The organism is Virgibacillus sp. Bac330 (assembly GCF_003667845.1).
Lineage (GTDB): Bacteria > Bacillota > Bacilli > Bacillales > Amphibacillaceae > Virgibacillus > Virgibacillus chiguensis.
In genome coordinates this window covers 3,633,297-3,690,967 of record NZ_CP033048.1, presented here as the reverse complement: position 1 = coordinate 3,690,967, position 57,671 = coordinate 3,633,297, and the positions used below count along the sequence as shown (strand labels likewise).

Genomic DNA, 57,671 nt, shown 5'->3' with positions numbered 1-57,671 from the left:
TATTGCTTTATACAAACTTAGCAAGATGGGAAATTCAATTAAGATATAGAGCTAAGAAAGTTTGTAATTGGAGGGCGAATAACTGGGAGGAGGAAACGCTTCGTAAGGTAAAACGTGCTTACTATTTTGACTGGAGAATTGCGGACAAGTTAAAGAAGAGTCTATTTGATAAAGTTGATTTTATGTTAGATGTTAACGAAGAGAACCAGCCTAAAATGATAGCAGGACATGACTATCAGATGGCTTTGTCACAGGTGGTTCAAAGACCATTTCGCTTAGTTCCTTATTTTGATTCTGGGGTTTGGGGCGGCAAATGGATGCAAGAAAAATTTAATGTAGCAAAAGATAAAATAAATTTAGCTTGGTGCTTCGATTGTGTTCCTGAAGAGAACAGTATATATCTTGGCATAAACGGAGAAAAGTTTGAAATACCCGCTAATGATATCGTTTACCAACGACCAGTTTCGTTACTAGGGGAAAAAGTATATGGAAGGTATGGAACAAGCTTTCCAATTCGATTTGATTATTTGGACACAATGGGTGGCGACAATTTAAGTTTGCAAGTGCATCCAAAGGTGGAATATGCTCAAGAAACATTTGGGCTGCACTATACTCAAGATGAAAGCTATTACATTTTAGAGGCTGAAGATGATGCTGTTATTTATTTAGGTGTAAAAAACGGAGTTGAAAAGCAGTCTCTAGTAGATGCCTTAAAATCATCTCAGGAAGAAGGTAAGCGATTTCCGGATGAAGATTTTATTTATCGTAAAAAAATAAAGAAACATGACCATTACTCTATACCAGCTGGAACAATTCATTGTAGTGGTAAGAATAGTGTTGTTTTAGAAATTAGCTCTACCCCTAATCGTTTTACTTTTAAATTGTGGGATTGGGAGAGAGTGGATTTAGATGGCAAGCCGAGACCAATTCATTTAGAGCATGGGGAGAAAAATATTGATATCTCTAGAGATGAAGACTGGGTTGAGAAGGAAGTCAGTAACCAAGTAGTTAAAGTCGCAGAGGGCGACGGTTGGACAGAAGAAAAAACAGGGCTTCATATAAGAGAACCTATTGAGACAAGACGTCATTGGTTTTCATCAGAAGTGATGCATGAAACACAAGACAGTGTCAATGTCTTAACGCTTGTTGAGGGTGAGGAAATTATTGTTACAAGTGTTAATGCATCATTTGAACCTTTTGTTATTCATTACGGTGAGACATTTATTGTCCCTGAATGTGTGAAGCAGTATAAAATTGCTCCTCATGGTCCAAGTGTGGGAAGAACAGTAGGAACAATAAAAGCGTTTATTAGATGATAATGGTATGAATCTTATCGCTTTTTGTAAGTTTTTTTAGTGACAGCATCTATATGCCTATTCATTTACATGGCCTAGATTATACCAATACGACATATTCAGTAGGAGGTGAAAAAACCTCTTACTGAATGAGGTGGGTTTTGGGTCGTGATTTCGATGGTACGTTGCGTTTCGTCTTATCTATGTTGTGCAAACTAAATGGGCAAAGTGAACGTAAGGTCGGATAGAGAAAAAATAGTCACACTGTATAAGTTGTTGCATATCTTTGTGACACAAAAGACAAGCTATATAAAGAAGTATCAGAAAATAGTTGTAACAATACTGTAACAAAAAACAATAGAAAGCGTTTTAAAATAATGTTATTATAACTTTATAAAGTTATAACAATATGATGAAAGGGGGGTTGAGGTGAAAAGGTCGTTGGTATTCGAATAAAGCGCTACACTTTGTTACACGGCGAATGGAATATAAATATCATTGCTTCCTGTGACAAAAGTAATAATTATCGTAAAAACTTGGATTATGTCTTAACTCTAGACCATAATTTGTAACGTTCTTAATAGTAAAAAAGGAAGTGATTAAGTGATAGGAATATTAGTAACTTCTCATGGGCCTTTTTGCGAGGCTTTAATTAAAACAGGTGAAATGATTACAGGACAACAGGATAATGTCAGTCACATCTCGCTAGACGATAAAGGTGTTAGTGATTTCGCTGCGAGGCTGGAAGAGAAATTAAATGTGATGACTGAAGAATATGATGAGGTCGTTATTTTATGTGATATAAAAGGCGGAACTCCTTGTAATGAAAGCATAAAATATGCGTTAACTTATAAAAATAATCTTGCTATTATAGCAGGAGTAAATTTACCAACCTATTTAGAAATTATAAATGGTACAGGCTTTATGAAAAGCATCTCTGAATTAACAGATTTTGTGAAACAAACTTGCTTCCAAACAATTGAAATTATTGAAATATAGAATGGAGTAGATGAAAATGGCAATTACATTAGTTAGGATTGATGATCGAGTTATACATGGGCAAATAGTAGCTAGATGGTCTAGATTTAAGCCTTGTAATGGAATTTTAATAGTTAATGATAGCATTGCTCAAGACCCGATCCAAAAAAAGATATTTACAAATGCGGCCCCAGCAGAAATTAAAGTTGGCGTATTTACCGTGAATGAAAGTATAGAGAAAATTAAAAAAGCTAGAGAATCAAAAAAGAATTATTTTTTAATTGTTAAAACACCTGTAACATTGCGAGAAATCGTAGAATCAGGTGGTGATTTTGGGACTGATATTAATGTTGGCCCAATTAGTGCATTATCTGGTGGAAAAACAGTAGCCAAAAATGTAACTATATCAGAAGAAGATAAATCGGCTTTTGATTTTTTAGAGAATCATGGAAAGACCATCCAATTTCAGTTAATTCCAGATGAAAAAGCTGTTAAATGGTCGAAAGTTAAACAGAACTTCTAATTTTAAACGGAAGGAAAGATGAATATGGATCTACTATTATTAATACAAGGATTGTTGATAGGTATATTTTGTTATTTGGGATCTGTATCATCTCCTTGGTTAATGGGTGTTACCGGTGGTTATTACGTTGTAGGAAGACCATTAGTAGCAGGTTTGATCATTGGTCTGATTTTAGGAGATGTTACCACCGGAATAATTCTAGGTGTAGCTGTTCAGGCTGCTTTTATAGCAACCATTAGTACAGGAGGTACACAAAATTCAGAAATAACTTATGCGGCATATGGTGGGATAGCCCTTGGTCTTTTATCAAACGCAGATACTGGCGTTGCTGTTACGTTGTCTGTCGGTATTGGAACGCTAGGGTTAATCCTGCACAATTTAATGATGATTGTAAATTCAGTGTGGAATAAAAGAACGGAAAAAGCGGCCGCTGAAGGCAATGCAACCAAGATTATATATAACAACGCCGTATATCCACAATTGTTGAACTTTGTCCTTAGGGTAGTGCCTATAACACTTGCTGTTTATTTTGGACAAGGATTTATAACAAGAGTTTTAGATATTATCCCAAAAGATGTAACTCAAATTATGACCGTGTTGGGTGGACTACTTCCTGCTTTAGGAATAGCTTTATTAATGAATCTGCTTATAAAAGAAAACAAACAATTAATTTTCTTTCTCACAGGATTTGTCATTATCGTTTTCTTTACGGATAGTATGATTGCGCTAACAGTGTTTGGTGTATTAATAGCTTATATCGTTTTTCTTAGCTTAGGTCAATCACAAATTGAAACAGATGATGATGGGGTGATATAAAATGCCGAAATTAGATAAAAAAGATTTAAAAAGAGGTTGGAGAAGCTGGGCTATGTTCCATTTATCTTCTATGAGTTTTGAAAAATTAGAAGCAAATGGTTTTGCACATTCCATGATACCGATTTTAAAGAAATTATATAAAGATGATCCAGAAGCTTATAAGCAAGCTTTGGAACGACATACGGCTTTTTACAATACCGAACCACAAGTAGGAAGTTTAGTGAATGGTGTTGTAGCATCAATTGAAGAAGAAAGGGCTAACGGCAAAGAAGTTAACGATGAGATGATTCATAGTGTCAAAACTGGATTAATGGGGCCAATTGCTGGAATGGGTGATTCGATTATTCAGGGTATTATCATTCCAATATTACTATCTATAGGAATGGGAATTTCGGCTAATGGAAATCCGGTAGGGGTTTTTGTTTACATTCTAGGGTATCTATCTATCATTTTAACCGTATCGTATTTATTATATATGCGTGGTTATAAAATGGGAGTTCAAGCTGTTGATGAATTGTTAGGAGCCAACTCAGAAAGATTAAGAAGCGCATTCACTTTACTGGGTGTCATGGTGGTAGGTGGTTTAGCTGCCTCTTTTGTAAAATTAAATACCATTTTACAAATCCCAAATGGTGAGGAAGTATTAGAATTCCAAAAAACGCTCGATGGATTTTTCCCTAAGTTGTTACCTCTTATTGCCGTTTTGGTTTGCTGGTATTTGATCTCTAAGAGAAAATGGAGTGCAACTAAAGTACTGTTATTTTTAATCGTAGTATCCATTGCTGGTGTGTTATTGAATGTGTTTTAGGTCTTCGGGTTTTAAATGGGGATTCGAATTTCTTTATGTGAAATAGTTGGCTACAACTAGTTCCTTATGTCACTTTATAATGTAGCGATGTACCATGAAAAAGATGAATTAGTCTGTCTGTTATTGGTGAGGACTGCACGCCATTTTTTACCTTTTATACAGTCTCTTATTTGGAAAAAGATTAAAAAAATTGTTGCCTTTAGCTCTCAGTGGATATACACTTCGTTGCTAAAGACGGAAATCTTAACTTCTTCGGCAATAGTAAGTTGCTTACTTTGTACTATAAAAACCATCATGGAAGTTAAGTGTATATCCACTGTTTTATTGCATATACGTAGCTACCTAAGTTGTATTTCTGTTTTGATTTTATATTCTGTTACATATGATCAAAAAAGTGTCCTTTTTCTAATAAACTGTGAGTTTTAAGCATTATGATGTAATTTCACCAAATTTTTATGGAATAAATCGATTTCCCTTGAACTTCCAATAGAGGTATAATTCACGTATAATAAAATTAGTTTACATGTTGGGAGTAAAGGAAGGGAATATATGACAGAGGACAATGTTACACGGATATATTTGAACGATAAGGAATATATTCTAATTGGAACGGCTCATGTTTCTAAACATAGTGCGGAACAAGTAAAAGAAGTAATTGAAGTCGAAAAACCAGATACAGTATGTGTAGAGCTTGATGAACAACGGTATCAATCCATCAAAGATGATAACAAGTGGAAAAACATGGATATATTTAAAGTGATAAAAGAGAAGAAAGCTTCTTTATTGTTAATGAATTTAGCCATCTCATCTTTTCAAAAACGAATGGCAAAGCAGTTTGGTATTAACCCTGGCCAAGAAATGATTCAAGGGATTGATTCTGCACAAGAAGCAAATGCAGAACTTGTGTTAGCAGATCGTAATATACAAATCACCTTTGCAAGAATATGGAATAATATTGGATTAAAAGGAAAAGCGATGTTGTTAACGCAAGTGATTGCGAGCATTTTTAGTAAAGAGACAATTTCTGAGGAAGAATTAGAAAAAATGAAGCAACAAGACACGATTCATACGGTGTTGCAAGAGTTTACAGACACGTTCCCAAAGCTAAAGAAACCGCTTATCGATGAAAGAGATCAATATTTAGCGCAAAAAATTAAAGATGCACCCGGGGAAAAGGTCGTTGCTGTGCTTGGTGCCGCTCATGTACCGGGGATAAAGGAACAAATACAAAAGGATCATAATTTAAATAAACTACGAGAGTTGCCTCCTAAATCAAAACTGCCTAAAATTATCGGTTGGTCGATTCCGATCCTTATTTTGGCAATTATTGCGTATACGTTTTATGCTAATCCACAAGCTGGTTGGGAACAAACAGTAAGCTGGGTCATCTGGAATGGCGGATTATCAGCATTCGGTGCATTGATTGCGTTAGGGCATCCGCTTACTATTTTAACGGCATTACTCGTTGCTCCGATCACTTCTTTAAATCCTTTACTTGCAGCGGGCTGGTTTGCTGGCTTCGTGCAAGCATATGTAAAAAGACCGCATGTTCGTGATTTTGAGAATTTGTCTGAAGATGTATTTACGATTAAAGGGTTTTGGCGTAATAAAGTGACGAGGGTGTTACTGATTGTAGTACTAGCTAATCTCGGTAGCTCTTTAGGTACATTTATTGGCGGCGTTGACGTCATTCGTGTGTTTTTGGAAAATTTATAACGATAGCCCTTACCTAAAAGTACGATTAGCTGCGTTTTCATTAACTAATTCAGTCAATATAGCTAGGTTTATAATAGTGTTCATAATAACCTAACAGTGATTCATGGTGCTGTTAGGTTATTTGCGCTATATAAAAGTTTGAATAGAATGTGAATTATGTAACTAATTAAAGTGTTTCGCAACAAATGTCATCGCTTACATGTGGGTGAAATGTCTTACAATAAAGGTGAGAAAGAAGAAGGGAGAGGGTATTATGAACCGGAAAAATTGGATTGGTATTGGTTTAGCTTTTCTTGTCTTATTCATTATTTTATTATTACCAAACCCTGATTCACTTCCGCTTGTCGGGCAAAGGGTGCTTGCAGTTTTGGCGTTTGCGGTCGTTTTGTGGGTGACAGAAGCAGTGCCTTATCCGGTAAGTGCAGTAATGATTATTAGTTGGTTAGCTGTCTTAGTTGGGTTATCTCCTACCATAGAAGATCCCACCATCATGTACGGGACAAAAGAAGCCTTAGGAATGGCAATTGGAGGTTTTAGCTCAACAGCTGTGGGGCTAGTTGCAGGAGCGCTATTTTTGGCGGCTGCTATGGAGATTACAGGACTACACAAGCGAATTGCGTTGTTTATTATGTCTAAAATAGGTACCAAACCAAGCCGTTTAGTAATAGGAACGATTACTGTAAGCTTTGTACTTGCACTATTTGTTCCAAGTGCGACAGCGCGAGCAGGTACTATTATTCCAATATTATTAGGAATCGTCGCCGCATTTGGTTTAACAAAGCAGAGTAAGCTTGCGGCATTATTAGTTATTACTGCTGTTCAGTCCATTTCCATCTGGAATGTTGGAATTAAAACAGCTGCTGCGCAAAATATGGTAGCGTTAGGATTTATGCAATCGGAATTTGGTATGGATGTAGCTTGGGGGAAATGGTTCATGTATGCTGCTCCATGGTCAATATTAATGTCTGTCATGTTGTTTTTCGTCATGACAAAGCTGATCAAACCAGAAGAAACGAACCTTGCTGGTGGCGATAGCATTCAATCTCAGCTTCAAGCGTTAGGGAAAATGAAGCCAAATGAGTGGCGATTAATATCTATTTCCGTTGCATTGTTGTTCTTATGGTCTACGGAAGGCATCTTTCATCCGCTAGATTCAACTACAGTTACCATTATTGCTGTTGCGATCATGCTACTTCCTAAAGTAGGTATCTTTACGTGGAAAGAAGTGCAAGCAAAGATTCCTTGGGGAACGTTGGTCGTATTCGCAACCGGAATATCACTCGGAATGGTGTTATTAAGCACAGAAGCAGCTACATGGTTATCTTCTAACACATTTGAAGCAATGGGGTTAGCTGGCATGTCAATTGTAGCTATTGTAGCTATCTTAGCATTATTTAATATTCTCATTCATTTAGGATTTGCGAGTGCAACCAGTTTGGCATCTGCGTTAATCCCGATTGTTATTGCACTAGTAACAGGCATGGAATCGACATCATTCAATGGACCTGGACTTGTGCTCATCATGCAATTCGTAATTAGTTTCGGTTTCTTACTTCCTGTGAACGCACCACAAAATATGCTTGCATATGGAACAGAAACCTTTACAACAAAACAATTATTAAAATCTGGTATACCAATAACGGTAATCGGTTATCTTTTCATTATCTTATTTAGTGCAACGTATTGGCAATGGGTCGGATTATTGTAAACAATGGGAAGTGTTTCTGAAGGTGTAACGAATCGGTAAATTTCACCTTGTTCGTGGGAAAGTATAATAGTTGAAAGGTCTGTAGTATAAGAAAACAAAGTCTTTCGCCATAAGACTTTGTTTTCCTGCTAAAATAAACCTCCAACGGAAATTCGATGCGTGCGTAATATGTTTCTCCTCATCTTATGTTGCTTTATTACAGGGTTGTTCTCCTATGATGTAAGCTTATTCTAAGTATGTTGCAATCAAAGCTTGTCGATGTGGCAAGCACTTATACATGGTTAATGGTCGTCCGACATTGCCATAGGCAATATATGATGTAATAACATGTTGCTGTTTCAAAAAAGATAGATATTTACGAATAGAAATTCGTGACATGCCAACTTCATTAGCTAATTGTTCGGTTGAAAATCCATTATCGCCAAAATTTTGCGTACAATCCCATATTTGCGACAGCGTTTCTGGAGCTAACCCTTTTGGTAACGCAGGCTGTTCATTATCTCTTTCAGGCAAATCCCCTCCAAGTAATTGATCTAATTCCGATTGGCTCAGTTGCTTTTTTTCTTTTACGATTCGTTGTTTTTCTTGATAGCTTAAGAGCGCATGCTGAAATCGCTCAAATTGAAAAGGTTTAATAATGTAATCAGACACCCCATTTTGTAAAGCATACTGTATGCTATCCGTATCCGATGCTGCTGAAATGATAATCACATCAATGCCTTTTTCATATTTACGAATATAGCTCAATAATTCAAGCCCTGTTTGTTGCGGCATATAAATATCGAGCAAAATGAGATCTATCGGTTGCTGTTTAATAACGTCCCTCGCTTCAGCTACAGATGCGACCTGCCCTTCAAGGTGAAAACCTTCTATTTGGTTTAAGTATATAGCGTTAATATGAGATACCATAGCATCATCTTCTACGATTAGTACGTTGATCATTGTCATCCCTCACCATTGGTATTGCTAGTGTAATGTTAAATACAGTTCCGTTTCCTGCCCTAGTTGAAACGTTTATCTTGCCTTGAAGTTTTTGCACAGTTTGATATGTAAGAAACAGTCCATAGCCTCGATCCCCTCCTTTCGTGGAAAATTGTTTATCAAAAAGATTGTTGAGATGATTCTTTGCTATTCCTGGTCCATTATCTTCTATTTTAATATGAATGGTTTGATCTTTGGAATAAAGGAAAAGTTTAACGGTTTTATGTTTGCTGTTGGCTGTTAAAACTGCTTCAAAACCATTTTCGATTAAACTTCCTAAAATAGTAATTAATTCATGGACGATTGGTGCAGTAAATTCCTCTTTTAGAAAGCTGCTTTCTTCTAATTCAAAGGTGATATTACTTTCTCTTGCTTTGCTCATTTTTCCGATTAAAAACCCTGCTAATGCTGGATGTTTCAATCGTTGCAAAATATAGCCAACTTCTTCCTCAAATTGATCTACCATACTCGGAATCATCGTTTCTAATTCTTTATATTCTTTTAAATGAAGCATGCCTAAAATAACATGTAACTTGTTCTTGAATTCATGGGATTGCGCTCGTAAAGCCTCTGTATAGTTTTTAATTCCTACCATCTCATCCAATAGTTTCTGCACCTCTGTTTTATCCCGAAAAGTAGCGATGCCGCCTACAATTTTGTCGTCAATATAAATGGGAGAACAGTTTAATAATATTTTTTTTCCGTAAAAGAGGGCTTCTCCATTCTCGGAAGCTATTCCTGTCTGAATGGTCTGTTGTAATGTAGGCATATAATTTCTTACAGGTCGACCGATTAATTCCAATTCTTCTGTTAACGCCATAAGTTTTAATGCTTGTTGGTTAACGCGTGTAATTTCACCAGACTGATTGACTACTAAAATCCCTTCTTTGACAGACTCTAACATCGTGTCACGTTCCTTCGTTAACTGAGCAATTTCTACAGGCTCCATTCCGAACAATATTTTTTTTACGTATTTACTAATGAAGTAGGCGCCAATTACACCGAGCAGAAGTTGGAAAATAGCTCCTAATAGAATCATGCGCTGCCCTTCTTCAATTTGATCTTCCACTTTATCCATTGATAATCCGGCTACAACGACGCCGATTTGTTTGTTTTGTTCATTCTTAATTGGCGTAAACACACGCATACCTAGCCCGAGTGGTCCTTTTTCAATGGAAGTATATTCTTGTCCTCCAAGTGAAGGTTTAGCGTCTTCTCGGTTGTAAAAAGATTTTCCAACTTCAGATGGGATAGGGTGGGATAAGCGAATTAGATTCATATCTAGAACGACCAGAAAACCGATATTTGATAACGCTTTTAATTCATTCGCATATTCCTGAATATTAGCTCGTTGCTTTTCGTTTTGCAAACCCTCTATCACAAGGTCAGACTGTGCAACGAGGCGAGATATAGTGTATAACCTTTGGGAAATCGTATCTTTTGTATTTTCTGTGATATACTTACTAAAAAACCCGTTCATGATAATGACAGACAATGAAACAATGAAAATAATTAACAATGTAATCGAGGTTTGCAGCTTCATGGCTCTGCCTTGTTTGATGGGAGATCGTTTTTTCATTCGTTTTCCCTCGCAGTAAAATGGCTCTTTTCATTATTATATAGGACTTTATATGCAGTGGCACATGAATTGATTTTATCCTCTAAAGTCGGCTTCAGTATGTTGAAGAAAGATAACAGTAGCTAATGCCTTTGTTCGTTGCCTAACAATGAATGTGGAAGAAGAAGGCTCCGTTAATGGAAAGAGTCGATTCAAAGCATAATGAAAGAGACAATATGAGAGGATTACAAATATGTTGACATAGTTGGTAGGGAGGTATTTACATGCCGATAGATAAAGAAACGCAAATTATTGACGATATAATGGAGAAAATTATTACGAAGGCGATGAAGCCTGGGGAAAAGCTCTTATCAGAAAATAAACTTGCAGATCAGTATAACGTGCCGCGCATTACTGCTAGAAATGCATTAACAACATTAGAGGCTCGTGGATATATTTACTCTATACAAGGTAAGGGGCGTTTTTTAAAAGAAACAGCCAAACCAATTCAATTACATTTGACAGGAAACAGCAGTTTTACCGAAAAGATGCAGCGTGCTGGTTATCGATTGACAACGAAAAATATGTATTGCACAAAAATCAGCTACGATAGTAAAGTGTACGACGCGTTACGGGCTAGCAGTGAAGCAGAGATTTATAAAATTGGGCGCGTGCGATTCATTGATGACGAACCAATAGCTATTCATCAATCATACGTTAATCAGCAGCAATTTCCAAACATTGCTCAAGAAGGTCCGCTAATATTATCTATGTTTGCGTACTATCGCAAATTGGGATATGAAGCATTTACAAGTAAGCAGTCTTTATTAAGTATTACGTTTCCAACTTCCTATGAACAAAAATTGTTTTCATGCGGTAGTATGGTACCTCTTATTATACTAGAAACGGATTGCATTGATGTACAAACACAAAAAGTATTGGAATATACGAAAATACTGTATCGTAGTGATAAATTTAAATATGATATTACAATGAATGAAAGTCGGTGAGACATGTTAGAGGTCTTACCGACTTTTTAGTTGTCTAGGAAATTATTAAATTTTGCAGCTGTAGATAAACTTACTAAGTTATCTAGCTACGTCCAGTTCCAGCGCCCAGCAACTAGGCGACTTCACTCCATTGCCCTACGCTAAGTCATCATCGGTTCGCCCTAAATAGGAAGGCCGACTAAAGACGGGCTTGCCGGAGATCGCCGGCACACTCCTGTTGCAGGAGCATGATTCCTAAAACTTTCGTTGCTTCGTTCCACTCGCTAGGGCGCCCCGAGCCTTTGTTCTTTAATTATAGGAAGTTTACAAGGAATTCGTTTGAATTTGTAGAAAAGTCGCTGAAGTTTACAAAAAAGTCGCTGAAGTTCACCGTTTTTTCGCTTGAGTTCACCATTATACCTAGCTCGATGTAAGCACATGTGCGAAATAGTATGCTTTTATTTCAATTTGTTCCCACTCTAACAACTGAACAAGTTTAAGTGGACGACGATAACAGCAGTTAAATCGTCAACAGGTCGTTTATTAAATGGTATTGTTTTGCAATTATAAACCATCCTTTACAAATACTTTACGATATCTTAAAACACAGCAACTTGGCAACAAGTTAATATGAACTTGTAAAGGAGGTTGTCTGAATGAGAAGGCGAAGAAGAACAGAGATTCTTGTGCAAGCAAATCCTAATCTGACAGCAAGTCTGGCGAACGAAATTAAGCAGACGTATACCTACAAGGAAATCGTTTCCCCAAGACATGGATTAACCATGGTGAAAATGCGGGAGAGCGCACAGAAATCCTTATTTTATATAGGTGAGGTACTCGTTACGGAAGCAAAAGTAGAAATTCAAGGGGAGATCGGCATCGGCATAATACAAGGTATGCACGATGAGGTAGCAACTCAATTAGCTATTATTGATGCAGCTTACAATGCACAGTTACCTGAAACGCTGTCTTGGACAGACACTTTAAAAGCAGCTGAAGCAGAAATAAACCGTAAAAGAATAAGACAACAAGCAGAATTAATGGAAACTAAAGTTAACTTTGAAACGATGGATGTTTAACTCAAGAAATTTATAGTATGGACTTTCCCATGGTTCGTATTGGAAGAGCCTCTTTATACAATGAAAAGCACTGGGAGAAGATTTTTTTAACACGATAGGCAAGTATATAATTTTTAATTTGAAAAACGGTGGTTTCTGCCAAAAGAGTTGTAGACAAGATGAAAAATACAGGAGCAATAAAGAATGTAACCTATGGCAAGGAATCGTTGGTTAAAAATATAAGAGCAGGAGAGAGACTATATGCCGATAGATCAAGTTCATGACTTACAAAAGGTGTATCGCAAACTATTAGATCGTATGGCTCGTCCAGGAAAGCTAGCTAATTTACAAGCTTTTCAAGAGAAAGTGGACTATGAGGTAGCGTGTCACGATGCAACGTTACTCATTGCGATGACGTTATTGGATGGAGAAGTGTCATTTCATGTGATTTCTGAGAATAAGCAGCCCGTGGAAGAAAAAATTGCTGCCTATACTTTAGCCAGACATGCATCTATGGAAGAAGCTGATTTTATTATTGTGTTACAGGACGCTACCGAGGCTTCCATTATTGAAGGAATGGCTACTTGTAAAACAGGGAATTTAGTTGATCCACAGTATTCTGCTACATGGGTGATGGAAAGTCAAGCGCCATTGTCTAATCAGCCGCAACTACTATTAACAGGTCCTGGAATTGAGAGGCAAACGGATTTACATACAAGTTTCGTCCCAAGCATTTGGCAAGCTAGGAGTGAAGCGGTGCAAGAGTATCCTTTAGGAATCGATCTTATATTCACGGATGACATCATGCAGATTGCTTGTGTTCCTAGGACAACAACGGTTTCTGTACAGGAGGTGGAGTAGATGGGTTATGTAGCGATCAAAGGTGGAACAAAGGCAATTGAAGCTTCTATTGAAAGGTTAACGTACGATCGTTTACAAGAAAGCGAAGTTATTGAAGTGAAAACGATCATGGCAACCATGCGTGCCCTTGTCGATCAGGTAATGTCGGAAAGTAGCTTGTATTCTCCGTTTCTTGCAGCGCTAGCTATTAAGCAAGCAGAAGGTAGTATGGAAGAGGCTGTATTCATTATGCGCGCACATCGTTCAACATTACCGAGGTTGCATTATAGTAATATTGTAGAATCTGAATCTATGTTGGTAGAACGCCGTATTTCTGCCAGTTTCAAAGATATTCCTGGCGGGCAAATTTTAGGCTCTACGACAGACTACACGCACCGTTTACTGGACTTTTCCTTAGCTTCAGAAACAAAGCTAGAGAATGATCAATGGATGAAAAACTATGTCGATAAACTGGAGCAAGCAGTATCTCCGCAGGACGAAGTATTGTTTTTTCCAAAAGTAGTTGATTATTTACGCCAAGAGGGGTTATTTGGCGGGCATGAATTAGATGATACACCTCCGACAGATATTACAAAAGAAAACTTATCTTTTCCAGCTTCACGTAGTGCTCGATTACAAACATTAACGCGTGGGCAAACAGGTGCCGTGACAGCTCTTGGTTATGCTTCCTTACGTGGGTACGGTCAGGTGCATCCAACGGTCGGTGAAGTTCGTGTTGGCATGCTTCCGATCTATGTCGGGCACCCGAATGAGCCTGAACAGACAGAGGAAGATAGCTATTATATTGGTGAAATCAAAGTTTCCGAAGTCGAATCGTTTGTCCCTGTCTCTGTCAAAAACGAACAAAATGAAGCGGAACTTGATTTTGAAATTGGTTATGGGGTTTGTTACGGACAAAATGAAACAAAAGCAATTGCGATGAGTATTCTTGACCAATGTTTAGAGCACCCTGAAGCGAGTTTCCCGACACATGATGAAGAGTTCGTTCTATTACATATCGATTCGGTAGAAGCAACAGGGTTCATATCGCATTTGAAACTCCCACATTATGTCACTTTCCAATCGAAGCTGGATAGTGTACGTGAGGTTAAAAGAAAGGGAGAGAGTAATGAAGAATAAAACACATTTTGCGTTTTTTGATGAAGGATCAAAGAAGGAAATTCGCCGCACGACGTTAAAAGCAGTCGCAATTCCTGGCTATCAAGTTCCATTTGCGTCAAGAGAAATGCCAATTGCAAGAGGTTGGGGAACAGGTGGATTACAGCTGACGTTATCGTTGATTGGTAAAGAAGATTGTTTAAAAGTAATTGACCAAGGTGCAGATGAGTCAGTGAATGCCGTTAGTATAAAAAAGTTAGTCCAGCAAACAACAGGTGTGGAATTAACCGACCAGACAGAGGACGCTTCCTTAATCCAATCTAGACATCGGATTCCAGAAGTTCCATTAACCGAAGACCAAATTTTAGTATTACAAGTTCCAACGCCAGAACCATTACGTGATGTCGAAGCTAGTGAATATGTAACCAAACGATTGCATGCAGAAGAAGAATATAGCGGCGCGTGGCTCTTATTATTTGAGCAAATTATGAAATACGGTAAAACAGCAACAGGTGCCGATCATCCTGTCTATGTAAATGGACGCTACGTGATGGCGCCAAGTCCCATCCCAAGGTTCGATAATCCGAAAATGCATACATCGAAAGCATTGACCTTGCTCGGTGCAGGGCGGGAAAAGAAAATTTATGCCGTGCCACCATATACCGATGTAGCGTCGCTTGCTTTTGAAGATTATCCGTTTACCGTGGAAACATTTTCAGATCAGGCATGTCATTTATGCGGTGCAAATGATGTGTTCCTTGATGAATTGGTCGATGAAACAACAAGAAAAGCTTATTATCAGTGTAATGATACGAGCTACTGTATAGATAGATTGAACAGCCAAGAGCAAGTGGAGGTGGAACATCATCATGCATGAAGAACCAATATTGCAAGTTCGGAACTTAAATAAACAGTTTGGTAACGGGTGTACCCATTGTCGTAATAAAGTAGATCGACAGTTGGAGAAAAATTATTGTCCTATTTGTGGAACAGTTTATGCATGTCAGGATGTATCTTTGGACTTGTTTCCAGGAGAAATACTTGGCATTGTTGGCGAAAGCGGTAGTGGAAAATCAACCATGATGCAATGCCTTTACTTTGATGCGCCCGTTACTTCTGGGGAAGCTTTTATCTATAACGGCGAATTAAATGGGCAAAATGTCTTTCAATTATCTCCACAGAAGCAACGATATATCCGTAATCATAAATACGGAATGGTTTATCAAAATCCAGTCAATGGGTTGAAGATGAACTTTTCTTCGATTGGAAATATTGCCGAAAAACTGATTGCAGCGGGAAATCGTCATGTCTCATCTATGGAAAGTACAGGAAATAAACTGCTTGAACATGTGCAAATTCCGTTGTTTCGCTCGAAGGAAGAGCCGCAAAACTTTTCTGGAGGAATGCAACAGCGGGTGCAAATAGCAAAAGCATTATCGAATAATCCGCCGATTCTATTTTTAGATGAAGTAACGACAGGGCTTGATTTGTCTGTACAGGCAAATGTGCTTGATTTGATTAAACAGATTCAGAGAGAGTGGGGAATTAGTATGATTGTCGTTTCCCATGATCTGGCTGTTATTCGGATGCTAGCAGATCGAACGATGGTGATGCTGAATGGTTCCGTCATCGAAGAAGGGTTAACGGATCAAATCTTAGAAGATCCACAACATGCTTATACGCAACGTTTAGTTTACTCGTTATTATAGGAGGTCACCTATTGTGTATGTCATTCATAATGGAAACGTCATTACCGAAGAAACAATCTTGGAAAATTATGCCGTCGTGGTAGAAGGGGATACAATTCAAGCGATCGTTCCTGAAGCAGAAATTGATAACTACGCCCATGCTGAAAAAATAAATGCCAATGGGGGTTTTATTTCTCCAGGATTTATTGATATTCATTCGGATTATATTGAAACTCTTGCTTCGCCAAGGCCGACAAGTGTGATGGATTTTAATATTAGTTTAAGAGAAGCAGAGAAGATTTTGGTTGGGCATGGTATTACAACGATGTTCCACTCGCTATCGTTTTATCGAGAAGATGCGTTTGACCATAAACCTATCCGTCAGCCTGAAAATGTCCAACGTATGGTAGATGCCATTGCAAACACGCATCATGAGCTACATTTAATTCGTCATCGCCTACATGCGCGGTTTGAAATTGACAATATTTTGGAAGTCGATCGGTTAATCCGCAATATGGAAGCAGATAAGGTCCACTTGCTATCGTTTATGGATCATACACCTGGGCAAGGGCAATACCGTGATTTAGAAGTGTATAGGGAAACATTACAAGGCTATCGTAATTTATCTAACGAGGCTGTACAAACTATTATTCAAGAACGACAAAACGTCGAGTGTATGACCATTGAACGTATGCAGGAGGTTGCTGAGTTAGCTATATCCAAAGGGATAGCCGTGGCTTCACATGATGATGATAATGTGGATAAGCTGCACCTTGTGCAATCATTTGGCACAACGATTAGCGAATTTCCAATTACGATGGAAATTGCGAAAAAGGCGAAGGAACTGGGACTGAAGACAATAGCTGGTGCTCCTAACGTATTACTTGGCGGTTCACATTCCGGCAATTTGTCAGCTGCTGAAGCAATTAAAGAAGATTGTATTGATATTTTATGCAGCGATTATTACCCGGCGGCCTTACTGCACGCTATCTTTTCTTTAAGTGAAAACGACGGAAATGATTTGCATGACATGTTTATGAAAGTCACGTTGAATCCTGCTAAAGCTGTACGAATGGATGATGAAATTGGTTCCATTAAACCGGGTAAAAAAGCAGATATGCTAGTGATTGAACGAATGGATGATGGCTATCCTATGTTAACAGCGACGATGGTAAACGGCGCCTTAATCACGACGACAAATTATCGAATGAATTAATGTAAAGGAGGCTCTTGGTAATGACATTGCTGCAAGTAAAAGATTTTGGCAAACGATTTACAATTCATCACTTGGGAAAAATGAGGCAAGCAGTGGAGCATATTCAGTTTTCATTGGAGCAGGGAGAGTTTCTTGGGATTGTTGGTAAAAGTGGTAGTGGTAAATCAACGATCTTAAAAAGCATCTATCGTACTTACCGTCCCGATGAGGGAAGTATGATTTATCATTCTGCGCGCTATGGGTTCATTGATTTAACGGATGCAACAGAGCGAGAAATTCTTTACTTACGTAAGCATGAAATCGGCTATGTGTCGCAATTTTTAAATGTAATGCCACGGACAACATCGCGGGAGCTTGTGGAGAAAGCATTGTTGGAAATGGGAGCAACAGAACAGGCAGCTAAAATAGAAGCAGAAAAGGCGTTAACGCATTTTGAGCTAGATCCAAAACTTTGGGACCATTATCCAAATACATTTTCTGGGGGAGAAAAGCTACGGTTAAATATTGCCATGGCAACGGTGAAGAAGCCTCGCCTGTTATTACTTGATGAGCCGACAGCGAGTTTGGATCAGCAATCGAAAATAAAAGTACGTGAAATCATTGAAAAGTTGAAAGCAAGTGGCACGACATTAGTTGGTATTTTTCACGACATCGAATTTATGGATGGCTTATGTGATCATGTGTTTGATATGCAATTCAGCCAAGATAAATTTGTGAAAGAAGGCGTTATTAATGAAAGCTGACCTGCATGTGCATAGCACGTATTCCGATGGCTCGGATCACGTAGAAAGGGTGTTGGAGCGGGCAGCGAAAAATGGCGTTTCGCAAATGAGCTTTGTGGATCACGATAGCATTGATGGTTTAAACGAAAAACAAGCTTTAGGGAAAGCATATGGCATTGAAGTCATTCCCGGAATTGAAATCTCAGCCTATGATTTTAAACGAGATCGTAAAGTGCATATCCTTGGCTATAATTATTACCGAGATGCCAAGAACATAGAGGCACTCTGTAAAACGGTGCGCAATAGAAGGCAGGCGCATACGCTTTGGCAAATCGAGCAAATAAATCAACAAGCTTATCCAATTGATTCACAAACCATCATCGAAATGGCACGACCAAGTAGAACGATTTACAAGCAGCATGTGATGCAGCAAATTACATCAGCCGCATACGAATCGGATCTTTATCAAGCACTATACCGCAAACTTTTTAAAGGGGAAGGTCCAGCATCTGGTGATATCGAATATGTAGACGCATTTCTTGCTGTAGAAGCAGTTGTAGCTGATGGTGGTATCGCTGTTGTTGCCCACCCTGGACAACTCGATTCTTATGAGCTTATTCCCGAACTTGTCGAAGTTGGCTTGGGCGGTATTGAACGCAATCACCCTGATCACACAGCAGAAGACCATCAACGGGTTGAGGATTTAGCTCACACCTATGATTTGATTATGACTGGTGGGACGGACTACCATGGTAGTTTTGGCATGCCAATAGAAGTAGGGGAAATTACAAGTCCTTCTTTTCTGAGTCGTACGTTAATAGATTGACCTTCCTCAAAAAGAGCTAGCAATGACCCATATGTTTGGCGGTTTGTTTTAAACGAAAAAGAAAGGCTGACTTATGAGTCTTTATGACGAGGCAGCCGTTTATCCCGGATATAAGGTGCTGTAAGCCTTCCACTTCAAGAATTGGAGATGTGAGCGCTGAACAAGTGTAAGTGGAAGTAACAGAATCTAAATTATCCATTCATTCAGAGGCTTTTAGCTCGTGCTAAACAACAGTGGGGAAGGAAGTCTCGCTGATTAATAATGTACTTTATCTTATAATGTAAACAATGTTAATTTATTAAATTTCATGTAAATATATTGTAAATATAAACTCTATTCAATTATTTTATGTTTTAATAGTAAGGAAAAGATGGCAAGCTACCCATAGGGAGACGTGCAAACGAAAACGAAAAATTGCTTTATCAACTAATCTATGAATATGAAGGAGCGTTAACATGAAAAAGACGTTAACTAGATTTGGTGTTTTGCTTTTATTAGCTGTATTTGCTGTAGGTTGTTCGGAAGGAAACGCTAGTTCGGAAGAGGAAAAAGCAGAAGTAGATGATGTGATTGATGTTGTATGGTATCCAAATGAGTCGGGAGAAGATTTGAAATCCTCTCGTGATGAAATTGGCAAAGTAATTGCTGATGCTACTGGAAAAGAAGTAGAGCACCACTTAACAACAGATTATGCGATTGCAATTGAGACGTTAGTGAATAATAACGCAGATGTAGCATTCATGGGTGCACAAGGTTATATTGAAGCGAATGAAAATAACGATGCAGTGCAGCCTATCGTCGTTCCAACTGGTCCTTCTGGTACGTTAGACGATGCTGTTTATCATAGCTGGTTAGCTGTCAATGTGGATGATCAAGAAAATTATAAACAAGATGGTGAATATTCTCTAGATACGATAGCAGATAAGAAATTTTCTTTCGTTTCTAACAGCTCCACTTCTGGTTTTAAAGTACCGTCAGCTGGTATTCTTTCCCACTTCACAGAGCAAGAGGAGTACAAAGATTTAACCGAAGAAGATTTAATGGAAGGTGGCCCTCTATTCTCACAAGTACTGTTTGGTAACTCCCACCAAGGTTCAGCGGTAAATTTATTAGATGGAAATGCCGATGTAGCAGCGTTTTGTGATACATGTGTAGAAAACTATGTAGAAGTAGCTGAAGGAGAAGAAAATGAAGTTGGCTCTATTTATAAAGTGAAAGACGACGCAGAACAACCTTTTAATAAAGTAGCAGGAAAAGAATTTACGTTAATGAGTGTAACACCAGTGCTTAATGCGCCATTTGCCGCAAATATGGATACATTAGGTGAAGAAGATTTTAAAAAGCTTCAAGAAGCATTGACCTCCGATGAAGTTGCGAGTAATGAAGGTATTTTTGTTCCAGAAGACGCTGAGCAATCGGCATTATTCTTTAAAACAGATAAAGAACGCTTTGCACCAGCAGAAGATGATTGGTTTGACCCTATTCGTGAACTTCAATAAACAAGTTTTCAATTAAGTGGGGGGGAAATTATCCCCCGCTGATTGTTAGTACCAAGGGCATAACTTAACAAACTATTATAAAAAAAGAAGTTGTGATGCTGTTACCTTACTTGTACGCATTTTTGCACAATAGGAAAATTTTTGGTTTTCGTATAAGAGCGCAATATAGGTGTAAGACGTGATGATAAATTTAGTTTTTCTAAATATGTTTAGCCAAAAGAAGCGGAGGGATTCTCTGCTCACATTATAGGGGGGAGCCTATTCATGGCACTTTTACAAATTGCAAGGCTAAGTAAGTCGTACGATAACGAGACGAAGGTATTAAAAGATATTTCTTTTTCCGTAAAGGCTGGAGAATTTGTTTCTATTATCGGTCCATCTGGTGCAGGGAAATCTACTTTATTACGCTGTGTGAATCAGATGGTACCTATTAGTAGCGGGGAAGTGATCTTTGATAACGCCCCTGTGACACAATTGAAAAAACGTGCACTACGCCAATTGCGTACAAACATTGGCATGGTGTTTCAACATTATAATTTAGTTCCACGTTTAACAGTAATTGAAAATGTGCTGCATGGACGCTTAGGCTATAAGACGACTTTGCAAGGCATCATGAGCCGTTTTACAGAAAAAGAAAAAGAGCAAGCTTTTTATCTACTTCGCAAGCTTGGCATTGAAGAACATGCTTATAAGCGTTGTGATCAGTTAAGTGGAGGACAGCAGCAACGAGTTGGCATTGCCCGTGCATTGATTCAAGGTCCGAAACTTGTTCTTTGTGATGAGCCGATTGCGTCACTTGATCCAAACTCTTCGAAAATTATTATGGAACATTTAAAGTCAATTACTTCCGAGCTAGGCATTACTTGTCTTGTCAATTTGCATCAAGTGGAAGTCGCACAACAATATTCAGATCGCATTATCGGTTTAAATCAGGGAGAAGTTGTATTTGATGGAACCAATTATCAGCTGACCGAGGAGAAAACGAATCGTATTTATGGAACGGAAATGCGAGAATTAATAACAGTGTGAGGGGAAATGGTCGTGAGTGAAAAGGTAATGCAAAAACGAAAATGGCAAATGACGATAGCATTAACCCTTATTATTGCCATTACGTATTTATCTGCAGCAATAACGAAATTTAATTTCATAGATGGATTAGTAGCTTTTCCAGAAGCAATTGGTTGGATGTTTTCGAATCTACTTATAACGCAAGAATCGTTAGAGAAGCTACCGACTATTTTAGATAAGCTTGTGGAGACCATTTTCATGTCAATTGCAGCAACGACAACGGCTGCAGTTGTTTCCATTTTCCTTGGTATTATGGGATCAAAAACAACGAGCATCAATGGCTTTTTAAGTACATTTGCCCGGTTTATTGCTTCCGTATCTCGTAATATACCTGTTGTTGCTTGGGCGCTTATTTTATTACTTTCCTTTGGTCAAAATTCATTAACGGGGTATTTAGCGTTATTTGTAGGAACAGTTGGCTTTTTAACGAGAGCTTTTATTGAGTCCATTGATGAAGCAAGCCATAGTGCGGTGGAGGCTTTAACAGCTACAGGTGCCACTTATTTTCATATTGTAAATAAAGCCGTCATCCCACAAAGCTTACCGCAAATGATTAGTTGGATATTATTTATGATTGAAACGAATATTCGTAGCGCCACCTTAGTAGGTATTTTAACAGGGACAGGTATTGGCTATACATTTGATATGTATTATAAATCGATGAATTACAATGTCGTTGCTCTCGTTACCTTTAGCATTGTAATCGCCGTAATTATCATTGAGTTGATGTCAAACTATATACGGAAGGTGATTATGTAATGGAAACAGTAGCGAACCCTACGTATATAAAGCGAAAGAGAAATGGACGTATTTCTATTAAAGCTGGAAGTAAATCGGAACGCGTTATCCGTCTGACAATGATGTTGCTTTTTGTTTTAACCGTTACTGCATTTCTGTTTTTTGATTACACAGGGTTGGAGTTATGGACCGCCATTGTAGAAACGGGACAAAACTTAAAAGTGATGTTTTTTGAACCAGCGCTAAATCATTTTACCTGGGCAGAAGCGTTTTATCAAGTTGGGGTTACCCTTGGTCTTGCTGTTTTGTCTACGATTATTGGTGCTTTTATTGCGTTCTTTTTAGCGCTTATGGCTGCAACTAATTTATCAAAGGAATGGGTGACGAAGGTTGTTCGTGTTATTGTCGCTTTTATTCGAGCGGTTCCAACTGTATTATGGGTACTTATTTTTGCCATTGCTGCTGGACTCGGAAGTGAAGCTGCCGTTTTAGGAATGTTGTTTCATTCCATTGCGTATCTTGTAAAAGCTTTTTCAGAGGCGTTTGAAGAAGTGGATAAAGGTATTCTAGAAGCATTAAGAGCGACAGGTTCAAGCTGGTGGCATGTTGTAATACACGGTATTATGCCTTCCACGTTTACATATATATTATCTTGGACTTTCCTCCGTTTTGAAATCAATTTTGCTGTCGCAGTTGCTATGGGAGCTGCTGCCGGAGCTGGCGGTATTGGCTTTGAATTATTTATGGCTTCAGGATTCTATTTTGATCTTAGCGAAGTGGGATTCATTACGTACGCTATCCTGATCATTGCGATTATTTTAGAAGTGTTTTCCACCCAATTAAAAAATCGCTATTTTCCATCTAGCGTACGGAATTAGACGTCTTAACCGACGGAGCTCTTGCGTCGGTTTTTACTTGTCTTTTTTGAACATTATTATTGAAATAATAAACATATTTATAATGGAGGCAATTAGAGCAGATGTACCTATGAAGGCAAGATTCATTCCGCTAAAACCACCTTCCTTAAAGCTAACAAATAGTAAAATCATACTAAGTAAGCTACAAATAATAGGAAGAACTATTTTTTTATCTTTAAGCAACATACTTAATACATATATAATACAGCCATGTATTAGCGTTAGAACTATAAACTCATCGACTCCTTCCATTATTTACCCCCCTATATCATAATCTCTGTATCTATAATATGTAGTAACAGGAATTTGGAATTTAACCTATTATAACCCAGAAAAGATATCTATTGAAATGCATCTGCTACATATTTTATGCTATATATATATAGGGAAACTAAAATGAATGGGGAGCTTATTTCATATCCGTGTTTAGATGCCATTTTCTAACTATATAGTTCTGAATATTCCGTTATTAACATTCGTGTTGCTTCACTAGAACAAGACGATTGTACGCCGAAGCCAGAAACACATGCCATATTTTTTGGGGGGAAGATATCATGCTGAATGAAAAGGAATATAAGATACAAGGTGAAAATCAACTACTACAAGCTATAAATTCATTGCATGTAGAATGGCAACTGCCTTCCGATGAGTAAACGATCTGTTAACAAATAGGTGGAGGTTAGCCATCTTGCTAAAAAATGCGTTCAAATAGATTGTAAACTTTAGGAGATCATGGAACCATTTTGGAAATCAATGAAACACAAGCTGAGTTGTTCTTCTCGAACAGTTAAAGAAAGTGTGTTCTACTACACAGCATGAGCTAACTTACGCTTCCTTACATCCGATGCAATTTAATAGGCAAGGAATCATAAAGTATGTGCCTGCATAGGCTATAGTAATTGAGCACTGGATGGAGGAATGACATGGATATTCTTAACAAAGTAAAGCAGTATCGAGAAGAAGAACAGCAGTTAAAGTGGGAAGGGACATTTGGGGAGTATTTAGACATCATTAAACAACGTCCAGAAGTAGCGCAAACGGCTCATTCACGAATTTATAATATGATTAAAAGTGCAGGTATTACGGAACGAGATAGCAAAAGAATGTATGAATTTTTTGGTGAAGAAATATTTGGTTTGGAAGAAGCAATTGAGCGGCTTGTAGAAGAATATTTTCACCCTGCAGCGAAACGGCTCGATGTACGTAAACGTATTTTATTATTAATGGGACCCGTAAGTGGTGGGAAATCAACGATTGTTACGATGCTAAAGCGGGGATTAGAAAAATATTCACGTACAGATGAGGGAGCGGTTTATGCGATAAAAGGTTGCCCCATGCAGGAAGATCCTCTCCATCTAATTCCACCGCATTTACGTCAAGAATTTTTGGAGGAATATGGCATACGCATTGAAGGAAGTTTATCACCGCTAAATACGATGCGATTGGAAAAGGAATATAATGGAAAAATAGAGGATGTACGCGTAGAACGTATTTTTTTCTCTGAGGATAAACGGGTAGGGATTGGTACGTTTAGCCCGTCTGATCCAAAGTCACAAGACATTGCAGATTTAACTGGAAGCATTGATTTTTCTACCATTGCAGAATACGGTTCAGAATCAGATCCACGAGCTTATCGATTTGATGGGGAATTGAACAAAGCGAATCGAGGGATGATGGAATTTCAAGAAATGCTTAAGTGTGATGAGAAATTTTTATGGCATTTATTATCCTTGACGCAGGAAGGGAATTTTAAAGCGGGTAGGTTTGCGCTGATCAGTGCAGATGAATTAATTGTCGCCCATACAAATGAGGCGGAATATCGCTCTTTTATTGCGAACCAAAAAAATGAAGCCTTGCATTCACGAATTATCGTGATGCCGATACCGTACAATTTAAAAGTTAGCGAAGAAGAAAGGATTTATCAAAAAATGATTCGTGAAAGCGATATGGCTCATGTCCATATTGCGCCACATGCATTAAGAGTAGCTGCTATTTTTTCTATTTTAACGAGATTGGAAGATTCAAAGAAACCGGGTGTGGATTTAATTAAAAAAATGCGTCTGTATGACGGTGAAAGTGTAGAAGGATATAAACAAGCAGATGTGGATGAGCTAAAGGATGAATTTCCGGTCGAAGGGATGAATGGGATTGATCCCCGTTATGTTATCAATCGTATTTCCTCTGCAATTATTCGTAAAGAAGTCCCAGCAATTAATGCTTTAGATGTGCTCCGTTCCTTAAAAGAAGGACTTAGTCAGCATCCGTCTATTTCGGATGATGATAAGGAAACGTATATGAATTATATTTCGGTGGCTAGAAAGGAATACGATGAAATAGCTAAGAAGGAAGTGCAAAAAGCGTTTGTATATTCCTATGAAGAGTCAGCGAAAACATTAATGGATAACTATTTAGATAATGTAGAAGCGTACTGCAATAAAAATAAGTTAAAAGATCCCCTGACTGGGGAAGAGATGAATCCGGATGAAAAGTTAATGCGTTCTATTGAGGAACAGATTGGTATTTCGGAGAATGCTAAAAAAACGTTTCGTGAAGAGATCCTCATTCGAATATCGGCGTTTGCTCGTAAAGGGAAGCGATTTGATTACAACTCTCATGAGCGATTGCGTGAAGCGATTCAGAAAAAATTGTTTGCTGATTTAAAAGATGTTGTTAAAATAACGACGTCTTCTAAAACGCCAGACGAATCGCAGCTAAAGAAGATTAATGAAGTCATTGCTCGCCTAATTGATGAATACGGCTATAATTCCGTATCAGCGAATGAGTTGCTTCGTTATGTAGGCAGTTTGTTGAATAGGTAATGGATCAATGAATAAAGGCATCCTCTTTTACCAAAACGAAGAGGGTGCTTTTGTTATCTAGAGCTTTATCTTATTCGATACACAATGATTTTTCGATAAGCTACTTTTTCTAATATAGGAACGTATAAAAGTGTAAAGGTTTATAGTATAAGAAAAATTACTCATAAAACTTGATGACAAGCCAAGTTTTTCTAATAAGCTTTATAAAATAAATTATGTCCAAACAGTCTAAATAATGCAATAATATTACCCTTCATGCATAGGATATAGAAACGTATTACTAGTTTGAATAATACGAAGGAGGGGATGTGATGCATGAGGAAAAAGGAAATTTTGTCGTTTCAAAGGAAAATTGGTCCCTCCATCGCAAAGGTTACCAAGACCAAACGCGTCATATGGATAAGGTGAAGGAAGCAATAAAAAATAACTTGCCTGATTTAGTAAGTGAAGAAAATATTATTATGTCTGATGGGAAACAAGTGATGAAAATCCCCATTCGATCATTAGATGAGTATAAAATTCGTTATAACTACGATAAAACGAAACAAGTAGGACAGGGAAAAGGGGATAGTAAAGTTGGTGATATTATAGCAAGAGCACCTGGCGGCGATGGTCAGGCGGCTGGGAAAGGAAAAAAAGCGGGCGATCAGCCAGGGGCAGATTACTATGAAGCAGAAGTATCCTTAGAAGAAATTGAGCACGCCCTATTTCAACAGTTGGAGCTCCCCAATCTACAAGAAAAGGAACAAGCTGAGATCATAACGGAAAAAACAGAATTTAATGATGTACGTAAGAAAGGGTTAATGGGAAATATAGATAAGAAGCGCACTATTTTAACAGCGATCAAGCGTAATGCTACAGAAGGAAGACCAGGAATTACGCCAATATATGAGGATGATTTGCGATTTAAAACATGGAATGATATAACAAAACCAGAGTCTAAAGCGGTCGTTTTAGCTATGATGGATACAAGTGCTTCGATGGGGATTTTTGAAAAGTATGTAGCCAGAAGTTTCTTCTTTTGGATGACGAGGTTTTTACGTACAAAATATGAAACAGTGGATATTGAATTTATTGCCCACTATACAGAAGCAAAAGTTGTGTCAGAGGGAGATTTTTTTTCCAAAGGAGAGAGCGGTGGCACCATATGTTCTTCTGCTTATTTAAAAGCATTGGAACTTATCAAAAAAACGTATTCTCCTTCACGCTATAATATTTATCCCGTTCATTTTTCAGATGGAGAGAATATGACCTCTGATAATCCGTTATGTATAGAGCTGGTAGAAGAGTTAATGCGTTTTTCAAGTATGTTTGGTTACGGAGAGGTGAACACTTTTCACAGGAGATCGACGTTAATGCGTACGTTTGACCAATTGGATAATCCAAAATTTCGCTATTATATCGTAAAAGAGAAAAAAGATATTTATGAGGCGCTAAAGGCGTTTTTCACCCAACAAGTTGTAACAGCACAAACGTAAGGAAAAACAATATAGATGTTGTGTAACATTTCCAGTGCATAAAACGGTAATTGCTGTTTGTGCACTGGCTTTTTATTTCGGATCTTTCTGTTGTTAGGAAACTTGCTATGAAGCGCATTGTATCTGTATATGGAGCAAGATAAATGAAAAAAAGTCTCTAAACTCTTATTTTTCTTCTTAACTCTCAAGACTTACTGGAAAATTTCAATTGTATAGATAGCCCGATCCGTCACCAAAGCAAAGCGCTCGCCGTCAAATTGGTATAGTGATGAGTTCTCTAAAGGGATTTCATATACGAATGTAGGGAGTGTTTGATAGGAGTTATAATCGGTTTTAACTTTGCCGGCGCCATTTAGTTGTAATGTATGTAGAGGTTCATAGTCATCTAGTCGACGTGTATGTGTCTCATACGTGATTGCAGATAAGTCAATAATTGCCTCATCATAATCATTTAACTCTTGTTTGGAAACTTTTATCTGTTTTCCATTCCATTTTTGTAAAAGTTTATTAAACGCTTCTATATCTAAAAATTGCTTTGTCATATTCCATTCCTCCTATTATGATATTTCCCCCTTCCATGGAAAATCATACGTTAACATCTGTATTTTCGCTGAAGGTCATTAGAAAAACTAGGCTTGTCGCAAGTATATGGAGGACGCTTTTCTTTCCTAAAAAAGGAAAAAGCTGTAGCGCCAATGAGAATCAATTGACCACAGCTTTTAAAAATATGGATTTGATATCGAAATTAGATCGCTTTCCTTTTTTATTTGGGATTGCAGCTAGTGCTACCGTTACTTTCCACTGCAGGCGGACGCTTTCCTCAGGGCTGATTGAGCCTCCTCACTCGCAAAAAACGCTCGTTGCGGGGTCTCAAGTCTCATGCTTTTCCCGCTGGAGTCGCCGCCTTCCGTTCCAAGTAACTTGGTTTGGACAATCTCATGAATTAGTAAAGACCTAAGATAATATGTCAAATGTCTTGGACGTTCCGTGATGTTCCTAGATAATGGTCTTAGGATCATTTGGGACAATTCACGAAGCGAAGATAGCCAAATATGCAGGACTCTATTGGCGTAAACACCAATCTGGTCGCTTTACAGCTGACGACACATCGTTATCGCGTAATGGAAATCAGTATCTCCATTATAACTTCGTTGAAGCCGCCAACTTGGTAAGAAGGCATGTTCCTGAATACAAAGAGTATTACGCGAAAAAGTTCGATGAAGTACCAAAGCATCAACACAAAAAAAGCCCTCGTCTTAACTGCAAGAAAATTAGTGCGTTTGGTGGATGCGCTACTGCGCAAAAACCAAATTTACACGCCACAAAGGAGCGTCAATACATGAAGCATAATTAGCTTCTAATCCTTTGAGTAATTTGCAGTATTTTACACATATTTACTGGAGTCGGTTTAGTGTTGCCTTTTTTAAGCAAATTGTACCTTGATAACTAAAAAACTATTTAATTTTTACTTGACATACTACCGCAGGTCTTTCATCCATATATTCTATTTATTGCAATGATTATAAATGATTGTAAAAATTTCAATTTTTTATGTTATAATATTGTGACAAACAATGAAGGAGGATGTTAAATGTTAGGAGAAGAATTTACTTTGCTAGCACCTATATTTTATCTTATATTATTTTTCACGTTAGTTAATTTTCTATATTTAAGTTTCTTTCGAAATAAAATTAAAAGTAACTATCATGTGGTGCTAAACTCATTATTTTTTTTAGTAATAGCCACGGTGCTATTATTTCAAGAGGGAATTATAGTTGATGAGTTTAATAAGTCTCCGGGTTCAATGAATTTTATCCTTTCAATCATTTCAGGGGTAGTATTCTTATTAAGTTTATTTTTTATAAACAAAAAAACAAGTAAATAAAGTTAAAAAATAAATAATTAAAGTGTTATTTATGTAGTTAATGGCATTAGTTTTTCCTTAGACTGAGAACAATGCCATTTCTTTTTTCTACACTATCAGTTATTGCGCTTTGTATTTTTACTCTTCAACGGTATACCATATTTTTTACTATTACTTATAATTTTTTTACTTTATCCTTCGTCGGGTGTGTCAATAATTTTGTGTAAATCCCCTTTTGTAGATGTTTGCTCTGAATACATAATCAGGAAATCTCTATAGTCACAGCGTTAGCTGCTTGTCCTTGATCTTGTGCCTCTTCTTTGTGATTCGCTGTGTTGGGTATAGGGGACCCTGCCAGCGAGAGCATAGAAGAGTACGGTCGTGGTACCATAAAAAAGCGGGAGGAACCCTTATGTGGCTAGATTTTCTGTAGCCGCCGCAGATATACACCACGATCGTAAACAAGGTGAAGGATGGTGGGTTCTAAGTCAATTCTCCAGAGTTTCAAACATGGCAACTAATTGAGGTTATGCCCTGATCAAAGCCCCGATGGCAGTGCATGCTGAATTTATGATTATACTCTAGAAATCGCGTGACAAAAAAACGTTCTAAAGCCTATGAGAAACCTCATGGTTCGCATTGCATTAGTCAGTAGCTACCCTAAAGCACGCTTTGCGAGGGTATTCATACAAAGCGACAACGTTTTTCGCCAAAAAGATGTAGCAAACTTTTTTCTATCCAAAGGCGTTTACGTCATCCCCTTTGAAATCGTAGTAATCTGTGTGAGGGAGATAAGCCCCCCTCACACAGAATAAAAATGCTTTTATGTGGATGATTGGACCGTTTTTTTACCAGTTGTACCTCGGATCTTTTTAATTATAACGCCTTGTTTTGGACCGAAGAGGAAAGCGGCGATAAAGAATACCCCTGTTGCTACGGCCATTGAACCAGCGATGGAAACATTCCATTGGATGGCAAAGCCATAGCCTAGGGCAGCAGATAAAATGCCAATAACACCACTTAAAATTAATAATACAAAAAATCGATCCGTTAAAAGATAAGCCGTTGCTCCAGGGACAATGAGCATGGCGACAACTAATATCGCACCTACACTATCAAATGAAGCGACGGTGGATAAGGATACCATGGTCATTAGTAGATAATGAATGATCATTACTGGCACCCCAATTAAAGTTGCAAATTGCGGGTCGAAGGTAGACATTTTAATCTCTTTATAAAATAGTGTAATTAAAATGAGATTAACCGCTAATACAGCACCGAGCATCCACACGGCAGTAGGCCCATAACTCACTCCGTTGATGGTTAACGTGTTCCATGGAACAAAAGCAATTTCACCCATTAAAGCATGCTGTACATCTAAATGGACTTGGTCGCCAATAAAAGAAATAAGGACAACCCCTAATGCAAACAAGGAAGTGAAAACAATTCCTATTGCTGCATCCGATTGAACCCCAGATGAATGAAGCATTTCCACAAAAACAGCCGTTAGAATACCAACAATGCCTGCACCGATAAGCATGGGAATCCCGCTTAAAGATTGGGTAACAAAGAAAGCCCCAACAATACCTAGTAAAACGGTATGACTAATGGCATCAGCGATCATTGCCATTTTCCGTAAAACAAGAAGCGCTCCTGTAATACCACAAGTAAGCCCGACAAGACAGCCGGTTAAGAGAATCCAAAAAGTATAGCTCATGCATTTCTTCCTCCTTTCAGCAATAAACCCTTCTTTGTCCCAAACAATAAGGAAAAGAGGAAAATAACGGAAGCACTTAATACGATAATTGGCCCGGTAGGTAAATTTTGTATTGCTGTACTTAAGACAGCCCCACTTACACCAGAGATAGCCCCGAATATGCCCGCTAACATGGTCATCCAACCGAGCTGGTCTGTCCAGTAACGTGCAGAAATAGGTGGCGTAATTAATAATGCTGCTATAAGGACAACGCCGACCATTTGAATCCCAATTACAACGACTGCGACAACGAGGAATAACAGGACGGCATTGAAAAAGGTAACTGGTAAACCTAATCCCTTAGCAAATTGTGGGTCAAAGATACTAATCTTAAATTCTTTGAAAAATAGTGCTGTCAGAATGATTAAGCATAATGCGCCAGCTGCAATTAATTGCACATCTCCTTTAACGAGAGAAGCGGCTTGCCCGAAAATAAAGGAATCAAGTCCAGCTTGATTACCCGTTGCATTTTGTTGTATATAGGTTAATAGAACAATGCCAAGCCCAAAGAATACAGATAATGTGATACCGATAGCCGCATCTGTTTTAATCCGTGACCATTTCACAATGGTTTGAATAGACTGTGTTGCTATTAAGCTCGTAACAGCAGCACCTGTTAGTAAATAAGGGATGGTTTTTGTCTGAAACAGAATATAAACGATACAAACACCAGGCAATGCAGCATGAGCCATCGCATCACTAATTAAACTTTGTTTTTTTAATAAAACGAAACTGCCGATAACCCCACTTGCAAAACCGAGCAATAAACTTCCAATTAATACCCATTGTAAGTTGGCACTTGATAAAAGAGCACTAAATTGTTCCATTGTTTATGTACTCCCCTTTGCTGCCTTAGGGCCTTGTTGTAAAAAAGCAATTTTACCCCCATATGCCTCTTCTAAGTTAGCAAGTGTGAACACTCGATTTGTTTCTCCGTATGCGATTGGTGTTTTATTTAATAACAGGACATGGTCAAAATAATCATTTACTGTTTGTAAATCATGGTGCACAACGAGAACGGTTTTTCCTTCATTTTTCCACTCTTTCATTAATTGAATAATTGCTTTTTCGGTGGACGCATCGACACCTGCAAAAGGTTCATCCATGAAATAGATTTTTGCATCTTGCGCCATTGCGCGGGCTAAAAATACACGTTGTTGCTGACCACCAGAAAGTTGGCTGATTTGGCGAGAGGCATAATCTTGCATGCCTACCCGTTGCAGACAATGTTTTGCCCATGTTACTTCCTTTTTGCTCGCTCGCTTGAACATACCAATATGATTGTACCTTCCCATTAACACGACATCTAGGGCATTGGTTGGAAAATCCCAATCTACTTCACTACGTTGAGGTACATAACCAATTATTTTTCTTTGGCTACGTAAGGGCTTTTTAAACACTTCTACCGTCCCTGATACAGTAGGTAATAGTTGTAAAATAGACTTGATTAATGTTGATTTACCAGCTCCATTAGGGCCAATGATGCCAGTCATCGACCCTTCAGGGACAGAAAAAGAAACATTTTCTAATGCGAGTTGTTTATCATATGATACAGACATATTGTTCACCGTCAAGGCATTCATCTTGTCGTTCCTCCTTTTATTTTGCATCGAAGGGGCTGGTAATTTTGTTGCACAGAAAGCTAGCGGTTCACTGTGAAAAAACAGCCCCAACATGCTTTTTATCCTATACGGAAGTGCGTTTTATTTTAAGGCTTCTACAATGGTGTCAATATTGTGCCTAAACATGCCAATATAAGTTCCTTCTTCTGTGCTTGCTTCACCCATTGCATCAGAATAAAGTTCACCACCAATAGAAACGTCATGTCCTTTTTCTTTTGCTCCTTCTACAACGGCGTTAATCGACCGCTCGGACACACTGCTTTCCACAAATACACCTTTAATGTTTCGTTCTACTAACACATCAATGATTCGTTGAATATCGTTCACACCATAATCGGATTCCGTACTTAGTCCTTGTAATCCCATTACTTCAAACTCGAACGCCTTGCCGAAATAATTAAACGCATCGTGGGCAGTTACAAGTACACGGCTTTCTTCTGGAATTTCATTGAAGCGTTCCTTTGCATAAGCATGTAGTTCATCTAATTCTTTCATATATGCTTCTGTGTTTTTTTCGTAAGTCTCTTTGTTGTCTGGATCTAATTCGCTGAGTCCATCGCGAATGGACTCAGCTGCATATTTCCACAATTCAATATCAAACCAAACATGGGGATCACTTACTTCAGGGCTTTCGGGATCTGCAAGCAGCTTGTCCTCTGGTATACTTTCTGCCACAGGAATGGTTGGTTTATCTTGGCGCATTTCTTCAAATATTTCACCCATTTGCCCTTCTAAATGAAGCCCATTGTAAAAAATAATTTCTGCTTCGGTCATTTGTTGAATATCTCCCTGTACCGCATTATAAAGATGCGGATCCGTTCCGGGTCCCATAATGCTATAAACATCTACATGATCACCGCCAATATTCTCAACAACATCTCCAATTTGTGCGATAGTAGCAACTACTTTAACAGGTTTTTCACTTGAGCCACCGGCGTCCTTGGCACTTGATCCGCAACCTGCAAGAAATGCGATAAGTAGGATCGTAAAACTGATAAAGCCTATTTTCTTCATTCATTTGTTCCCCTCTCTAATTATGTTTACCTAACGCAAAATAATTTTAAAAATTGACTAACAAGTAGATGTTAGCTCCTTTAAAAATTATTTACATTTAGTTAAATTGTTTCCTTAGTGCAAATTATATGGCAAAGGTTGAAAAAATGCAATAGTTTTATTTTTAAAATGAAATCAACGGTCGAATAAGCTTACTTCTTACTATAGAAAACGATTGGATCACCAACTGGGATGAAAACGAGGTGAACCAATATGGTGCTTTTTAGATGAAACGAGCGAAGTCATCAATTTCTTTTTCATTCATAAACTATAAAGTAAACGTGTAATCTATAGAGGTTTCTTTTTCTTGGCATGATTGTACGTACTCGCAAGGATGTAGCCTAAAGTCACATAAGAAAAGCGGGATGAAGGTACTGTTATTTCTCCATTACGTTTGTGGAAGTCTACAGTATTTTCTACCGGGCTAAAAAGTGAATTGGAGGGATTTGCGTGACAGATACGAAAGAACTGAATCATGCAATTGCAGAAATTACCGAGATAGCCTCTGGGTTCGGTCTCGATTTTTATCCGATGCGTTATGAAATCTGTCCTGCTGATATTATTTATACGTTTGGAGCATATGGAATGCCGACACGATACAGTCATTGGAGTTTTGGAAAACAGTTTCATCGAATGAAGTTGCAATATGACTTAGGATTAAGCCAAATTTATGAATTAGTAATTAACTCGGATCCATGCTATGCCTTTTTATTAGATACGAATAGCCTCATTCAAAATAAATTAATTATTGCTCACGTTTTGGCGCATAGTGATTTTTTTAAAAACAATATTCGGTTTTCAAATACACGGCGTGATATGGTAGAGAGCATGACAGCAACAGCTGAGCGAATTGCTCATTATGAAATGGTGTATGGAAAGAAGGAAGTGGAGCAGTTTTTAGATGCGGTTTTAGCTATCCAAGAGCATGTTGATCCAACACTCTTTCGGTCAAGGCTAAGCTATGAAGAGATGGAAGCCTTGGAAAAAGATTCTCCCAAACAGAAAACGCCTTATGATGATTTGTGGGATTTAGATGCTGAAGCAATGAAGAAACCAGCGATTGAAAAACACAAAAAGAAATTCCCGCCACAGCCAGAAAAAGATCTGTTATTATTTTTAGAATCCTATAGTAAAGAGTTAGCGGATTGGCAGCGCGATATTCTAACCATGATGCGGGAAGAAATGCTTTATTTTTGGCCGCAGATGGAAACGAAAATCATGAATGAAGGCTGGGCTTCGTATTGGCACCAACGAATTTTAAGAGAAATGGATTTAAGTAGCGAGGAGACGATTGAGTTTGCTTCGTTGCATGCAGGGGTGGTACAGCCTTCTACTCGTCAATTAAATCCTTATTATTTAGGATTAAAAGTATTAGAAGATATAGAAGAACGCTACAATCAACCTACAGAGGAAATGAAGCTACGAGGAGTAAAACCCCATTCTGGAAGAGAAAAAATATTTGAAGTTAGAGAGCTAGAATCAGATATTTCTTTTTTACGTAATTATTTGACGAAGGATCTCGTACAGCGAGAGGACTTATATTTGTTTGAAAGAAAGGGAAGGAATTATCAAATTACGAATAAAGATTATGAAAACATTCGTGACCAGCTTGTAGCAATGCGGGTGAATGGTGGATTTCCGTATATTACTGTAGAAGACGGTGATTATTTACGCAATGGTGAGTTATATTTGAAGCATCATTATGAAGGGACAGAGTTAGATATTACCTATTTAGAACATGTATTGCCATATATTTATCAGCTATGGGGACGTACGGTATGCTTAGAAACGATGATTGATGAAAAGGGAATTGTCTACTCCTATGATGGAAGGAAAACCGTCCATCGATCATTGTAGATAAGCCAATAACTGTGTTGTTGCACGCATGTTATAATTGGACGTTTATCCTTAGGCGAACGTTCTAAAAAATAAGCTATGCAATTCAGAAGAGAGGCCTCAAATAGGAGGGGGCGTCTCAGATAGATAGGCAGAAATGTGTATGATCCCATATCATTATTGCAAAAAGATTAATTATTCTTTACAAACGGTTGCGGTTACAAAAATAGTATAGACAAATGATTAGAAAATGGTAAAATTTAAGTAACAGGTAGAGAGAGGAGGGCTCCTAAGATGAAGCAGTGGATGAAGAAAATAGCGGTTATGGCAATTGCCTTTGTAACACTAGGCATGTATGTACCTACTTCGCTAACACAAGAATCAGTGGAGGCAAAACCTCGAATGAATTCGGATTCCGATGTTAGTGAGCAGTCAAGCACTGTTGTCTTAGAAGAAACTCCTCCTTTCGTCGATCCAAGGGTAGCATTATCAGAAAAAGCGAAGGAACAAGTGTTGCGTAAAATGGGGCCGAGAATATCAGAACGTGTCGCGGATGAGTTTACTACTGTTATTCTCCCTAAAATAGAGCAAGTTATGGAAACGGTAATGCTAGATGAAAATGGAGAGCCCATATCTCATTATGGGATTACGGAAGACCCTTCTAGCGGATATGGCGAGCGAATTTTCCATGTTTATGATTATCATAAACAGGAAAATGTAGTGAAGTTCCATGTGAGGAGAGTTCATCGACCATTAGAAGGGCATTGGTTTAACTTTCATTATCATTTAAATACAGATCAATTTGAGACACATTATGAAATTGGAGAGATTTTTTGGGATAAAAATACGCCACCAAAATGGATGACGTAACACATATAGAGTCGATGCCGTCACTTGTTAAACAAGCGATTGCATCGACTCTTCCATTTTCACTATAGGAACCTAACAGCGTTTATGTTGATGAGGTATAATTTACACTATAGAAAAATGCTTTTAAGGTTTATCTCGTATATAAGGTGTTTTTAATACAATAAATTACGTATTAGTAAGGCGCTGATTACCCTTATAGGAATAAACACTTTATCGTGGGGCTTATTGGTTTATTTCTTTTAATACTTCACCAATGGAACGATTATGAATGAGTTGATCGGCATAGCGGTCTAATTCTGTCGGCTCCTGATTGACAATAACTAACTTAGAACCATTTTCTTTCGCAATCAGCGGAAATTGATTGGCGGGGGTTACGCTTAAAGAAGAACCAAGTACAATAAATAAATCCGCTTTTTCTGTTTCTTCTAACGCAAATTGAAAGGCGTCCATCGGTAAGGTTTCCCCGAACAGAACAATGGAAGGGCGAAGAACCCCTTGGCAAGAACAGTAGTAATCTTTATTTACATATTCCTCACTACTATATTCTTTTCCACAAGATTGACAGTGTAGCTTTTGCAGCGTTCCATGTAGTTCAGCGACCCGCATATTCCCAGCTTGTTGATGAAAGCCATCTACGTTTTGGGTAATGATCGATTGAATACGTCCTTGTTTTTCCCAATCGGCTAAAATATAGTGCCCTTCATGCGGCTGATATGTTTTAACACCTACTACTCGTTCCCGGTAAAACGCAATAAATGCTTCGACATTAGAGTTTAGTGCATCTGTGGAGGCAATCTTACTAGGGTCTTTTTGTCTCCATAGACCTTTGTTAGCAGAGCGGAAATCAGGTAACCCACTTTCTGTTGACATGCCAGCTCCTGTGAATACAACCGTATATTTCGCTTCTTGTAACCATTCTTTAAGCAACATGCTTCCCTCCAGGTTTATTCTTCTACACGAACTATTATACTAGAATAACGGCTTAATACCCAACATTCTTGACAAATAACGATGCAAATTCACATGCTATGGTTACGCATGTCTACTTCTTAGCATGCGATCGTAATCGAAAAGGTGCAATAATCAGTACAACAATTAAAAACAACCCCATATATCCAATAAAAGGATAAAAAAACGATACTAATTTGGTGAAGCCTACAAAGCTAAGTGCAAATGCAAGCAAAATAGTAATGATACTAAAGCGGCGAAAGGCTGATGTTCCACTTGGTTTAAATCGCGCACTAAAAGAAAAGAACATACTAACTGCCGTGTTAAAAATCATCCCAAACAGAATGACAGAGTACACCATTCCTAAAATAGGAGACATCTCGTCCGCAATCTTTAAAATGGGCATTTCATAATTAGCTACAAGCTCCATATTGGAAAAGATAGCTAAGTGGTTAAACAGTATTAATATCCCAATACCTAAACCACCTAACAAACCGCCAATAGTGGCTTTGCGTCTATTAGGTTCAGCTCCTCCCATCACTAGCGCCATAGATGCACCTAAAGCGATGTTATAGGAAACGTAATTGACAGCAGAAAGCAACCAATTTGATACAGCTGAAGTTTGTTCTAAAGCAATAGGCTCCATTTTTGCGAAGGAATGGTCCATGGTTAATAAGCTATAAATCGAAATAAGCATTACCATGAAGATGAGAAATGGAGCAATACTAGCAATAATTTGCACAACGCGATGAATATCAAGCATGACAGTAAGCATAACGATTATAGTCATCGTTGTAATTCCAACAAAAGCAGGTAGTCCAAATTGCTGGTTGAAAATAGAGCCAGCACCAGCAATCATAACAACACCGACGCCGAATAACGTAAATACAATAATATAATCGACGATTATACCTAAATGTCGACCGCTAATAAAATAGATAACATCCCGATGAGAGGTGGTTTGTGTTTGGCTCCCTAATCGAGTTAAAATCATACCTAAATAAGTAAATAAAGCCGTTGAAACAATAACACCAATTGTTCCAATATAACCGAAGCTAGTAAAATATTGTAATATCTCTTGCCCGGAGGCAAATCCAGCCCCCACAATGATACCAATAAATGCACTCGCTATTTGTAATATTTTCTTCATGGAAACGCCTCCGTATAAGCACCCCTATATGCTCCTTTTTATAATGATGTTTTACATTTCGTTAGGGACTGTAAAGTATGTGCTGATTTATTGCGAATATAAGTTGCTGTAAGAATCCCGTACTTCCAAAATGAAGATGTGCGTTGAACAAGCCGAAGTGGGAGGTAACAGCATCTCAATCACTTTTTTCGTGGTCTAGGAAATTATAAAATTTAGCAGCTATAGACAAACTTACTAAGTTATTTAGCCACGTCCGGCTCCAGCGTCCAGCAACTAGGCGACTTCACGAATCGCCCTAAGCTAAGTCATCATCGGTTCGTTCTAAATAGGAAGGCCGACTAAAGACGGGCTTGCCGGAGGGTGTCGGCATACTCCTGTTGCAGGAGCATGATTCCAAAAATTTTCGTTGATTCGTTCCACTCGCTATGTTGCTAAACGGGCGCCCCGAGCCTTTGTTCTAAGAGGCCTCCAGGTTATACCCTTGGCTATTAAACAATCCTTGTGGAATAAAAGAAAAAGTCCACGCATTGAAATTTCACTGTATAAATTTGAAGTAATAAGCCATCCTTGTGAGGAAGCCTGCTCTTTTACTGAATGATGCTTGCTTTTTTTAGCAGTGGAGAACTGAATTACCCTTATTTTTTCCAAAGTCAAAAAATGGCGCCTAATTATCATATCATATTTTTTACTGCAAATAGAAATTGTATTAGCCCATTGTTTATTAAGAATAATAGGTTTGTTATCGGTGATTCCATAAAAAGGAAAAACAATTACTCCATCATGTATAGTATGACTTTATATTCCGTTAAAATCCATGTATGATAGAAAGAAGATATACAAACGCTAGTAAAAATTAGTTATTTTGCATACATAAGGGGGCATATAAAGGTGATCATTGCGATCATTGCTTTATTATTCGTATCATTTTTCTTCTCTGGTAGTGAGACAGCTTTAACTGCCGCAAATAAAATGAAATTACAAACAAAAGCAAGTCATGATGATAAACGGGCGGATAAATTGCTTCAATTAGTTTCAAAACCCGAGCAATTTATTACGTCAATATTAATTGGGAATAATATCGCAAATATTCTTTTGCCTACATTGGTAACCATAGTCGCAATGGAATACGGAGTGAATGTCGGGATTGCATCTGCTATATTGACCATTACGATTATCATTTTTGCAGAGGTAATACCAAAATCTGTGGCAGCTGCGTTTCCTGATCGGATCGCCTACATTGTTTACCCCGTAATTCGAGCTGTTGTTTTCATTTTTCGACCGTTAACGATGTTACTAAATGCCATCACAGGGTTTATTATTAAATATTTATCAAAAGGTCAAGAATCGGATGCATCGGTGTCTCGAGATGAAATCAGAGCAATGGTTGATATTGCGCGTACAGAAGGGATATTCAAGCAGGATGAATCATATCGGATTAAAGGTGTGCTTGAGTTTAGTAATTTAAATGTAAAGGACGCCTTAAAAACGCCAAGAGTTGATATTGTAGCACTACCTAGTGATTCGGATTTTGAGGAAGTACGTAACATAGCCATTCAAAACCCCTTCACACGATACCCTATTTATGAAGCGGATATTGATATGATAATAGGTGTCTTTCATTCAAAATATTTGCTGTCATGGTCGATGGAACCAGATAAATCACTCGAATCTTTTAGTGATATGAATCCATTGATTGTGTTTGAATTCCACGCTGTAGATTGGGTTTTTCGCAAAATGATCCAAGAAAAAAAGCATATGGCAATTGTGTTAGATGAATATGGTGGTACAGAAGGTATTATTACACATGAAGATATTATTGAACTTTTAATTGGATTAGAAATCGAGGATGAAACCGACCGAGGTAATGAACCGCTTGTGGAAAAAGTGACAGATAAGGAAATTATTTGTAATGGCAAAATTTCCTTGCATCGACTAAATACAATTTTTCACATCAACATTATAGATGACGAGGATATTTTGGCTGGTTACCTGTTAAAAAAAATGCATCGTTTTCCTCATGAAGGAGAAGAATTTCAAGATGACCAATTAACGTATCGCATCTTAGAAGTCGACGAACGTATGATTAAACGGGTACAAATATTGAAAAACGTGAAAACAGATGAAGGAAGTAAAGTATAACTAGAAAGCTTTTATTCGTTCTTTAGTAGAAAATCTTGCTTGCTAGTAATTACACTGCAAACTATCGTGGAGGAGGAGCAAAAGTGGAATACGATACAAAAGTTATTAATCGAATGAAACGAATAGAGGGACAAATCAGAGGATTACAACGAATGATGGAGCAAAACAAAGATTGTCGTGAGGTTGTTGCACAAATGTCAGCAGCTAGAAATGCTATCGATCGCACAGCGGCATTAATTGTTAGCCAAAATTTAGAGCGTTGTATCCGTGAAGAACAAGAAAAAGGTGGCAACACCGACGAATTAATTCAGGAAGCAGTGCAGTTACTTGTGAAAAGTAGATAACGCAAATAGGCAGTAAGAGCTAATTTCAAAGGGGGATGTAAACACTTCCTCCTTTAATTGCATTCTTCATATAAGTATATTATTATATACTTATTAAAGGTGGTGAAATGAAGTTGGGTAAATCAATTTGGGATCTAGAGCGTGCCACGGTGGTGTTTAAATTGTTAGCAGATCGCACAAGGTTGACGATAATGAAAATTTTAGAGTACCGAGAGTGTTGTGTGTGTGAACTGGTGGAAATATTTCAAGTAAGTCAGCCTTCTATTAGTCAACATTTACGCAAGTTAAGAGATGCTGGTTTAGTACAAGAAGAAAAAAGAGGGCAGTGGACGTATTATGCTTTGAATGAAGAAAGTAACGATTTTCCTATGGTACAGACAATTTTGCAACAGCTCCCTGATCAAGGAACGAAACTGAAAGCAGTGCAACAAAAAGGGGATTTGCACTGTTCGTCTTAGGAGGTAATTTATTTTGTCATCATCGATTTTACTAGCATTGAGTCTATTTATCGTTACTTTAGTATTTGTCATTTGGCAGCCTAAAGGGCTGTCTATAGGTTGGTCTGCATGTGGCGGAGCGGTATTAGCCTTCATCTTAGGAGTAGTAGATCTACAAGATGTACTTGAAGTAACGAACATTGTCTGGAATGCAACGTTTGCCTTTATTGCAATTATTCTAATTTCTCTTGTTCTAGATGAAATTGGGCTATTTGAATGGGCCTCCTTACATATGGCTAAAATGGCTAAAGGGAATGGCGTAAAAATGTTTGTCTACGTTAGCATTTTAGGATCTATCGTTGCGGCATTATTTGCTAATGATGGTGCTGCTTTAATACTAACTCCAATTGTATTAGCGATGGTACGTCACTTGCATTTTCAAGAAAAAATGATTTTTCCATTTGTTATAGCGAGTGGATTTATTGCAGATACGACATCCTTGCCATTTGTCGTAAGTAATCTAGTCAACATTGTATCTGCTGACTTTTTTGATATTGGTTTTGCAGCGTATGCATTTAGGATGTGGTTACCCAATCTCGTTTCACTTATTGCAACCATCAGCATACTATTTGTTTATTTTCGAAAAAGTATTCCTCGTACTTATTCGCTTGATCAACTGAAGCAACCAAAAGAGGCAATTCAAGACAAGAGATTGTTTCGCCTATCTTGGTATGTGCTGACAGTACTATTAATTGGTTATTTCGCAAGCGAGTTTATTGGCATTCCTGTTTCTATTGTAGCTGGAGCGATTGCTATCGTTTTTCTTATATTGGCTCGAAAAAGTAAAGCGATTCATACAGCAGCCATCGTAAAGAGTGCACCGTGGAATATCGTATTTTTTTCTATTGGGATGTACGTTGTTGTATATGGCTTGCGAAATGCCGGGCTCACCGATCTACTAGCAACAGCGATACAAGTAAGTGCAGATCAAGGGTTATTTGTAGCAACAATGACGATGGGGGGAATAGCGGCTATCTTATCGTCCATCATGAATAATATGCCGACAGTCATGATTAATGCGCTTGCCATAGCGGAGACGAATACATCTGGTGTGATTCGTGAAGCTTTAGTCTACGCTAATGTTATTGGTTCTGATCTGGGTCCAAAGATTACCCCAATTGGTTCTTTAGCAACATTGTTATGGCTTCATGTGTTGGCACAAAAAGGGATAAAAATTTCATGGGGTACGTATTTAAAGACGGGAATCGTATTAACCATTCCTATCCTACTCATAACATTAACAGGGCTTTATATAAGTCTATTACTATGGTAAGGAGTTCGATATAATGAAGAAAAAATTGGTATATTTTTTATGTACAGGAAACAGTTGCAGAAGCCAAATGGCGGAAGGATGGGCGAAATATTATCTTGATGAGAAAGAATGGGAAGTAAAAAGTGCTGGAATGGAGGCACATGGGCTAAATCCGAAAGCTGTAAAAGCAATGCAAGAAGTGGGGGTTGATATTTCTTCCCAAACTTCAGATATCATCGATTTAGATCTCATTCATCGCGCCTATTTGGTTGTCACTCTTTGTGGCGATGCCAAAGATAATTGCCCAACAATACCGCCACATGTGACACATGCGCATTGGGGATTTGATGACCCAGCAAAGGCAGAAGGAAGCGAAACAGAGAAAGGCTTCGTTTTCCAACGAGTGCGAGATGAAATAGGCGCTCGTATCAAACAATTTGCGAAAATAGAAGCAAACGATTAAGTTACATTCATTGATAAATTCTAGAACGAAACATTAGAAATAAGGAATGCGGGATGGAATGAGGAACGGCAATGGTGAGGGCGTAAGGAGTAAGGTGTTGTACAGTTTATTTGTTTTAGCGCATTACCTAACAAAACGAAGGCTTAGGCATGAAGAAGTAGTAAAAGCCTTCGTTTTGCACTATAGGTGAGTATAAAAGTTTAAAGTTTATAGTATAAGAAAAACTCCTCTATTTAAGCATGGATTGGAAGCTTAACCGTAAAAATATTTCGATCCTGCACCGTATCTATTTGAATACTTCCATCGTGCTGGTCGATAATTTCTTTCGTAATGGCAAGTCCTAGTCCAGCTCCGCCTGTGTCTCTACTGCGGGAGGATTCAAGACGATAAAATCGTTGGAAAATCAATTCTCTTTCTTGGCTTGGAATTGGTTCACTAGGTCCGGAAACAGCAATATAATAGCCGTTATTTTGTTTTTGTCCGGTAATACGAATAGACCCTTTCCCTTTATAGTATTGAATCGCATTGTCTAAGAGATTACTTATGACTTGCTGCATTCCTTCTGCGTGGACATATACATCTGCTACTTCCGCTTGTAGTTCCAATTTGATCCCCGTTTGTTTTAGTGTCCAATGGAACATAGAAACGCATTGCTCCAGAAGTGGTTTTACTGCCTGCATTTCTTTGCGGTTGTAAGTGCTTGCGTTCGTATAGTCCCATTGCTTTAACAGATCAAATTGGTCTAGCATGGAAGTAAGACGCTGTGATTCTTGATAAAGCGCTACAAATAACGCTTGATTCCCCTCTATGTCACCTGACTTTAATGCAGACAGATACCCATTAAGATTAGATAACGGTGTACGAAATTCATGGGAGATGTCGGAAACAAGCTTTTTTCGATCTGTTTCATTACGATTTAGTTGCTCCATGAGTTGATTGTATTGCTGTACAAGTTGCCCAATTTCATCATTTCGGGAAACGGGAATAGGGTCTGGGTATTTTCCAGTTTGTAGTAATTGGGTTGCTTCCATCAATGTATGAATAGGCTGTAATAATTTTTTAGATAGATAATAATATAAAATAGAAGCGACAACGATGGCGATGATAACAAATATCCAAACATAATTTAACAATGTTTGGTTAAATTGCTGTTGTCGTAGTTCATCGAGGTTTCCAACCCCAGCAGCTAAAAAACAAGCTGTATTATATAAAGCCCAACCGCTAATCCATAAAGCAACACCAATGACAAAGAAATGTAAAAAAGTTAATCGCCATAGAAAGCTGACGGGCGCCAAGTTTATGAGTTTACGATGAATTTTGGACAAATTTATACCCCATTCCACGAACGGTTTGAATCCGTTTTGGCTTCGCTGGTTCTTCTTCAATTTTTTCCCGCAGTTTCTTAATATGTGCATCAATGGTTCGGTCTAATACCGTACTCTCTGCGTTAGGGTAGAGTTCTGTAACAAGTTGCTCTCGCGATAAAACGTTATTTGGATGTTGCATAAACAGATAGAGAAGATTAAACTCAAAATTAGTTAGCTGTATGGACTTATTATGAAGCCATACCTCTCCTTTTCGCGGCTTAATGCAAAGTCCATCATAGACTATTTTTTGGCAGTAACTCCCTGTACGTCGCAATACTGCTTCCACGTGTGCTATCAGTTCATTTGCATCAAATGGCTTTGTCATATAGTCGTCTGCCCCAATTTTTAGTCCTGCTATTCTATCTTCAATACTTGTCTTAGCAGAAAGCATAATAATAGATACTTCGCCGTTTTCTTGTTGTTTTACCCATTCACAAAACTCCTCACCACTTACTTTCGGAAGCATTAAATCGAGGATGATGAGGCACGGGAGGTGTTTTATAAATATAGCTTTCGCTTCCTCTCCATCTGCTGCTTCTACAACAACGTATCCATTTTTCTCTAAATAAATGCGTATTAAATTACGTATCATTTTATCATCTTCAACGACCATAATGGTTTGCTTCATGATCTCACCTCAACCTTAGTGTAACGCAGTTGATGGAAAAAGTGATACTAGAAAGCTGTGCCGTTAGAGAAAGAAATTACTTTGAAGTGATCTTGATTTGATTCGTTCCAGTCGCTACGTTGCAAACCGGGCGCCAAGAGCCTTTGTTGTATTTGTTTCGTACAGTTTTCTTTACTCCATTTTTTCAAACTCTTGTACCATTAAATCATAATTCATAGCTCCAAATGCTTTGTATTGAATAATGCCATTACTGTCGACCATAAAAGTAGTCGGGATAGGCTGAATCTGGTACGCATTTGCAACTTCTGTATTTTCGTCTTTTAAAATGGGAAATGTAAGCTCAAAATCAGAGACAAAGTTCTGGATCGTCATTAAATCACTTTCTGTTTCTGTTAAGTTAATTGCCAAAATGTTTATATCCTTATCATCATAGAATTTTTGCATATCTGGCATCTCAGCACGGCAAGGCGGGCACCATGTAGCCCAAAAATTCACCATTACACGTTCACCGCGTAATTCCGATAATTGAATCGCATCTCCGTCCATTGTAGATAAATTGAAATCCGGAGCCAGATTGCCAACTTCTAAGCCAACTTCACTGGAATCTCCTGTTTTTTCTGTTTCGCTTGTTTGCTTTTCTTGTGTAGTAATTTGGTTGCCACTTCCAGCAGGCGGCGCATCTGCTTGTTCTGCTGTATCATTGGATGAAAATACAAAATCGTATAGCGCCCAAGAGAACATGCCCACTATAATGATGATCAAAATTGCTTTTTTCATAAAACTTTCCTCCTATCCTAGGTTGGTTAACCAAGTATCTTGAACAAGGTTTAATAAAAACGCAGAAATTCGTGGCATGAAGCCTGTAAATAGTAGAATACCCATGAGAATCATGATAACTCCACCGATTTTCATAATAATTCCACTATATTTAACGATCCATCTTGTAGAACCGAGAAAGAAAGTAAGGATAAGAAAAGGAAGTGCAAATCCGATGACATAAAATATCGTGTACCAAGCTCCCTGTGTCGGATTAGCTGCTGCGACAACTAAAATGGACGCAAAAATAGGACCAATACATGGCGTCCAACCTGCTGCAAACCCCATCCCTACAAAAACTGTACCTAAATATCCTACCGGTTTACTTGCAAAGCGAAATCGTTTCTCTTTCATAAAGGATGTGATTTTTAACCAGCCACCAACAAATAAGCCCATGACAATAATGAAAATGCCGGCAATTCGCTGAATGAAATCTCCAGACTCTCCAGCTAAAAGCCCTTGAATCCATTGCCCCAAGAAAGAAACACCAATACCGAGACTAATAAATATGAGAGATACGCCAAATAAAAAGAAAATCGCATGAATAAGTAGCTTACTTCTAATCTTTACATTGTTATTCGTTTCTAATTCTTTCACACTCATTCCAGTTATGTAGGATAGATAGGCTGGAAAGATAGGTAATGTGCAAGGAGAAAGAAAAGAAAGCATTCCTGCTCCTAACGCTAACCATATGGTTAAATCTGTTGCTGCTGTCATGAAGACACCTTCTTTCGTTTAAATAAAAATATACAGATATGAATCAACCCAATCATGACAAAGAAAAGTGGGTGGATCATATAACTGAAAATGGTAGTAAATGGTAGTGCATAGCTAAGAATTAGTTTCCCAATCGCCCAAATGACGGTTAAGCATAGGAAAAGTATAGCGCTTTGTATTCTATCTTTAACCAATAGATAGATGAGTAAAAGAAGCAACATAAGGATAAAATTACCCCACGCTAAGGAATTATTTTGCCAAACGATATCAATAAATTGGTAAGTAAAAGAAGCTACCAATATGACAGGAATGGCGTTTATTAGTAAGTTTTGCAACTGCAAGCCACTTTTTTTAACTTGGTATGTCATTTGTATGGTTAATAAAAGTAATGCAAGATAAAAAGCTTGGGCATTACTTGGATATGCTAAAACGGCAATTGGGTCAGAGAGAAATAATGGCAATTGTAAAATAATTTTAGCCACCCAAATAAATAAAATGAGATTTATTAAATAAGAAATGATTTGTTCTACATTTTTTCGTTTATCCTTACTCGACAGGTTGCTACTTAGGTAGTACGCTAGTAATCCAACAGAAAAGCTGATGATATTTGCTGCAAGGCTCATTAACACCGTAGTTGATGGCATATGTTTTCCTCCAAATTTTAAACGAATCTGATGATAGTATACATAAGAAATGTGAAAGTTTGATGAAAGAGAAAAAATGGATGTTTCGTTCAAAAGATATCGCTTTATATGTTATTGGAATTCGAAACAGAAGAAGAAATAAATCGTTAGAAAGCTGAAAAAGAATGAATTATGTTACTATTATATTAGTTATGATATAACATAATGCTTTACACAGCTTATTAAAAGGAGCCTGATTTGATGACCCTTATTGCAAAGCAAGCTTACTTTAAAATGGAAAGAGTAGTATCGAGTTTACAGCAAGAGGATATCAAGCAGGAACGGATGTTATATTTGTATACGAATAAGGTCGTTACACAGAGACGCGAGTTTCCTATCGATAATGTGTTAGATTTTTCCTATCGCCCTGTGTCTAATCAAGGGGGAATTTTATATTTACACTCATTACAAGGCGTATACACATATACAGTGGATTCATCTCCAGAAGAATTTATCCAAATCTTTCAGGATTATTTTAAATAAGATAGGGTAATGCCTTAGGTAGGGGGAAGGTTTACTTTACATGTTTACGTGATGCAAATACAGCGAGGGAGGTCGAGTAGCTCGAAGCATTGCTTTTCTACAATAGAACAGGGGCGTTTCGTATAAAGAAATCACAGCTTTCTCCATATTAATTTGGTTATATGCTAGGCTGTTATAAAAATGGGAGATAACATATAAGTGGGCGAACGATCCGTATACCGTCTGTTAATAGACTCTAGGAAAACATAAAAGGAAAAAAATACTACAGTTTTAGCCATAGGAATTGGTGACAAGCCAAGTTTTTTAATTGTATTATCGATGGATTGTTCGTAGCACAAAAGGATCTAAACGAACCAGGCATGAAGTGCTGTTATCTAGCCTATATACTCTTAGATTTGGCGTTTCCTTGTTTAGGATGACAGCAGTTTAGATGCCGAGGTGAGTAGGTTTAAGAACTTCCTTTAACTAGCAATTATTCTTTAAGGGAGCGGGGCAGAAAAGTGGAGATCAAACATCTACAGTATTTTATGGAGGTAACGAAGACCGGAAGCTTCACCCAGGCTGCAAACCAACTATATATAACGCAACCTGCGATCAGTCGAATTATTAAATCGCTCGAAGAAGAGCTTGGAACGACGTTGTTCATTCGTTCTAGAAAGAAGCTTGTACTAACGGAAGAAGGGCAGGTCGTGTATCAGCATGCCAAAAGTATAGAAGCAGAATATCAAACGTTATTATCGAATTTAGGTCAATTTCAGCAACTGAAAAAAGGACATATGCGAATTGGCCTTCCTTCGATTACAAATGGGTTTTTCTTTTCGCAATTAATTGCACCATTTCATCGCCAATACCCAGATATAACGTTTCAGTTAGAGGAAGATGGTTCAAAACGAATTGAAGAAAAAGTGCATCAAGGTGAACTGGACTTGGGAGTTGTTGTTTTGCCGGCAACATACGGTGATTTTGCGTGCCATACTTTTATACATGAAGGGCTAAAGTTAGTTGTTCCAACGAGTCATAGGTTCGCTCGACGAAAAAGTATGACGTTACATGAACTAGAAGAAGAAGCGTTTATTATGTTTAATAAAGATTTTGCCCTACGTGATAGTATCGTTAAGGCGTGTCAAGAGGCAGGATTTAAGCCGAAAATTATTTTAGAAACATCGCAGCTGGATTTTATCGAGGAAATGGTAGCTTCGAATATCGGCGTTGCTATACTACCTGATAGCACATGTCAGGAGCTGACGAGAGAAGTCACTTCTATACCAGTAACGAACCCTGCAATGGAATGGAAGCTAGCTTTAATTTGGAGGCGAGATTCTAATTTGTCTTATGTTATAAAGGAATTTATCCATTTTGCTGAGAAAACATTAATTTAATTTTTACTAAAGAGGCTTTTATAATAGGCGACCACCATAACGGGTAATTCCTTCAACTTATGTTGCTGGTCCATGAACGTAAATTTGCCAGATTTGGTATATTATTTATTAAAAGCTTTACAGTGTTTGGGTAGGTTATAAGGAGAAAGCCTGTAGACAAGCCACTTCTTAGGCGATTTGTCTACAGGCTTTATAACTGTTGAGGTGCTTTTACGAACATCCTCTTTTTTTACATGTATAGTATTCAGTTGTACTTAGAAAGTACTGCATCTTTATTTTCCATAAACAAATTTAGCATCACCCCATATAGCCCAGTCATTTCCTTGTCCATTTCCACTATCTGTAACAACTAATTTTAACTGTTTTGCTCCAGCAATATTTACTTTAATTAATTTTTGCGGGGTATCTTTTTTCATAACATCTGTTTCTTCTACAAGTTCTCCATCTACATAAACTTTAAAGGTTACAGATCCTCTATGATTAGCTTTTCTAGATACACCTACATAACTTGTAAAATAGCCATAATCTTTGCCAGTTAAATCATAAATTGTTTCTGAATAAGCATGCGTTCCTATGCCTTTTTTATAAGTGACGTCTTTTTTACCATCCCATAGTCGAAGTGGCGAACCATCAATTGTTACATCCTTTTTAGTTTTACCCCATCCGGATTTTGCTGATACCCAGTCGATATCACTTAAATAGACATGGTTCTGTTTTTGTGCAGGAGTTACGGTTAGTTTAACTATTTTTGTTGACACATTTTTATGACTATCTACTACTTTATATTCAATTTTAAAATCTCCTACTTTATTCTCTTCATAATTTGTAGTATAGGTAATTTTGGAAGTTAAATCACCGTCTTCAACATCTGATGCTGTAACTTGAGCTAAAATATTATCAAAATTAACTTGCTTTCCTTCTGTGAAAGTTACATCTGTAGCTTGAATTACAGGACTTTTACCTTTGAATTTTTGTAGCTGTGTAATAGCAGCGTGTATGTCACGAGCAGCATTATCTATTTCATTTTGTTTAGCCATGTCATTGCTTAATACAGATTTTCCTACTTTCAATTTTTCTTGAAGGATTTTCCATGAATCTTTTTCATAATCGCCTTCTTTTAAATGCTCTGCTTTTTCTATAGCTTCATCAAGTTTAGAAGTATCTATAGAAATAACATTTTTATCTCCAATAAGGAATTTAGCATCACCCCATACGGCGGAATCATTCCCTTGTCCATTTCCACCATCTGTAACAACTAATTTTAATTGTTTTGCTCCCGCAATATTAACCTTCATAAATTCTTGTGCTGTATCTTTTTTCATAACATCTGTTTCTTCTACAAGTTCCCCATCTACATAAACTTTAAAGGCTACAGACCCTCTGTGATTAGTATCTCTAGAGGCACCTACATAACTTGTAAAATAGCCATAATCTTTGCCAGTTAAATCATAAATCGTTTCTGAATAAGCATGCGTTCCTATGCCTTTTTTATAAGTGACGTCTTTTTCACCATTCCATAAACGAAGCGGGTCTCCATTAATTGTTACGTCTTTTTTCGTGCTGCTCCATCCAGCTTTTGCGGAAACCCAATTAGTGTCTGATACGTATATGCTACTATTTACTACGATGAGTTTTACAGTTTTTTCTGTTTTGTAACCTTCACTATCGGTTACACTGTATACAATATCAAAGGTGCCTGTTTTGCCCTGCTTATAGTTTGTAGTATAAGTGACCTTTGAAGTTAAATCTCCATCTTCTATATCTGTTGCTTTAACTTTTTTTAATATATCATCAAAATTAATGATATCCTCTTCTTCATAAGCCACATTAGTAGCATTAATGACAGGAGCCGAATCTTTTGATACAAACTTAGCATCTGCCCATACGGAGTGATCAGAAGTCTTGCTTCCGTTTGCATCTACTATAAGCTTAACTTCCTTTGCATCTTGAATATCAATATTTACATATTTATAAGGCGTTTTTGAAGTAACAACGTCGGAATCATATTTTAACTTTCCGTCTACGTATACTTTAAATATTACACTTGACTGTGCATTGTATGCCGTATCATCTATACCAACATAACTTTGAAAATGAGTATATCCAGTATTCTTTACATCATATACGATTTCTGAATCTGCATGAGCGGTTATACCTTTTTTGAAAATTTCTTTTCCATACCTCGAATGCAAAGCAATGGAACCACCATACATATTCGTATCTTTCTTAATGTTTTTCCAACCAGATTTTCCGCTCTTATAGTCAATATCACTTAAGTAATCAATTGTACTCACTACTTCTACCTCTTTAGTAATGGTTGTTTCATCATCGCCTTGTAATATTTTATAACTCAGTGAGTATATGCCTTTTTTATTGACATCTACTGTATTTTTCACCACTTCAACTTTGTTACTATCCTCTTCTCTAATATAATTCATTGGATCAAACTGTTTATGAAGAGGAATCGTAATTTTAGATGTAAAACTTAGTGCTTTATGCTTACTTGGAGGAATTACACCTTTACCTGCAATTCTTACTAAAACATGCATATCACTTATAAATGTAGGTGGGTTTTGTTCTGAATATCTCGCCCACGTTTCTCCATCATCTACACTGTATTCCATAGAAGCATTTATTCCCTCTATTTTATCTTTACTATCATTAGCTTGCACATTTGGAACTTTAGGAGAATGTTTAATATCAATGCTAGCTATACCTGCATTATCTTTAACTCTAACTTTAATTCCGTGTGCAGCTGTTATGGCATCTACCTCATCCTTAGGGAGCAACATATTATTTTCAGTAATCTTATTCCAATTTTCGCCTCCGTCTATAGTATATTCCATAGACTTGTCTGTTCCCATAATCTTCCCTGCATTTTCACCATCAAAACGGAAGCTTACATCTGGAACAACGACATTTTTAACATAGGATAATTCCCAAGCCTGTTTTTTACTATGAACTAGTTTTTCAAGCGTAATGTTTCTGCGGTCATTATTTGCTGTTATGGCATATCCAGTGGCTACATTTATTATCTGATATTCATCATTACCTAAATTCACGAGCTTCCATTTTTGAATATCATGGCCACTATATGTGGACTGGGATAATGTAGCCCCAACTTTATCATTCAGTTCTTTTGGAGATAATACTTTTCCGCTATGTTTCATCACAATTTTGTATTCATTTTCTCCTACAGAAACGAAGTATGGGGTTTGGTTACTGCCCCCATGATACCTATATTGAATAGCAGAAGCATTTTTTGCATGTCTACCTCCTGTAAGATCTATACTCTTATCTGTAGCTTTATTTATCATTTTGTACAAGACTCTATCTTCAAATTTAGGTTTATAATCCGCAGTATAGTTTAGCTTTACTTCACAACCTGGAAGTGTTGTCCCTGTTGCTGCAGTTCTAACTATTAATTCTAAATTTCCTCTTAAATCCACATGAAATGTTCCATCATATCGCGTCCAAGTTGCACCATTATCCGTACTATATTCCATCGTATTATCTAAACCAGTGATGGTATTTTTAGTATTATCCCCTTCAACATGCGGAGTCTTTGAGCAAGCTGTAAAACGAATTGTAGCAGTTTCTTTTGTGTTTTTGAATCGTACCTTTATCGTTGTATCCGAATCAATCCTTTTTAAGTCATCGGATGGTAGTGGCATATTAACTTCAGTTACGTCTTTCCACTTATTTCCACCATCCATGCTGTATTCCATATCGGTGTTGGCACCTAGAAGCTTTCCTGAATTTACACCATCAAAATGAAAGCTTATATGAGGTATTAAGTCCTTACTTTTAAAAAGCTTTATTTCAGCAGCTGATGCAAAGTTTCTCTCGGCTTTTACAGCTTCTAGCTTTATATACTTTGTTTTTCGTCCATTGAACATAGCTGTTTTTGTTTTATCATCGTTTGCCCACTTACCTTTTGAAACAAGGTTAAAATTTTCACCGTCTGTACTTGTATAAATGTTATATTCCGTAATACGACCATTAGAACCACCGTCTTGTCTTGGCACATACTCAAGCTTATAAAGGTTACTCATATCTTTAAGCTCAAATGTAATTCCCTGTGGTAGTGGCTTGATATTTTCTTTAAAGTCCGTATGCCATAAAGAATAAATATTACCGTCATATGCATATTTAACCGGATTACCCTTATCCGCATTAGCTTTAATGTTAGCAATGTCTGAAGGAAGAATTAGGGAAGAATCAACTTCTTTACTACTAAAGTCAAAGCTCCGTATTTCGCTTCCTAAAGTCTTTCCTTGAGCAGGAATTTTAGTCATAAATGTTAAATCTCCTGATAAATCGGGGAGCTTATCTACACCTTCAAATTTTGTCCATGTTTCTCCCTTATCTATGCTGTAATAAATCGTGTCATTCAATCCAAAGACTCTGTTTATATCATCATTTTCATAGATATTTGGCAGGGATGGTGCTTTATTAATAGGAATAGTCGTGTAATCCTTTGTACCTTTAATTCTTATTCTAATACCATTTTCTGATGTAATAGAAGCTATTTCTTTATCACTTAGCTTCATGTTTTCTTCCCTTACAGGTTTCCATGTTTCACCTCCATCGAGGCTGTATTCCGTATCTGTCTTACTACCCATTAATTTTCCAGCATTCGTGCCATCAAAACTAAAATCAGCCATGACTAATCCATATGAAGGCATTTTTTTTCGAAGGGACTTTGCAATCTGTTTTTCTTTCCAATTGGAGTTGTCAGCTACTTCTAAAATGGAATGTAAATCAACAATATATTTCTGATACTTCTCTCTTGAAATTTCTGAATTTAATATTAAATCCTGTATGGATCTAAACAAATCGTATACAACTACTGGTTGCTCTTTTAAATCCTTAATGATAGAATAAGCTATTTCATCCCATTGCTCTTGTGTAATTGGTTTGTTCTTCAATGGTTGATATACTTTAAGCTCTGAAGCAGTTGCAAAATTGTTATGACCCTTTAAGGCTTCCAGTTTGATATGTTTTGCTTTTGTTGTTGTAAATTCTACCGTTTTCGTTGAAGTATTATTTGCCCAATTACCATGAGCAACTAACTCATAATTTTTTCCATCCAAACTTGTGTAAAGTTTATATTCCGTTATATTTCCATTTTTTCCACTTTTTCTCGGAGAATATGAAAATCGGTTCACTTCATATGCTTTATCGAAGGAAAGCGTAATGGATTGTGGGAGGGTACTTCTTTTCCTTCCATACTTTGTATGCCATATCGTTTCACTTTTTCCATCAATTGCATTTTCAGGACCTTCATTGGAATGGGAACTTGTAGCTGTTGCTGTTATTTTGTTTAGGGGTATTTTTGTATCCTCTATAGCATCATTCCAAACGTTTCTAACAGCTTTTATATAGTCTCTCCATATATCTATATTCCACTTATTAACATCCATAGCAATTTTACGAACTGCTTGAGCGTTATCATATTCTTTTAGTGCATCTGCTATCCACTTAAGCTGATAGGATTTGTGAAGTTTTTCTTCATCCGCTCTTGCTGCTTCATAAACAAACCAATATGCTACTCTATTTATTGCATTATCATAGTTCGTATAAGGAATATTAGTACGTGAACCAATGTTTGAATTTCCCCAGCCAGATACATCGTATCCAATGTCCCATTTACCTGCAGAATTAGGTGAGTGGTAAACGTGGGCAGCGTGGCCAGGCTGTCCAACGTTAAACCCTGGAATACCAAAAGCATTATTTGTAATGGTGCCGAACTTAGATGCAGTACCACAAACGCCGCCTATTTCATGTACTTCTTTAATTGTTGCATCAGGACCAAAAAACTGGTCTCCACTAGAACGAAATACGCTGTATGGGTTTCCATTTTCATCTTTATGTATACTAATAGAAGTATACGGTGGGTAACGTACAGAGACTCTTTTTTTGTCCTCTTTATATCTATCTTTATGTATGACTTCTCTTACATAGTCTAAATCCCAGTTACTAGCTGGAGCAGCAATCGTATTTCTTAATTCCCATACCGTTCTTGTTTTCATACTTATTGGAAACTTACCTTCTGCTTCACGAACCTTATAATACTCATATCTTTCATATGGTGTTACTAAAGTTCTTGATGTATACCATTTAGGCACGCCATTTCCAAATTTCATTGCTGAAGCAATTGCCAACTTTAACTCATAACCAGTATGCGAATCAGCATCTTTGCTCCAGATTTCAAACCACATGTTAAATGCTTTTACATAATCGCTTTCCGGCTCTCCGCCTTCTAGAAAAAGGTTCATAGCTTCTGTATTGTCAAGTAACCAGTCCATAAATGCTTTTTTTTCTGATGTAGTTGTGAACTCTTCTATTGTTGATACATCTACCTTACGAAGTAACTCTCTTTGCGCTATAGCCTTTATAAATTTTTGATTATCAAGATGATTGTTTAATGAATTAGAAGTAATGCTATTACCAACTGTTTGATTAATATACAGAGTTAATCTATGAAAGAAATCCGCATATTGGTCTTTTTTATCTGGTATAACTGGTGCAGTTGATTTAGTGTCTGCTAGCGATTCATTTGGCATAAATAATAACAGTAAACCCAGCAGAAATAGTAAGATGAACTTATGCTTTTTTCTAGTTTGGTACATTGATTTTTACCACCTTTAAATTAGGATGTATAGAAGTAAGAAGACTATTGCGCTTTACGCCACTGGCATTTGGAGATAGGCTAAGCTTTTCTGAAGCTATTCTTTTATATAGTAGCAATTTATGGTAAAATACACAATAGTTTTGTGATTGATTGAACTTTTAATTTTGAGAGTTGAAGATGGCACTCATTACAAGAAAGGTGTAGCTGTGATTTGAACAGATCAAAACGCGGGAACATAACATCTTCTAAACGAATCTATAGGTCATTCCTTGGCACTATAGAAGAGTATATAATGATAAAGGTTAGTGTGAAAAGTGACGAACTTCTAAATAGAAATTTGACATTAACCAAGTTTTACTAAAGCTACTAGATTTATGTGATAAAGACCTTATTTAGAGAGGATTCACTTTCTAATAACGGTTGTGGTCTTTGTGTTAAGCGTTTACATAACAGTTTGTTATGTGATGTATGGGATATTGGCATTTTACGCTTGCGGTCAACGGGAATTATAATAGATGAGAAGCTGAAATTGAATAGATAAGGTGATACAATGCATGCGAAAAGAAGCAAGGATACACGGATCATTCAAAATGACCAAGTGTTAATTAATGACTTAAACAATTATCACACGTTGTTTGGCGGAGTGTTAATGAAGAAATTAGATGCATGTGCCACCTTGTCAGCAAGGAGACATGCAAGAGTCAAAGAATGTGTGACAGCATCTACGGACTCCGTTAATTTTAACTCGCCGATTCGTCAAAGTGATTCTGTCTGTATAGAATCCTTTGTAGCCTATACAGGAAAAAGCTCCATGGAAATCTTCTGTAAAGTCATTGCTGAAGATATGATTACTGCTGAACGGCGAATAGCGGCTACAGCGTTTTTAACGTTTGTTGCTTTAGATGAAAATAAAAAGCCGATCGAAGTTCCAAAAGTAATCCCGGAAACAGAAGAGGAGAGGTTTCTTTATGAGACTGGTGAAGAAAGAGCCAAAATTCGTCGATTAAAACGACAACAAAATAAGGATTTAGTTGCTAAACTTTCTATTAAAAAACCTTGGGATGAATAAAGGGACGAAAAGGAGAGGTTTTCAATGATTATTACTTCTAGCTATGAGGAATTATTAGATGCGAAACGTGCAATCGCGTCATTTAGAGCAACTAAACCAGAAGAGTATAAGCAATTCAAGCGAATCATTCAATTGACGAGACAGCTACAGTTTAATTTTCAATATATGGGTTGTCTCATCATGGACGAAGATCCAACTAAGTATCGACCACAAGTTAACGATGATTATATCTTAAATGTGTATAAACGGGAGATTAACAAATTAAAAGAAGACCCGAAATCACAAGATATTAAGGCCCTCTTAGGCGCTTATAAACAAATCGGTTATGGAAAGATATGTGAATTGATTCTGGGTAAACAACCTATATCTTTAGTCGGTCCAGCCGTTGTATAGATGAAAGACACGCCAGCTTAGCTAGGCGTGTTTTCATGTTTACCTTGTCCCCACCAACCTGCAGATTTGTAAATGGCGATAATTACTGCAGCTCCAAGTAGGAGTACAAGAGGGATAACCCAAGTAAATCCGAGTCCAAATAAGATTGGAGCAAAGGTTACGATGATAATATCGACAGGGGCGACACCAATATAAGCAAGAGCATAATCTTCTGGAGTACGACTCTTCAGTTCAGGGTCGACAATACGTAATAGCGCTAATCCCATAGCAACAGTGCCAGTACTCCATCCCCAACCAAAAATAGATTTTTCTAACCAAAAATCTTTAAATATATTGGGTCCAACA

General features: G+C 37.5%; 51 protein-coding genes and 1 pseudogene (2 of these 52 cut by a window edge). 35 read left to right on the top strand and 17 right to left on the bottom strand.

The features are described from left to right. The 7 genes from D9780_RS17130 to D9780_RS17100 form a co-directional block, all read left to right on the top strand. Nucleotides 1-1,316, top strand: the 3' portion of a protein-coding gene (locus D9780_RS17130) for a class I mannose-6-phosphate isomerase (protein WP_121640955.1). 415 nt of this gene lie to the left of the window's left edge; 1,316 of the gene's 1,731 nt are visible here — the last part of the coding sequence; the start codon falls outside the window, past its left edge; its stop codon occupies nt 1,314-1,316. Nucleotides 1,317-1,898: 582 nt separating this feature from the next. Next, nucleotides 1,899-2,294, top strand: coding sequence for a PTS sugar transporter subunit IIA (locus tag D9780_RS17125; protein ID WP_073008136.1), 396 nt, complete (start codon nt 1,899-1,901; stop codon nt 2,292-2,294). 16 nt (nt 2,295-2,310) lie between these two features. Further along, a complete protein-coding gene (locus tag D9780_RS17120; RefSeq protein WP_073008133.1) occupies nt 2,311-2,796 on the top strand; it encodes a PTS sugar transporter subunit IIB in 486 nt (161 codons plus the stop codon). A gap of 24 nt (nt 2,797-2,820) precedes the next feature. Next, on the top strand, nt 2,821-3,612 hold the full coding sequence (locus D9780_RS17115; protein WP_073008130.1) for a PTS mannose/fructose/sorbose/N-acetylgalactosamine transporter subunit IIC: 792 nt from the start codon (nt 2,821-2,823) through the stop codon (nt 3,610-3,612). Nucleotide 3,613: 1 nt separating this feature from the next. Further along, a complete protein-coding gene (locus D9780_RS17110; RefSeq protein WP_121640954.1) occupies nt 3,614-4,420 on the top strand; it encodes a PTS system mannose/fructose/sorbose family transporter subunit IID in 807 nt (268 codons plus the stop codon). A 549-nt stretch (nt 4,421-4,969) separates the two neighbouring features. Next, entirely contained in the window at nt 4,970-6,136 is a 1,167-nt protein-coding gene (locus tag D9780_RS17105; protein ID WP_121640952.1) for a TraB/GumN family protein, read from the top strand. A 253-nt stretch (nt 6,137-6,389) separates the two neighbouring features. Next, complete coding sequence (locus tag D9780_RS17100) at nt 6,390-7,844, top strand: DASS family sodium-coupled anion symporter (RefSeq protein ID WP_073008121.1); 1,455 nt, start codon at nt 6,390-6,392, stop codon at nt 7,842-7,844. Nucleotides 7,845-8,069: 225 nt separating this feature from the next. On the opposite strand, the gene D9780_RS17095 is transcribed toward D9780_RS17100, so the two are convergent. Beyond that, the gene (locus D9780_RS17095; protein WP_073008101.1) at nt 8,070-8,786 is read right to left on the bottom strand and encodes a response regulator; all 717 of its coding nucleotides are present in this window, start codon (nt 8,784-8,786) and stop codon (nt 8,070-8,072) included. Then, entirely contained in the window at nt 8,758-10,404 is a 1,647-nt protein-coding gene (gene dcuS, locus D9780_RS17090) for a DcuS/MalK family sensor histidine kinase (protein WP_121640948.1), read from the bottom strand. The genes D9780_RS17095 and dcuS overlap by 29 nt, the downstream gene beginning before the upstream one ends. 263 nt (nt 10,405-10,667) lie before the next feature. Between dcuS and D9780_RS17085 the strand changes: the two genes are divergently transcribed. The 13 genes from D9780_RS17085 to D9780_RS17025 all read left to right on the top strand — a co-directional run bounded on the left by D9780_RS17085 (nt 10,668) and on the right by D9780_RS17025 (nt 23,024). Continuing rightward, a complete protein-coding gene (locus D9780_RS17085) occupies nt 10,668-11,393 on the top strand; it encodes a GntR family transcriptional regulator (RefSeq protein WP_121640947.1) in 726 nt (241 codons plus the stop codon). A gap of 635 nt (nt 11,394-12,028) precedes the next feature. Next, on the top strand, nt 12,029-12,451 hold the full coding sequence (gene phnG / locus D9780_RS17080; RefSeq protein ID WP_121640946.1) for a phosphonate C-P lyase system protein PhnG: 423 nt from the start codon (nt 12,029-12,031) through the stop codon (nt 12,449-12,451). Nucleotides 12,452-12,691: 240 nt separating this feature from the next. Next, nucleotides 12,692-13,291, top strand: coding sequence for a phosphonate C-P lyase system protein PhnH (gene phnH, locus D9780_RS17075; protein ID WP_121640945.1), 600 nt, complete (start codon nt 12,692-12,694; stop codon nt 13,289-13,291). Continuing rightward, nucleotides 13,292-14,410 carry a carbon-phosphorus lyase complex subunit PhnI gene (locus D9780_RS17070; RefSeq protein ID WP_121640944.1) on the top strand — a complete coding sequence of 373 codons (1,119 nt, stop codon included), beginning with the start codon at nt 13,292-13,294 and terminating at the stop codon, nt 14,408-14,410. Next, nucleotides 14,400-15,266 carry an alpha-D-ribose 1-methylphosphonate 5-phosphate C-P-lyase PhnJ gene (locus D9780_RS17065; RefSeq protein ID WP_121640943.1) on the top strand — a complete coding sequence of 289 codons (867 nt, stop codon included), beginning with the start codon at nt 14,400-14,402 and terminating at the stop codon, nt 15,264-15,266. The genes D9780_RS17070 and D9780_RS17065 overlap by 11 nt, the downstream gene beginning before the upstream one ends. After that, on the top strand, nt 15,259-16,098 hold the full coding sequence (locus D9780_RS17060) for an ATP-binding cassette domain-containing protein (RefSeq protein ID WP_077702176.1): 840 nt from the start codon (nt 15,259-15,261) through the stop codon (nt 16,096-16,098). The genes D9780_RS17065 and D9780_RS17060 overlap by 8 nt, the downstream gene beginning before the upstream one ends. 13 nt (nt 16,099-16,111) lie before the next feature. Beyond that, complete coding sequence (gene phnM / locus D9780_RS17055; protein ID WP_121640942.1) at nt 16,112-17,293, top strand: phosphonate metabolism protein PhnM; 1,182 nt, start codon at nt 16,112-16,114, stop codon at nt 17,291-17,293. 20 nt (nt 17,294-17,313) lie between these two features. Next, nucleotides 17,314-18,036 carry a phosphonate C-P lyase system protein PhnL gene (gene phnL / locus D9780_RS17050; protein WP_121640941.1) on the top strand — a complete coding sequence of 241 codons (723 nt, stop codon included), beginning with the start codon at nt 17,314-17,316 and terminating at the stop codon, nt 18,034-18,036. Next, nucleotides 18,026-18,841, top strand: a complete 816-nt coding sequence (locus D9780_RS17045) for a PHP domain-containing protein (RefSeq protein ID WP_121640939.1) — start codon at nt 18,026-18,028, stop codon at nt 18,839-18,841. Before phnL ends, D9780_RS17045 begins: the two co-directional genes overlap by 11 nt. Nucleotides 18,842-19,296: 455 nt before the next feature. Then, nucleotides 19,297-20,340 carry a PhnD/SsuA/transferrin family substrate-binding protein gene (locus D9780_RS17040; RefSeq protein ID WP_121640937.1) on the top strand — a complete coding sequence of 348 codons (1,044 nt, stop codon included), beginning with the start codon at nt 19,297-19,299 and terminating at the stop codon, nt 20,338-20,340. 264 nt (nt 20,341-20,604) lie between these two features. Continuing rightward, complete coding sequence (gene phnC, locus D9780_RS17035) at nt 20,605-21,369, top strand: phosphonate ABC transporter ATP-binding protein (protein WP_121640935.1); 765 nt, start codon at nt 20,605-20,607, stop codon at nt 21,367-21,369. 12 nt (nt 21,370-21,381) lie between these two features. Next, a complete protein-coding gene (phnE, locus tag D9780_RS17030; RefSeq protein WP_121640933.1) occupies nt 21,382-22,167 on the top strand; it encodes a phosphonate ABC transporter, permease protein PhnE in 786 nt (261 codons plus the stop codon). Next, nucleotides 22,167-23,024, top strand: a complete 858-nt coding sequence (locus tag D9780_RS17025) for a PhnE/PtxC family ABC transporter permease (protein WP_121640932.1) — start codon at nt 22,167-22,169, stop codon at nt 23,022-23,024. Before phnE ends, D9780_RS17025 begins: the two co-directional genes overlap by 1 nt. A gap of 33 nt (nt 23,025-23,057) precedes the next feature. On the opposite strand, the gene D9780_RS17020 is transcribed toward D9780_RS17025, so the two are convergent. After that, on the bottom strand, nt 23,058-23,315 hold the full coding sequence (locus tag D9780_RS17020) for a YesK family protein (RefSeq protein WP_121640930.1): 258 nt from the start codon (nt 23,313-23,315) through the stop codon (nt 23,058-23,060). Between the two features lie 671 nt (nt 23,316-23,986). Between D9780_RS17020 and D9780_RS17015 the strand changes: the two genes are divergently transcribed. Together D9780_RS17015 and yhbH are read left to right on the top strand one after the other, a co-directional pair. Then, a complete protein-coding gene (locus D9780_RS17015; RefSeq protein WP_121640928.1) occupies nt 23,987-25,882 on the top strand; it encodes a PrkA family serine protein kinase in 1,896 nt (631 codons plus the stop codon). A 311-nt stretch (nt 25,883-26,193) separates the two neighbouring features. Then, nucleotides 26,194-27,360 carry a sporulation protein YhbH gene (gene yhbH / locus D9780_RS17010; protein WP_121640927.1) on the top strand — a complete coding sequence of 389 codons (1,167 nt, stop codon included), beginning with the start codon at nt 26,194-26,196 and terminating at the stop codon, nt 27,358-27,360. Between the two features lie 191 nt (nt 27,361-27,551). Here the strand turns inward: yhbH and D9780_RS17005 are convergent, their stop codons facing one another. After that, complete coding sequence (locus D9780_RS17005; RefSeq protein WP_121640925.1) at nt 27,552-27,902, bottom strand: protein YmzB; 351 nt, start codon at nt 27,900-27,902, stop codon at nt 27,552-27,554. A 491-nt stretch (nt 27,903-28,393) separates the two neighbouring features. Here D9780_RS17005 and D9780_RS17000 point away from each other — a divergent pair. Continuing rightward, nucleotides 28,394-28,703: pseudogene (locus tag D9780_RS17000) on the top strand (transposase); the annotation flags it as partial. Between the two features lie 248 nt (nt 28,704-28,951). After that, entirely contained in the window at nt 28,952-29,245 is a 294-nt protein-coding gene (locus D9780_RS16995; RefSeq protein ID WP_121640923.1) for a hypothetical protein, read from the top strand. A gap of 802 nt (nt 29,246-30,047) precedes the next feature. Here the strand turns inward: D9780_RS16995 and D9780_RS16990 are convergent. The 4 genes from D9780_RS16990 to D9780_RS16975 form a co-directional block, all read right to left on the bottom strand. Continuing rightward, entirely contained in the window at nt 30,048-30,941 is an 894-nt protein-coding gene (locus tag D9780_RS16990) for a metal ABC transporter permease (protein ID WP_121640921.1), read from the bottom strand. After that, nucleotides 30,938-31,807, bottom strand: a complete 870-nt coding sequence (locus D9780_RS16985) for a metal ABC transporter permease (RefSeq protein ID WP_121640919.1) — start codon at nt 31,805-31,807, stop codon at nt 30,938-30,940. The genes D9780_RS16990 and D9780_RS16985 overlap by 4 nt, the downstream gene beginning before the upstream one ends. A gap of 3 nt (nt 31,808-31,810) precedes the next feature. Next, the gene (locus D9780_RS16980) at nt 31,811-32,563 is read right to left on the bottom strand and encodes a metal ABC transporter ATP-binding protein (protein ID WP_116277869.1); all 753 of its coding nucleotides are present in this window, start codon (nt 32,561-32,563) and stop codon (nt 31,811-31,813) included. A gap of 120 nt (nt 32,564-32,683) precedes the next feature. After that, nucleotides 32,684-33,616 carry a metal ABC transporter solute-binding protein, Zn/Mn family gene (locus D9780_RS16975; protein WP_121640918.1) on the bottom strand — a complete coding sequence of 311 codons (933 nt, stop codon included), beginning with the start codon at nt 33,614-33,616 and terminating at the stop codon, nt 32,684-32,686. Nucleotides 33,617-34,105: 489 nt separating this feature from the next. Between D9780_RS16975 and D9780_RS16970 the strand changes: the two genes are divergently transcribed. Together D9780_RS16970 and D9780_RS16965 are read left to right on the top strand one after the other, a co-directional pair. Then, the gene (locus D9780_RS16970; protein WP_121640916.1) at nt 34,106-35,512 is read left to right on the top strand and encodes a SpoVR family protein; all 1,407 of its coding nucleotides are present in this window, start codon (nt 34,106-34,108) and stop codon (nt 35,510-35,512) included. A 273-nt stretch (nt 35,513-35,785) separates the two neighbouring features. After that, on the top strand, nt 35,786-36,361 hold the full coding sequence (locus D9780_RS16965) for a YpjP family protein (protein ID WP_116277872.1): 576 nt from the start codon (nt 35,786-35,788) through the stop codon (nt 36,359-36,361). 222 nt (nt 36,362-36,583) lie between these two features. On the opposite strand, the gene D9780_RS16960 is transcribed toward D9780_RS16965, so the two are convergent. Continuing rightward, nucleotides 36,584-37,288 (bottom strand): NAD-dependent protein deacylase, encoded by a 705-nt coding sequence (locus D9780_RS16960; RefSeq protein ID WP_073008459.1) that lies wholly within the window; start codon nt 37,286-37,288, stop codon nt 36,584-36,586. A gap of 115 nt (nt 37,289-37,403) precedes the next feature. Further along, nucleotides 37,404-38,459, bottom strand: a complete 1,056-nt coding sequence (locus D9780_RS16955; RefSeq protein ID WP_121640914.1) for a YkvI family membrane protein — start codon at nt 38,457-38,459, stop codon at nt 37,404-37,406. Between the two features lie 888 nt (nt 38,460-39,347). Here D9780_RS16955 and D9780_RS16950 point away from each other — a divergent pair. The 5 genes from D9780_RS16950 (at nt 39,348) to arsC (ending at nt 43,154) form a co-directional block, all read left to right on the top strand. Further along, nucleotides 39,348-40,598, top strand: coding sequence for a hemolysin family protein (locus tag D9780_RS16950; protein WP_121640912.1), 1,251 nt, complete (start codon nt 39,348-39,350; stop codon nt 40,596-40,598). A gap of 83 nt (nt 40,599-40,681) precedes the next feature. After that, on the top strand, nt 40,682-40,942 hold the full coding sequence (locus D9780_RS16945; RefSeq protein WP_073008002.1) for a metal-sensitive transcriptional regulator: 261 nt from the start codon (nt 40,682-40,684) through the stop codon (nt 40,940-40,942). 113 nt (nt 40,943-41,055) lie between these two features. Next, nucleotides 41,056-41,400 carry an ArsR/SmtB family transcription factor gene (locus D9780_RS16940; RefSeq protein WP_121641535.1) on the top strand — a complete coding sequence of 115 codons (345 nt, stop codon included), beginning with the start codon at nt 41,056-41,058 and terminating at the stop codon, nt 41,398-41,400. A gap of 13 nt (nt 41,401-41,413) precedes the next feature. Further along, complete coding sequence (locus D9780_RS16935) at nt 41,414-42,712, top strand: arsenic transporter (RefSeq protein WP_121640910.1); 1,299 nt, start codon at nt 41,414-41,416, stop codon at nt 42,710-42,712. A 13-nt stretch (nt 42,713-42,725) separates the two neighbouring features. After that, nucleotides 42,726-43,154, top strand: a complete 429-nt coding sequence (arsC, locus tag D9780_RS16930; RefSeq protein WP_121640909.1) for an arsenate reductase (thioredoxin) — start codon at nt 42,726-42,728, stop codon at nt 43,152-43,154. 233 nt (nt 43,155-43,387) lie between these two features. Here the strand turns inward: arsC and D9780_RS16925 are convergent, their stop codons facing one another. The 5 genes from D9780_RS16925 to D9780_RS16905 form a co-directional block, all read right to left on the bottom strand. After that, nucleotides 43,388-44,479, bottom strand: coding sequence for a sensor histidine kinase (locus tag D9780_RS16925; RefSeq protein ID WP_162985915.1), 1,092 nt, complete (start codon nt 44,477-44,479; stop codon nt 43,388-43,390). Continuing rightward, nucleotides 44,460-45,149: a response regulator transcription factor gene (locus tag D9780_RS16920; protein ID WP_121640906.1), complete on the bottom strand. Its 690-nt coding sequence runs from the start codon at nt 45,147-45,149 to the stop codon at nt 44,460-44,462. The genes D9780_RS16925 and D9780_RS16920 overlap by 20 nt, the downstream gene beginning before the upstream one ends. 171 nt (nt 45,150-45,320) lie before the next feature. After that, complete coding sequence (locus tag D9780_RS16915; protein ID WP_121640904.1) at nt 45,321-45,926, bottom strand: redoxin domain-containing protein; 606 nt, start codon at nt 45,924-45,926, stop codon at nt 45,321-45,323. A 12-nt stretch (nt 45,927-45,938) separates the two neighbouring features. Beyond that, nucleotides 45,939-46,682, bottom strand: coding sequence for a cytochrome c biogenesis CcdA family protein (locus D9780_RS16910; protein ID WP_121640902.1), 744 nt, complete (start codon nt 46,680-46,682; stop codon nt 45,939-45,941). Beyond that, a complete protein-coding gene (locus D9780_RS16905) occupies nt 46,679-47,326 on the bottom strand; it encodes a hypothetical protein (RefSeq protein WP_121640900.1) in 648 nt (215 codons plus the stop codon). Before D9780_RS16905 ends, D9780_RS16910 begins: the two co-directional genes overlap by 4 nt. Nucleotides 47,327-47,566: 240 nt before the next feature. On the opposite strand from D9780_RS16905, the gene D9780_RS16900 reads away from it, so the two are divergent. Both D9780_RS16900 and D9780_RS16895 read left to right on the top strand, forming a co-directional pair. After that, nucleotides 47,567-47,848 (top strand): hypothetical protein, encoded by a 282-nt coding sequence (locus tag D9780_RS16900; protein WP_073007980.1) that lies wholly within the window; start codon nt 47,567-47,569, stop codon nt 47,846-47,848. 500 nt (nt 47,849-48,348) lie between these two features. Next, nucleotides 48,349-49,227, top strand: coding sequence for a LysR family transcriptional regulator (locus tag D9780_RS16895; protein ID WP_121640899.1), 879 nt, complete (start codon nt 48,349-48,351; stop codon nt 49,225-49,227). A gap of 272 nt (nt 49,228-49,499) precedes the next feature. On the opposite strand, the gene D9780_RS16890 is transcribed toward D9780_RS16895, so the two are convergent. Then, nucleotides 49,500-55,862 (bottom strand): DUF4073 domain-containing protein, encoded by a 6,363-nt coding sequence (locus D9780_RS16890; RefSeq protein WP_121640898.1) that lies wholly within the window; start codon nt 55,860-55,862, stop codon nt 49,500-49,502. A gap of 552 nt (nt 55,863-56,414) precedes the next feature. On the opposite strand from D9780_RS16890, the gene D9780_RS16885 reads away from it, so the two are divergent. Beyond that, entirely contained in the window at nt 56,415-56,933 is a 519-nt protein-coding gene (locus tag D9780_RS16885) for an acyl-CoA thioesterase (RefSeq protein ID WP_073007974.1), read from the top strand. A gap of 24 nt (nt 56,934-56,957) precedes the next feature. Beyond that, complete coding sequence (locus D9780_RS16880; protein ID WP_073007971.1) at nt 56,958-57,326, top strand: hypothetical protein; 369 nt, start codon at nt 56,958-56,960, stop codon at nt 57,324-57,326. A 17-nt stretch (nt 57,327-57,343) separates the two neighbouring features. On the opposite strand, the gene D9780_RS16875 is transcribed toward D9780_RS16880, so the two are convergent. Then, nucleotides 57,344-57,671 carry the final stretch of a sodium/glutamate symporter gene (locus D9780_RS16875; RefSeq protein ID WP_121640897.1) on the bottom strand. Its footprint extends 1,028 nt past the window's final position, so only the last 328 of its 1,356 coding nucleotides appear in the window; the start codon falls outside the window, past its right edge; it ends in the stop codon at nt 57,344-57,346.

What these genes read in the sequence shown, in the direction of transcription:
- D9780_RS17045 (WP_121640939.1), top strand. Translation starts at nt 18,026, where the DNA reads ATGAAAGCTGACCTGCATGTGCATAGCACGTATTCCGATGGCTCGGAT.
- D9780_RS16880 (WP_073007971.1), top strand. Translation starts at nt 56,958, where the DNA reads ATGATTATTACTTCTAGCTATGAGGAATTATTAGATGCGAAACGTGCA.
- phnG (WP_121640946.1), top strand. Translation starts at nt 12,029, where the DNA reads ATGAGAAGGCGAAGAAGAACAGAGATTCTTGTGCAAGCAAATCCTAAT.
- D9780_RS16900 (WP_073007980.1), top strand. Translation starts at nt 47,567, where the DNA reads ATGACCCTTATTGCAAAGCAAGCTTACTTTAAAATGGAAAGAGTAGTA.
- D9780_RS16955 (WP_121640914.1), bottom strand. Translation starts at nt 38,459, where the DNA reads ATGAAGAAAATATTACAAATAGCGAGTGCATTTATTGGTATCATTGTG.
- D9780_RS16915 (WP_121640904.1), bottom strand. Translation starts at nt 45,926, where the DNA reads ATGAAAAAAGCAATTTTGATCATCATTATAGTGGGCATGTTCTCTTGG.
- D9780_RS17025 (WP_121640932.1), top strand. Translation starts at nt 22,167, where the DNA reads ATGGAAACAGTAGCGAACCCTACGTATATAAAGCGAAAGAGAAATGGA.
- D9780_RS17020 (WP_121640930.1), bottom strand. Translation starts at nt 23,315, where the DNA reads ATGGAAGGAGTCGATGAGTTTATAGTTCTAACGCTAATACATGGCTGT.
- D9780_RS17065 (WP_121640943.1), top strand. Translation starts at nt 14,400, where the DNA reads ATGAAGAATAAAACACATTTTGCGTTTTTTGATGAAGGATCAAAGAAG.
- arsC (WP_121640909.1), top strand. Translation starts at nt 42,726, where the DNA reads ATGAAGAAAAAATTGGTATATTTTTTATGTACAGGAAACAGTTGCAGA.
- D9780_RS16980 (WP_116277869.1), bottom strand. Translation starts at nt 32,563, where the DNA reads ATGAATGCCTTGACGGTGAACAATATGTCTGTATCATATGATAAACAA.
- yhbH (WP_121640927.1), top strand. Translation starts at nt 26,194, where the DNA reads ATGCATGAGGAAAAAGGAAATTTTGTCGTTTCAAAGGAAAATTGGTCC.
- phnH (WP_121640945.1), top strand. Translation starts at nt 12,692, where the DNA reads ATGCCGATAGATCAAGTTCATGACTTACAAAAGGTGTATCGCAAACTA.
- phnL (WP_121640941.1), top strand. Translation starts at nt 17,314, where the DNA reads ATGACATTGCTGCAAGTAAAAGATTTTGGCAAACGATTTACAATTCAT.
- D9780_RS17115 (WP_073008130.1), top strand. Translation starts at nt 2,821, where the DNA reads ATGGATCTACTATTATTAATACAAGGATTGTTGATAGGTATATTTTGT.
- D9780_RS16990 (WP_121640921.1), bottom strand. Translation starts at nt 30,941, where the DNA reads ATGAGCTATACTTTTTGGATTCTCTTAACCGGCTGTCTTGTCGGGCTT.
- dcuS (WP_121640948.1), bottom strand. Translation starts at nt 10,404, where the DNA reads ATGAAAAAACGATCTCCCATCAAACAAGGCAGAGCCATGAAGCTGCAA.
- D9780_RS16995 (WP_121640923.1), top strand. Translation starts at nt 28,952, where the DNA reads ATGTTAGGAGAAGAATTTACTTTGCTAGCACCTATATTTTATCTTATA.
- D9780_RS16920 (WP_121640906.1), bottom strand. Translation starts at nt 45,149, where the DNA reads ATGAAGCAAACCATTATGGTCGTTGAAGATGATAAAATGATACGTAAT.
- D9780_RS16965 (WP_116277872.1), top strand. Translation starts at nt 35,786, where the DNA reads ATGAAGCAGTGGATGAAGAAAATAGCGGTTATGGCAATTGCCTTTGTA.
- D9780_RS17040 (WP_121640937.1), top strand. Translation starts at nt 19,297, where the DNA reads ATGAAAAAGACGTTAACTAGATTTGGTGTTTTGCTTTTATTAGCTGTA.
- D9780_RS17070 (WP_121640944.1), top strand. Translation starts at nt 13,292, where the DNA reads ATGGGTTATGTAGCGATCAAAGGTGGAACAAAGGCAATTGAAGCTTCT.
- D9780_RS16985 (WP_121640919.1), bottom strand. Translation starts at nt 31,807, where the DNA reads ATGGAACAATTTAGTGCTCTTTTATCAAGTGCCAACTTACAATGGGTA.
- D9780_RS16890 (WP_121640898.1), bottom strand. Translation starts at nt 55,862, where the DNA reads ATGTACCAAACTAGAAAAAAGCATAAGTTCATCTTACTATTTCTGCTG.
- D9780_RS17120 (WP_073008133.1), top strand. Translation starts at nt 2,311, where the DNA reads ATGGCAATTACATTAGTTAGGATTGATGATCGAGTTATACATGGGCAA.
- D9780_RS17095 (WP_073008101.1), bottom strand. Translation starts at nt 8,786, where the DNA reads ATGATCAACGTACTAATCGTAGAAGATGATGCTATGGTATCTCATATT.
- D9780_RS17110 (WP_121640954.1), top strand. Translation starts at nt 3,614, where the DNA reads ATGCCGAAATTAGATAAAAAAGATTTAAAAAGAGGTTGGAGAAGCTGG.
- D9780_RS16975 (WP_121640918.1), bottom strand. Translation starts at nt 33,616, where the DNA reads ATGAAGAAAATAGGCTTTATCAGTTTTACGATCCTACTTATCGCATTT.
- D9780_RS17060 (WP_077702176.1), top strand. Translation starts at nt 15,259, where the DNA reads ATGCATGAAGAACCAATATTGCAAGTTCGGAACTTAAATAAACAGTTT.
- D9780_RS17085 (WP_121640947.1), top strand. Translation starts at nt 10,668, where the DNA reads ATGCCGATAGATAAAGAAACGCAAATTATTGACGATATAATGGAGAAA.
- D9780_RS17105 (WP_121640952.1), top strand. Translation starts at nt 4,970, where the DNA reads ATGACAGAGGACAATGTTACACGGATATATTTGAACGATAAGGAATAT.
- D9780_RS17015 (WP_121640928.1), top strand. Translation starts at nt 23,987, where the DNA reads ATGGATATTCTTAACAAAGTAAAGCAGTATCGAGAAGAAGAACAGCAG.
- D9780_RS16910 (WP_121640902.1), bottom strand. Translation starts at nt 46,682, where the DNA reads ATGACAGCAGCAACAGATTTAACCATATGGTTAGCGTTAGGAGCAGGA.
- D9780_RS17005 (WP_121640925.1), bottom strand. Translation starts at nt 27,902, where the DNA reads ATGACAAAGCAATTTTTAGATATAGAAGCGTTTAATAAACTTTTACAA.
- D9780_RS17100 (WP_073008121.1), top strand. Translation starts at nt 6,390, where the DNA reads ATGAACCGGAAAAATTGGATTGGTATTGGTTTAGCTTTTCTTGTCTTA.
- D9780_RS16905 (WP_121640900.1), bottom strand. Translation starts at nt 47,326, where the DNA reads ATGCCATCAACTACGGTGTTAATGAGCCTTGCAGCAAATATCATCAGC.
- phnC (WP_121640935.1), top strand. Translation starts at nt 20,605, where the DNA reads ATGGCACTTTTACAAATTGCAAGGCTAAGTAAGTCGTACGATAACGAG.
- D9780_RS16885 (WP_073007974.1), top strand. Translation starts at nt 56,415, where the DNA reads ATGCATGCGAAAAGAAGCAAGGATACACGGATCATTCAAAATGACCAA.